This window comes from Pseudomonas sp. FP215 (assembly GCF_030687795.1).
Classification (GTDB): Bacteria; Pseudomonadota; Gammaproteobacteria; order Pseudomonadales; family Pseudomonadaceae; genus Aquipseudomonas; species Aquipseudomonas salmasensis.
The window spans coordinates 5,265,552-5,323,222 of record NZ_CP117447.1 but is presented as its reverse complement, the minus strand read 5'-3'; the positions used below and the strand labels follow the sequence as shown (position 1 = coordinate 5,323,222).

The window sequence follows — 57,671 nt, the reverse complement described above, 5'->3', positions numbered from 1 at the left end:
CATCGTTGTACAGGGCCACCAGTTCCGATTGGAACAGGTATTGGGCCACCACGAAGCGGGCGAAGTTGGCCTGGGTTTCGAACGGCGCGTGAGCCTTCACCAATGCGTCGAGCTTGGTGTGCGGCGCGTTGGTGATCTGGTTCAGGCGTTGGGAGCGCAGGCTTGGGCGTTCTGCGGTGGAAGAAGCGGTCATGAAAAAAGTCCTTGAGAAGAGAAGCGCCTGGGTGCCCTTAAAGAGAGCTGTTATCAACTAGACGAACAAGAAGACGCGGCACAGTAAAAAATCCTCACCTCGCCGCAGATGCATGGGCGGCGAGGTGAGGCGCATGGGTCAGATGTCCCAGATCACGTTGATCGCAAAGTTGCGACCGGGCTGGGTCAGGCGGTCAAGGTTGGCCGGGCCGGTCACACCGGCCTCGCCGACGCTGTCGTAGCTGCGCACGTCATCCCAGTTCCAGTACTTCTTGTCGGTGAGGTTGTAGAGGCCACCGTTGACGGTCACGTCTTTGCTCACCTTGTAGTAGGCGGTCAGGTCGAGGATGCCGAAGCCCGGGGTCTTGAACGGGCCGTCGGTGCCGCCGTCGGGCGCATGGAAGGTCGTGCTGTCGACGCGGTCCTGTTTCTTCACCACGGTCCAGCTCAGCAGGCCACCGTAGGTGTCCTGGTCGTAGCCCAGGCCAAACACGCCCTTGAGCGGGTTGACGCTGTTCAGCGGCTCGCCATTGTCGTCGTTGCGACCGTAGGTGTAGGCAACCGAGCCTTGGGTATACAGGCCCTTCGGCGCGCCGAAGGTATCCAGGTTCAGGCGGCCCTTGGCTTCCACGCCCTTGATGGTGGCACGCTTGATGTTGACCGCCTGGAACTGCTCCACGGTGCCGCCGACCACGGCGTTGTCTTCGTCGATAAAGTCACGGTACTTGTTGTAGTACACCGCAATATCGAAGGAGCCTTCGTCGAACTTGCCGCGAATCCCGGTTTCGATGCCTTTGCTGGTTTCCGGCTTGAGGTCGGGGTTGGGTTCGACGGTGTAGCCGATGTTGAGGTTTTCGAAGCGACCGTACAGGGCCTTGGCAGACGGCGTGCGGAAACCTTCAGCGTATTGGCCGAACCAGGTGTAGTTGTCGGTCAGGGCGTAGGTCAGGCCGAACTTGGGTGTTACGCGGTTCCAGGTTTTGTCCTTGCCGTCGACGGCATACTCGCCGGTCGGGTTGACGGTGTTGAGGAACTCCTGGGTCAGCTTGGGCTTGAGCCGGGTGTAGTCATAACGCACGGCGGGCAGGAAGGTCCATTTGTCCCAGGTGATCTGGTCCTGGGCGAACAGCGAGTAGGTGTTGATGGTCGGGTCGGGGAAGTCGCTGGCCTTCTTCACGCTGTCGCCGGCTGACGGGCTGGGCCCGCCGATGGCGGTGCAGCCGGCGCCAATGGCCAGGCACGAGGCCGAGCCTTCGCGTGAGCCGGTGACTTTCTGCTGCTTGAGGGTGGTGCCGTAGGTCACCTGGTGCTCGGTTTCACCGAGGCTGAATGCTTTGTCCAGCTGTGCGTCGAAGACCCACTGTTTTTCTTCGTAAAGCGTGTCGCGGGTGCGCAGCACGCGACGGCCGGCCTGGTAGATTTCTGCGGTGGTCTGGTCGGTCTTGGCGATCTGGTAGTTGAGGCTGGTCTTGATGCGGTCGGCAATCGGCGACTCCAGGGCGAAGGTGTTTTCCAGGCCGAAGCGCTCGCGGGTGATGGTGTCGTTACCGCGACGGTCGCGGTACAGGTTCATGCCCCGGCCACCGATGAACGGGCCGCCCACGGCGTTTTTCAGATTGACGTCGCGGTCATCCTTGAACTTCTCGTAGGTCAGGCCCAAACGGTTGTCATCGCCATAGTTCCAGCCCAGCTTGGCCAGCACGTTGGTGGTGCGCGCATCTTCCGGGTTGGCGCCGGTACGGGCCAGGCCGGTGGCGTTATTGCCGTCGTGGGATTCGGTTTCGTGGCCATTGCGCTGGCTCAGGTGCAGCAAACCGTCGAAGTCCTGTACACGCCCGGCGAAGGTGCCGGAGGTCAGCCAGCTCTCGTCGGCGGAGCTATAGCCGGTCTTCAGGCGGGCGCCGACGTCCTGGCCTGGCTTGATGATGTCGTCCGGGTCGAGGGTGAAATAACTCACCGCGCCGCCGATGGCACTGCTGCCGTACAGGGCCGAGGCCGGGCCGCGCAGGATCTCCACGCGTTTGACGATTTCGGGGTCGACGTAGTTGCGACGGGTCTTGGCGTAAGGGCCGTTGAAGAAGTTGTCGGGCACTTCGACGCCATCCACCTGGGTGAGGACGCGGTCGCCGTCGATACCACGAATGTTGTAGCCGGCGTTACCCGAGCGGCTACCAGCGCCGCCGACAGAGACGCCGGGTTCGTAGCGCACCAGTTCACGGATGTTGTTGACGTTCTGGCGGTCCAGCTCTTCGCGATCATGCACGCTGACGGTGCTCGGTACGCTGTTCACATCTTGTTCGTTACGGGTGGCGCTGATGGTCACCTGTTGCAGGGCGAGGGCGCTGCCGGCGCTACGTTTTTCCAGCACGATGCTGTTATTACCCAGTTTGCGATAGCTCAGGTTGGTCCCCACCAACAGCCGGTCCAGGGCTTTTTCCGCTGGCAGTGGGCCGCGCACGCCCGGGGACGAAACGCCCTGGCCCAGTTCGGCCGGCAGGCCGACTTGCCAACCAGTCACTGCGGTAAAGGCATTAAGCGCCGACACCAGTGGCTGCTGTTCAATGCTGAAGGTGTAATTGGCGTGGCTGCGAGCGGCAGGTTCGGCGGCGGTGGCGCTCATGACGGGCGCGCCAGCCAGCAGGATCGCGGCGGTCAGCAAGGACAAAACGGGCGAAGCAGACCGGCGGTTGAAACGAGAGGACATCGAGAGCGCTCCGGGATACGAATCTTATAGTTGCGAACCGAACCAAATAGGAATCAGTTGCATTGGCTATAACGAGACGTATCGCCGGTTAACATCGAGTAAAAATAATTCTCATTTAGTTCAGGATCACCAGCGCGGGGTATTCCGACAGCTTGGCCGAGGTGATATGGGCCAGGGAGCGCACCACGTCCAGGGGCTGGTCGAGGCGGTAGTTGCCGGTGACCGCGACGCTGGCCAGTTGCTCGTTGTTGTTGACGATCCAGCCGGGGTAATAACGGCGAAGCTCAGCCAGCACTTCGCTCATCGGGCAGTTTTCGAACACCAGCCGGCCCTGCACCCAGGCCAGGTCCTTGCTGACATCGAGCTTGGCCGGTTGGCCGAAACCCTTGGGGCCGATGCGGATGCTTTCACCGGCGCTCAGGCGCACACGGGCATCGTCGAACGTGTTGCTCAGGTCGACATCGCCGCGCTGCACCTGGACCTGGGCTTCGCCATTGAGGTAGCGCACGGCAAAGGCGGTGTCACGCACGCTGGCGCGCACCGGGCCGGCGTCGATCTCCAGGGGCAGGCCACGGGAGGGTGCTATTTCAAAGAACGCTTCGCCTTGGTACAGGCGGGCAATGCGCTGGTGATCCTTGATGGTGCTGGAAAACGCCGAGTTGGTGTTCAGCAGCACCTTGGAGCCATCGTCCAGTTGCAGGCGCTGGCGCTCGCCGACCACCGTCAGATGGTCGGCCTGCAAACGCACCGGCAGGTTGCTGAAACTGAACAGGCCGATCAGCAACACGGCGGCGGTGGCCAAGGGTTTCCAGTGCGGTTTGATCCGGCGCCAACCGCTGGGCTTGCGCGGTGCGGCGAGGGCCACGGCGGCGCTGTGCACCGGTGCGTCACCCCAGGCGGCCTGGGCCTTGCTGAAGGCGTGGACATGGGCCGGATCCTGGGCCAGCCAGGCGTCGAATGCGGCCTGCTGCCCAGGTTGCGGGCACTGCAAGGCGATCAGCCAATCGAGGGCTTGGTCCATGGCCGCGTCTTGCAACACCTCATGAGCCAACGCATGGGGGCGCAGTTTATTCGGGTCCGTCACGGTGTTCCTCGGGTCTTCGCCACGTTCTATTCATTTTTCCTACAGCTTGGATCGTCACCTCTGTCGGGTGAAGCTTAAGGCTGATCCAGCCGTTCGGCCACACCCACACAGATAGCCATGATCAATTTGAGTTCCTTTTGCACCGTGCTCAAGGACACACCCAACTGATCGGCAATCTCCTGGTAGCTGCAACCGTGCAGGCGGCTGAGGATGAAAATCCGCTGCTGGCGGGCGCTCAACTGGCCAAGGCTGACACTCAGGTGCTCCAGCAGTTGCTCGGCCTGGGTGGCTTCCTCCGGCGTGCTGGCCGGCGCGGCGACGCTTTGCAGGACATCCAGCGGCACATCCTCCTGCAGGGTGCGCGCCTGAATCCTGCGCGAGCGCAAATGATCCAGCGCCAGGTTACGCGCTGTCTGGTAGACAAAGGGTTCAAGATGGTCGATTGGCCGCTCGCTCAGGGCCCGAGTTACGCGCAGGTAGGTTTCCTGCAACAGGTCCTCGGCAGTGCTGTGGTTATGCACCATGCGTTGCAGAGTTCGTAGCAGGATCACCCGTTGGGTGAGGAAGACGTGGTTGAAGCGAGATTGGCTCACAGTGATACCAGACCGATTTGCAGTGAATGATAATGCTTATCATCAACTGAAATGGCAAGTGGCACTTTGAGATGCCTTGGAGATGCCGCTCGTTCCCATGCTCTGCATGGGAACGCATCCTGTGACGCTCTGCGTCACGGCTTTAACAGCAGGACGCGGAGCGTCCTAGGCGGCATTCCCACGCAGAGCGTGGGAACGATCCTGTGGGCTTATTCGGCGTTACACAGCGCCAGGCAGTTATCCAGCATACGATTGGAGAAGCCCCACTCGTTGTCATACCACGCCAGCACTTTAAGCAATTTACCGCTGACCTTGGTGTGATTGGCGTCGAAGATCGACGACAGCGGGTTATGGTTGAAGTCGCTGGAAACCAGCGGCAGGGTGTTGTAGCCGAGGATCTTCGAATGCTGGCTGGCGTGTTTGAGCAGGGCGTTGACCTCATCGGCCGTGGCTTCTTTTTTCAGCTGCACGGTGAGGTCCACCAGGGACACGTTGATCACCGGTACACGCACCGCCATGCCGGTCAGCTTGCCTGCCAGTTCCGGCAGCACCAGGCCCACCGCTTCAGCGGCGCCGGTCTTGCTCGGGATCATGTTCTGGGTGGCCGAACGCGCGCGGTACGGGTCGGTGTGGTACACGTCGGTGAGGTTCTGATCGTTGGTGTAGGCGTGGATGGTGGTCATCAGCCCGCTTTCGATGCCTAGCTCGCGATGCAGCACCTGGGCCACTGGTGCCAGGCAGTTGGTGGTGCACGACGCGTTGGAAATGATCTGGTGGGATTGACGCAAAATGTCATGGTTTACCCCGTAAACCACCGTGGCGTCCGCGCCTTTGGCCGGGGCGGAGATGATCACCTTGCGCGCGCCGGCGCTAATATGTGCGGCAGCCTTGTCACGGTCGGTGAACAGGCCGGTGCATTCGAACACCACGTCAATCTTGTGCGCAGCCCACGGCAGGTCGGCGGGGTTGCGAATGGCACTCACGGCAATCCGGTCACCATTGACGGTCAGGCTTTCCTGATCGTGGGCAACCTCTGCGTCGAAAGTGCCGTGTACGGTGTCGTACTTGAGCAGGTGGGCATTGATCGAGCTGTCGCCCAAATCGTTGATGGCGACGATCTGCAAATCCTGGCGATAGCCTTGGGTATACAGTGCGCGCAGGACATTACGGCCGATACGGCCAAAACCATTGATTGCGATTCGAAGAGTCATCGGAAAGTGCCTGTCGTCGATTTGTTGTAAGAATTACAAGATTATTCGCATAAAAATAGAAAACAAGCCTTTTTAGTGGCAATATTTTGTTCAATCTACAACGAGTGACCTGAATCAACTGGTCCGATGATCCAAACGACCCCCTGCCATCCCATGAGCCGTGGGCGTTTGATCAGCATAGACTCTCAGGTCGCCACATCCGTTAGCCTGGAGTTCTATACATGCATCCCCGCGTTCTTGAGGTCACCGAACGGCTTATCGCCCGCAGCCGCGCCACCCGCGAGGCTTACCTTGCGCTCATTCGCGGCGCAGCCAGCGACGGTCCGATGCGCGGCAAGCTGCAATGCGCCAACTTCGCCCACGGCGTGGCCGGTTGCGGCACCGAAGACAAAAACAGCCTGCGCATGATGAATGCCGCCAACGTGGCAATTGTTTCTTCTTATAACGACATGCTCTCGGCGCATCAGCCCTACGAGCATTTCCCCGAACAAATCAAAAAGGCCCTGCGCGAAGTCGGCTCGGTCGGCCAGTTTGCCGGCGGCACCCCCGCCATGTGCGACGGCGTGACCCAGGGCGAGCCGGGCATGGAGCTTAGCCTGCTCAGCCGTGAAGTCATCGCCATGTCCACGGCGGTAGCGCTGTCCCACAACATGTTCGACGCCGCGCTGATGCTGGGCATCTGCGACAAGATCGTCCCGGGCCTGATGATGGGCGCGCTGCGCTACGGCCACTTGCCGATGATCTTCGTGCCGGGCGGGCCGATGCCGTCGGGTATCTCCAACAAGCAGAAGGCCGATGTGCGCCAGCGCTACGCCGAAGGCAAGGCCAGCCGCGAAGAGCTGCTGGAATCGGAGATGAAGTCCTACCACAGCCCCGGCACCTGCACCTTCTACGGCACCGCCAACACCAACCAGTTGCTGATGGAAGTCATGGGCCTGCACCTGCCGGGCGCTTCGTTCGTCAACCCGTACACGCCACTGCGCGATGCGTTGACCCGCGAAGCCGCGCACCAAGTCACGCGCTTGACCAAGGCCAATGGCAACTTCACGCCCATTGGCGAGATTGTCGACGAGAAGTCCATCGTCAACTCCATCGTTGCGCTCAACGCCACCGGCGGTTCCACCAACCACACCCTGCACATGCCGGCCATCGCCATGTCGGCAGGCATCATCCTGACCTGGCAGGACATGGCCGACCTCTCCGAGGTGGTACCGACCCTGTCCCACGTGTATCCAAACGGCAAGGCTGACATCAACCACTTCCAGGCGGCGGGCGGTATGTCGTTCCTGATCCGCGAACTGCTCGAAGCCGGCCTGCTTCACGAAGACGTCAACACCGTGGCCGGCAAGGGCCTGAGCCGCTATATCCAGGAACCTTTCCTGGTCGACGGCGAACTGGTCTGGCGCGACGGCCCGATCGAAAGCCTCGACGAAACCATCCTGCGCCCCGTGGCCCGTGCGTTCTCGCCGGAAGGCGGCTTGCGTGTAATGGAAGGCAACCTCGGCCGTGGCGTGATGAAGGTTTCGGCGGTGGCGCCGGAGCATCAGGTGGTCGAAGCGCCGGCGGTGGTGTTCCAGGACCAGCAGGACCTGGCCGATGCCTTCAAGGCCGGGCTGTTGGAAAAAGACTTTGTCGCGGTGATGCGCTTCCAGGGGCCGCGCTCCAACGGCATGCCGGAATTGCATAAGATGACGCCGTTCCTGGGCGTGTTGCAGGACCGTGGTTTCAAAGTGGCACTGGTGACAGATGGGCGAATGTCCGGCGCGTCGGGTAAGATCCCTGCCGCGATCCACGTCAACCCCGAAGCCCAGAGCGGCGGGCCGCTGGCGCGGGTCCAGGATGGCGATATCATCCGTGTGGATGGCGTTACCGGCACCCTGGAGCTTAAGGTGGACGCCGAAGTATTTGCAGCGCGCACGCCTGCCACGGGCCTGTTGGGCAATAACGTGGGGGCCGGTCGCGAGCTGTTTGCATTCATGCGCTTGGCCGCAAGCTCCGCAGAGCAGGGCGCCAGCGCCTTTACCTCTGCCTTGGAGACGCTTAAGTGAAGCTTGCGCTGGTCGGTGATATCGGGGGGACTAACGCCCGTTTTGCGTTATGGCGGGATCAGGAACTGCATTCGATCCGCGTGCATGCCACGGCGGATCACGGCAGCCCTGAAGAGGCGATCAAGCTCTACCTCAAAGAAGAAGGCCTGCAAATCGGCGACATCGGCGCGGTGTGCCTGTCGGTGGCCGGGCCGGTGAGCGGCGATGAATTCAAGTTCACCAACAACCACTGGCGCCTGAGCAAAACCGCGTTTTGCCAGGCCCTGCAGGTGGATGAACTGTTGCTGGTCAACGATTTCTCGGCCATGGCCCTGGGCATGACCCGGCTCAAGCCCGACGAATTTCGCGTGGTCTGCGAAGGCACGCCGGAACCTTTGCGCCCAGCCGTGGTGATCGGCCCGGGTACCGGTCTTGGCGTCGGCACCTTGCTGGACCTCGGCGCAGGCCGTTGGGCAGCGTTGCCGGGGGAGGGTGGGCATGTCGACCTGCCCCTGAGCAGCCCACGGGAAACCCAATTGTGGCAACACATCTACAGCGAGATCGGGCATGTCAGCGCCGAAACCGCGTTGAGCGGTGGCGGCTTGCCACGGCTGTACCGGGCTATTTGTGCGGTGGATGGGCATGCGCCGGTGCTGGACACCCCCGAAGCCATCACTGCGGCGGGCCTGGCCGGTGACCCGGTGGCCATGGAAGTTTTGGACCAGTTCAGCATCTGGCTGGGCCGGGTGGCGGGCAATAACGTCTTGACCACCGGTGGGCGGGGTGGCGTGTACATCGTGGGTGGGGTGATACCGAGGTTTGCCGACTTCTTTATCACCAGTGGTTTCGCCAAAAGCTTTGCGGATAAAGGCTGCATGAGCGACTACTTCAAAGGTATTCCGGTGTGGCTGGTGACGGCGCCGTATTCCGGGCTGACTGGGGCGGGTGTGGCGCTTGAGCAAGCTTTTGCATAGGTCATAATGGCGCCATCGCAGGCAAGCCAGCTCCCACCGTCTGGAATGCATTCCAAGTGTGGGAGCTGGCTTGCCTGCGATGGCGGCCTAAAGGGCACCCGATGATTTAAGCCAGGCCATAACAACAAGGAGGCCCCCGTGAGCGTAATCAGTAAATCCATTCTCCTCGTCGACGACGACCAGGAAATCCGCGAATTGCTGCAAACCTACCTCAGTCGCGCCGGCTTCCAGGTTCGTGGCGTGTCCGATGGCGCGGGGTTCCGCCAGGCCATGAACGAGGCGCCGTGCGACCTGGTCATCCTCGATGTGATGTTGCCAGACGAAGACGGCTTCAGCCTGTGCCGCTGGATCCGCCAGCACCCGCGCCAGGCGCAGGTGCCGATCATCATGCTCACCGCCAGTTCCGACGAAGCCGACCGCGTGATCGGCCTGGAGCTGGGCGCCGATGACTATATCGGCAAGCCGTTCAGCCCCCGCGAGTTGCAGGCACGCATCAAGGCACTGCTGCGCCGCTGCCAGTTTGGCCAGGAGCGCAGCAGTGGCGGCGATGTGTGGGTGTTCGATGAATGGCGCCTGGATATGATCAGCCACCGCTTGTTTCATGTGGACGGTGAAGAGGTGATCCTCTCCGGCGCCGACTTTGCCTTGCTCAAGTTATTTCTCGACCACCCGCAGCAGATTCTTGACCGCGACACCATCGGCAACGCCACCCGTGGCCGCGACCTGATGCCCTTGGACCGGATCGTCGACATGGCCGTCAGCCGCCTGCGCCAGCGCCTGCGCGACACCGAGAAACCTCCGCGGCTGATCCGCACCGTGCGTGGCAGCGGCTATCAACTGGCAGCCAGCGTGGTTGCCGGCAATGCCCACTGAACCGCTGAACGAACGCCGCCGCCGCTTGCCGGTACCCCGCTCGCTGCTGGGGCGCATGTTACTGCTGACCTTGCTGGCGGTGCTGTTCGCCCAGGCGCTGTCCAGCGTGATCTGGGTGTCGCAATTGCGCGCCACCCAGCTTGAGGGCCTGGTCACCAGCGCCCGCAGCCTCGCGCATTCAATGACCGCCAGCGTGAGTTACTTCCGGTCGCTGCCGGTGGCCTATCGTCCGTTGGTACTGGACCAATTGCGCAGCATGGGTGGCACGCGTTTTGTGGTGACTCTCAACGATCGCCCGCTGGACATGCAAATACTGCCCGAAACCCCGCGCAAGCAAGCGGTACTGGTGGCGGTGGATGAAGTGCTGCGCCAGACCCTGGGCGCCGACGTGCACATCTCGGTAGAGTTCGTCAGCGCCGAAGACCTGCGCATCTTCAATGCCGGCCTGAAGCTCGACGAACTGCCACGCTCCTGGGCCCATTACGCACTGACCCTGGAGCCGGTGAACCCGCCGGTGCTGGTCACCCAGATTCAACTGGCACCCGGTGAATGGCTGTACATCGCCTCGCTGTTGCCCGAGCCCTACACCAGCCTGGAAGAACAAGGCCTGCCGTCCCAGCAGGTGTGGTTTATCGTGCTCACCAGCGGTTTTCTGCTGCTGTTCATCGGCCTGCTGGTGCACTGGCAAAGCCGGCCACTCAAGCGCCTGGCACGAGCGGCGCGGGACATGTCCCTGGGCGCCGATGTGGAGCCGGTGGCGGAAGGCGGCGGCAGTGAAGTGGTGGAAGTGGGTCGTGCGTTCAATGCCATGCGTGAACGTATCAGCCGTTACCTGACCGAGCGCAGCCAGTTGTTCAGTGCGATTTCCCATGACCTGCGCACGCCCATTACCCGCCTGCGCCTGCGCGTGGAATTACTGGAAGACGAGAACCTGCAAAACAAATTCGGCCGTGACCTGGATGAGCTGGAGTTGTTGGTCAAGGGCGCGCTGCAATGCGTTAAAGACACCGACATCCACGAAAACATCCAGCCGGTCGACCTCAACCACGTCCTCGAATGCCTGGTGGAGCCGTACCTGGCACCCCATGGCAATGGCCGAGTGACCCTCGATGGGGCGGCGCTGTCAGCCTACCCAGGCAAGCCGCTGGCGCTCAAGCGTTGCATCGGCAACCTGATCGACAACGCGCTCAAGTACGGGCAGAACGCGCATTTGCATATCGAAGACGATGGCGTGCAGTTCATCCTGCACGTGGATGATGAGGGCCCAGGCGTGCCGCAGCAGCGACTGGAGCAAGTGTTTGAACCGCACTTTCGCCTGGCCGGCCAGCAGCAGGGTTACGGGTTGGGGTTGGGGATTGCGCGCAACATTGCCCACAGCCATGGGGGCGAAGTGAGTTTGCAGAACCTGCGCGAAGGCGGCCTGCGCGTCACCTTGCAACTTCCCCGCGGATTAGACTGAATATACGCAGGACTACTGTGGGAGCTGGCTTGCCTGCGAAGGCGGCCTGACAGGCAACACAGTTGGACTGGGTACATATCCGTTATTTAGGTAACGGCCACTTAGGGTTCCGCTCTGACAGCCAGCCCTTTCAAGGTCTTTTCGTTTTGGCAGCCTTGATTACCCTGTCCGTTGAAACATGCGCATTCACCGCCTTGCCTTGCACCCATGTCTTGGGTTTAGGCACCTTGGGGCCGCGGGGACTTTTCGCAACTTGTTTGGGGTGGATGTTTCTGGCCAGCTCCAACAAACGCTGGGCCAACTTTTCCACAGGGATGGCGGGAAGATATTCCGAGGGCAGTGCAATCTGCATTCCCTCATAACCACTCCTGACCTGGACCGCCAAGTGATAGATCGAGGCTTCCCAGCCATCAGCTGGGTCTCCCGATGGGCTTGCTCCACGCTTCGCTTGAGTACGGCCAGGACGTTGTAGGCCAACACTGCCGTAGTGAACCCGAGCAAGGCGGCCTTTGGGCTGCCGAGAGTTTCGATTTCACTTTCCAGGATCGCTTCCAGTCGCTGGAACATACCTTCAATGCTCCAGCGGCGGCGATAGAGTTGCGCGATCTGCTCAGCGCTGACGCTTTCAGGCAGGTTGCTCCAGAACATCAAGCTGCTGTCACCCGAGTCTGTTGGCGAATGAAGCGTCAGTTCGACGCGCCGACATTGGTAACCGCCTCTGACCTGGATGATCTGCTCACGCACAGAGCCTGTTTCCACAGGCACGGATTCTTGCCACTCACCCTCTTGAATCAGGCGTGGATGTTTGGCTTGCTGGCGAATGACAAAGGACGTCTGGACCTGCTCACAAGCTTCCATTACCGGAAGCGTGCAGTAGAGTCGGTCAGCCAGCCACACCTGGCAGAGGCAACACGCAAACGCGCTCGCTGGCGTAGGCATCCTCACATGCCTGAAGGTCGATGACCTGATCGAGATCAGGATCGTAGACCACTACCGAAAAACCGGGACGAGCCGCACCTCGCTCCTGGCGTAAAGCCCCCAGACGCTTCTCAGTGGATGCCAGGTGATTGCCATCTACCACGCGAACCTGCCAGTCCGGCAGCATCGTCGTGCAACCCAGTTCTTTGATGGTTGGAGTCAGTCGTTGCGCACAACCGGTGACCAGAGCACGCAATAGCGCGGGTTCGGTACGACTGATCTTGTCGTAAAGCGCCGCCAAGCTGACAGGGAGATCTTCCAGTTGCCGCGCAGCGGCGTGCAGGGATGGCTTCAAGCCCAATGAAACAAGGGACATCAGCTTGATTATGGTCGAGAACAGTAGTTCACGAGAATACTGCCGTTGCCGATGTTCTTCGAAGACCTGATCGACCCACTCAGGGGCAATAGCTTGTTCCAGCGCCAATTTGGCCATGACGCTGGCAGGTGCTTTTTTCTCGAAACGCGCTAGAACATCGGCCCACATCGTTTGGGATCCCTGAATGAAATTTCAGGGGATTTTACCGAAGACCTTGAAAGGGATGGCTCTGACAGCGGCTCACTTTTGAAAAGCGCAAAAGTAAGCAAAACGCTCTTGCCCCACCACTCGGCACCTCGCCTAGGCTCGGTGTGCCCGTAATCCGCCAGTGATTTGGGGGGCCGCCGCCACGCGCCATCCATGGCGCGGGGCGGCTAAACCGGCATCCCTGCCGGTTTACCCCCCAAATCCCTGTCGAATTCCGGCCAGCGTGGTTTAACGGGGCGCCTAAGATCAAAAGCAGATCAAGATCAAGAGCGGCTCGCTTCGCATCGTGGTTACCGTCGGCTGCTACAGGCTACAAAGTTGTGTAGATACCTATGCTGCGATGACGATGGGTCAGTTAATACAATAGTGACTGACACACCGCCATCGCAGGCAAGCCAGCTCCCACATTTTGCTACGCGTGCATCAGATGCTTTGACGCAGTCTGGCCAAGTCGCGCAGCGGCGGCGCACCAAACAACCGGCTGTACTCCCGGCTGAACTGCGACGGGCTTTCATACCCCACCCGATACCCCGCTGCCGAGGCCTCCAGCCCTTCGGCAATCATCAGCCGCCGGGCTTCCTGCAAGCGCAGTTGCTTCTGGTATTGCAACGGGCTCATGGCGGTGATCGCTTTGAACCGGTGGTGCAAGGTCGAGACGCTCAGGTTCACTTCCTTGGCCAGGTCGTCGATACGCAGCGGCTGTTCGTAGTTACCGTTCAACCAAGTGATCGCCTGGCTCACCCGATGGCTCTGGCTGTTAGCCACAGCAATTTCATACAGGCGATAACCCTGTGGGCCACGCAGCAAACGGTAGAGAATTTCACGGTTGATCAGCGGCGCGAGCATCGCGATGTCTTTAGGCGTGTCCAGCAAGCGGGTCAGGCGCAGCACCGCATCGAGCAGTGCGTGATCGATGCGGTCGACGTACATGCCTCGCGAGGTCGGGCGTGAGGGCACGCCCATCGGCCCGGCCTCTGCGATCAGCGCGGTGAGCTGCGCCGGGTCGATGTTGATGCGCACCGAGAGGTTCGGGTCCTCGGCGGTGGCGTCGATGATGCGGCCGGCCACCGGCATCGCCACCGAGAACACCAGGTAGTTGAGCGGGTCGTAGGCAAAGATCTCGTCGGCCAGGCGCACTTCCTTGCTGCCACTGGCGAGGATGCACAGTGCGGGTTCCACCAACACCGGCATGAAATCCCGTGGCGCATTGTGGCGGTTCAGGTACAGCGAGGTGATCGCCGTGCCGTAGGAGCCGTCCTCCCAGGTATGGCGGTGCACGATACTGGCCAGCTCGGCGCGTTGTTTCTCCATCTCGGCATCGAGGGGTACGGACTTGGATTCGGGCGACGGCATGGGGCGTCCTCTACACGCTGCTTTGATGGGCTCAGCTTAGCGGCGGCTTTTCAAATAGTGTTACGTCGATTCTGCAGGATCCTTGCCTGATCCTGCGAGATAGCGTGAATCAGGCAAGTGCGCAGCCTGTCATCTGCCTGAAACAAGGGGCCTGGGCCTGGAATAAATCCTGAGGCCGAACGTCCTCCCTACGCTTCTCGCAGGATTGTGCAATAAGCCTGCAGGAATTGACTAACCGCGCCCACCCCCGCGCCGTTATCTTTGATCCTGTGGCAACACGCCCTCATTGTGCTTGCCGAGCATCACTTCTCAACGGGAGAGTCGAACATGTCCACCCCCATTCCCGCGAGCCATATGGCCTTTATCCGTGCCCGTAGCGGGTGCAGCCCCGAACTCGGTGCACGCTTGAGCAGTTTGATTGAACCGGGTCGCCAGGCCCAGGGTTGCCTGCAATTCTCGTTGCAGCATTCCCAGGTCGACCCCGATGTGTGGCTGGTGTCCGGGTTCTGGAGCAGCGAGCAGGCCATGAGCGCCTACTTCAGCTCTCCGGCCCTGATGATCTTCACTGAGCTGCTGAACGACATGGTCGTGCGCAGCATGGACTTCCAGACCTTCACCGACGCATCGGCCGTACAGGCCTACGGCGAGTACCTGCAACTGGCCGGTTAACGGTTAGAATGGCCGACTTTCCATTGGCCAGGACCTGCAACATGGCACGTAAACAATTTGCCCACCACGAAGCCGTTTCCGCCGTAGTACCGGGCGAAGGTGGCTACAGCGCCGCCGTCGCCGTCAAGGCACTGGATGGCATGGGCGCACCCAGGTTTCACAAGATCCTTGATGGGCAGACGTTCAAGACGGCCTCCGACGCTGACGATGCCGCCACTGAGCAGCTTGGACGGTTGATTGATGTGGATGAAGAAGGCCAACTGAGCTGGGCTCCCGCCGCACTGTAGGAGCGAGCTTGCTCGCGAAAAACTCAAGAGCACCGCGTTCAGCCTGGTGCCCCGCGTTATCGTTGACGATCTTCGCGAGCAAGCTCGCTCCTACAGGGGTTATTGAGGTCTGTACATCTTGAACAGTGCTTCCGGCCCCAGCTGGAAATAATCCGCCGGGCCACCCCCACGCAAAATCGGCTCGGCGGCAGCAGTGTCGTAGATCCCATCCTTGAGCAACCACTTGGCGATGTGCACCGCAACCACCTCGCCCAGCACCAGCCAGCTTGGCACCAACTGTTGGTCGGCACGTTGCAGTTGGATGATCTGCGTCACCTTGCACTCGAACGACACCGGGCTCTCGCCCACCCGTGGTACGCCGACGATTTTCGAAGCCACCGGCGTCAGCCCGGACAGTTCGAATTCATTCACCTCGGGCGATACCGGCGCGCAGCTCTGGTTCATCTGCTCGGCCAGCGGGCGGGTGGCCAGGTTCCAGACGAATTCGCCGGTCTGTTCGATATTGTTCAGGCTGTCTTTGCGCCCGACACTGGAAAACCCAATGATCGGCGGAATGTAGTTGAACGCATTGAAGAAGCTGTAGGGCGCCAGGTTCAGGCGGCCTTCGCGGTCGTGGGAGGAGATCCAGCCAATCGGGCGTGGGCCGACGATGGCATTGAACGGGTCATGGGGCAGGCCGTGGCCGTTGGCGGGTTCGTAAAAGTGGATATCGTCGGGCATGGCCGGGTTCCTGCTACGCGGTTTGAGAGACCGTCATAGTGCAATTCATGGCAGTGAATTTCCACGGTGCCCATGGATTTTTCATACATAGGCCACCTATTTTTCACAGCTTTCCCTTCAGTCTGCGCCCAAGGTCAATACCCCCTATAAGACTGAGCCTTGGAGCCATTTACTGCATGAACAAACTTCCTCAGATCACCCTGGCGTTCTGGGTCATGAAAATCTGCGCAACCACCTTGGGCGAAACCGCTGGGGACTTGCTGTCGATGACCTTGAACGTTGGCTACGCCATCAGCTCCATGATCCTCATCAGCGTGTTCCTGGTGACCCTGGTGACGCAACTCTGGTCGAAAACCTACAACCCGGTGCTGTACTGGATCGTGATTTTGTCCACCAGCACGGCGGGTACCACGATGTCCGACTTCATGGACCGCACGCTGGGGCTGGGCTACGCCACGGGGTCGATGATCCTGATCGTGATCTTGATGATCATCTTTGCGGTGTGGCACCTCAGTGGTGACTCGCTGAACGTAAACAAGGTGCAGACCTTCCGGGGCGAGCTGTTTTACTGGATGGCGATCCTGTTTTCCAACACCTTGGGCACCGCATTGGGCGATTTTCTCGCGGACGATTCGGGGTTGGGCTTCGCCGGTGGCGCATTGCTGATCGGTTCGACCATCGCCGCGGTGGTGGCGCTCAAGTACTTCACGCGCATCTCGTCGGTGCTGTTGTTCTGGGTGGCGTTTGTACTGACACGGCCGTTTGGCGCGACCTTGGGGGACTTCCTGACCAAACCCCATGAAAAGGGCGGCCTGGATTTTGGCACCGTCGGTTCATCGGCGGTGTTGGCGGCGGTGCTGCTGGTGATGATTGCGGGCGCCTCGTATGCGCAACGGCGTTATGGACGCAATGAGGCCGCAGAGTTGTCCTAAGACTAAATGTGGGAGCGGGCTTGCCCGCGATTGCGGTGGGTCAGTTGATACAACTTTGACTGATCCTCCGCTATCGCGAGCAAGCCCGCTCCCACATTATTAGTCGGTGGTGATCCGAGAGTGTTTGCGAGTGTCTTTCATGGTCACGTACACCATCAACGACACCGCGATACACGCGGTCACGTACCAGTAGTAGCCAGTTTCCATACCGATGCTCTTGAACCACAGCGCGATATATTCAGCGGTACCGCCGAAGATCGACACGGTCAGGGCATACGGCAGGCCTACGCCCAGGGCGCGGATTTCGGTCGGGAACAGCTCGGCCTTCACCACGGCGTTGATCGAGGTGTAGCCGCTGACGATGATCAACGCTGCCATGATCAGGAAGAACGCGCCCCACCAGCTTTGGATGGTGTGCAGGGTGGTGAGGATCGGCACGGTGAACAGGGTGCCAAGCACGCCGAAGGCGATCAGGATCGGGCGGCGGCCGATTTTATCCGACAGCCCGCCGATGATCGGTTGCAGGCACATGAACAGAAACAGCGTCGCCGCTGAAATGGTGGTGGAGTCGGAGATGCTCATGCCGACGGTGTTCACCAGGTATTTCTGCATGTAGGTGGTGTAGGTGTAGAACGCCAGGGTGCCGCCCATGGTCAGGCCGACCACGGTCAGCAGTTCCTTGGGGTGGCGCATCAAGGTGCGCATTGCGCTTTCCTTGGCTTTTTCTTTCTTGGTGAACGACTCGGTTTCTTCCATGCCACGACGCAGGTACAGCGCGACCACTGCACACAGCGCGCCGATGGCGAACGGGATGCGCCAGCCCCAGGCGTACAACTGCTCGGTGGTGAGCACCTGTTGCAGCACAATCAGCACCGCCAGCGCGATGAGCTGGCCGGAGATCAGGGTCACGTACTGGAAGCTGGAGTAGAAACCGCGACGTTCCTTGGTGGCCATCTCACTGAGGTAAGTGGCAGAGGTACCGTATTCGCCGCCGACCGACAGACCCTGCAGCAGGCGGGCAAACACCAGCAGGATCGGCGCACCGATACCAATGACCTCATAGCCGGGGCTCAGGGCAATCAGCAGCGAGCCGAAGCACATCAGGTACACCGAGGCCATCAAGGCTTTTTTACGCCCGACTTTGTCGGCGTACAGGCCCATCAGCCAGCCACCGATCGGGCGCATCAGGAAGCCCACGGCGAAGATCGCGGCGGTGTTGAGCAGTTGGGCAGTAGTGTCGCCTTTGGGGAAGAAGGCTTTGGCAAAATACAGCGAGAAGGCGGCGTAGACGTACCAGTCGTACCATTCGACCATGTTGCCGACTGATCCGCTGAAAATCGACTTGATGCGGCTGGAGGTGGTGCGCTCCTGCGCTTTTGCGGCCGTCGATCCCAGAGGCACGGTATTGGAGTTATCCATTAAAGGATCCTTCATCTAGTTGTTTTTATGGAGCGGCGCGTGCGCAGCCTGTTCGGGCTATAGCAGGAGCTGTGCCAGGTAGAGGAAGGCCCGGAATAGAAGGGTTGCGGGATTTTTTTGAGCGGAAAATCGCTGATGGTTTTGGGGTGATGAGCGGAAATTCGCTTATGGCTGCAGTGATCGTTCCCACGCTCTGCGTGGTAACGCCTGTGGTGACGCTCCGCGTCGCGCCTTTAAAAAGCGACGCAGAGCGTCTTAGGCTGCGTTTCCACGCGGAGCGTGGGAACGATCAGAGCGGGATCAGAGAAACATCTCCCTCACCAACCCATGCCGCTGCATCTTCTCATTGAAGGTACGGCGCGGCAGTTGCAACTCGGCCAGCACCGCCTTGATATCGCCCTTGTGACGCGTCAACGCGGCCTTCAGGCAGTGTGCCTCGAACGCCTCCTGCTGCGCCGCCAACGACTGGCCGGCTTCGATCCCTTGCGGTTCCGGCTCGTCCAGCCCCAACACCTGGCGCTCGGCGACGTTGGCCAGTTCGCGCACATTGCCCGGCCAGTCATGGCTGAGCAGGCGCCCCAGCTGTGGCCCACTCAAGGGCTCGACCTGGCGGCCCAGACGCTCGGCGGCGTTTTGCGCAAAATGCTCGTACAGCAGCGGAATATCTTCGCGACGTTCACGCAATGGCGGCAGGCGCAGTTGCGCGACGTTGAGCCGATAGGCCAGGTCTTCGCGAAAACGCCCGGCACGGGCTTCTTCGAGGAGGTCGGGCTTGGTGGCGGCGATGATGCGCAGGTCCACCTGGATACTCTGGTTGGAGCCCAGCCGCTCCAGTTTCTGCTCTTGCAATACGCGCAGCAATTTCACCTGTTGGGCCAGGGGCATGCTTTCGATTTCATCCAGGAACAAGGTGCCGCCGTGGGCATATTCCAGCTTGCCGATACGTTTGCCCTGGGCGCCGGTGAAGGCGCCGCTTTCATGCCCGAACAGTTCGGCTTCGAACAACTGCTCGGGGATCGCCGCGCAATTGAGGGCCACGAAGGGCTTCTTGGCGCGAGGGCCGAAGTCGTGCAGGCAGCGGGCGACCAGCTCCTTGCCGCTGCCGGTCTCGCCACGAATCAGCACATTGACCGGCAAGCTCGCCAAGTCCAGCACTTGGCGGCGCAAACTTTGCAGGCCCTTGGACACGCCCAGCAGGCTGGACTCCAACTGCGCGCGATGATCGGCCTGTTGATGCAGGCGGCGGTTTTCCAGGATCAGCCCGCGCTTGTCCAGCGCCCGGCGCAGGCTGTTGAGCAAGGCGTCGGGGCTGAAGGGTTTTTCCAGGAAGTCGTAGGCCCCGTCGCGCATGGCTTCGACGGCCATTGGCACGTCGCCATGGCCGGTGAGCAAAATCACTGGCAAATCGGCATCGCGGCGCTGCACCTCGGCCAACAGCTCAAGGCCGCTGAGCCCCGGCATGCGCACGTCACTCAGTATCACCCCGGCAAAGTCCTTGGGCAGTTGCGCCAGGCACTCTTCGGCGCGGCTGAATAACTGCACGTCAAACCCCGACAGGCTCAGCCATTGCTCGACGGCCGTGCGAATACTGGCTTCGTCATCGACCACAATCACCGCGTTCAACATAGGTCTGGCGTCTCCAGGGCGATAGGCAGGGTCAAGGTGAAAATCGCGCCATCGCCACGGTTGGCGGCACTCAGGCGGCCGCCCAGTTCATGCACGATAGCGTAGGACACCGCGAGCCCCAAGCCGAGCCCGTCGCCCACCGGTTTGGTGGTGAAAAACGGGTCGAACACGCTGCTCAAATGTTCTTCGGCAATCCCGCCGCCGCTGTCGCAGACGCTCAACTGCCACAGTTGCTGATCGGCGTGCAGGCGGATTTCCAGGCGCTTGCGCGGTTTGTCGGCCATGGCATCGAGGGCGTTGCGCAACAGGTTGATCAGCACCTGTTCGAGGCGGATCGCGTCGCCGCGTACCCAGGCCGGGCGGGTGAGGTCCAGCACCACACCGATGGCTTCGTCACGCAGGCGCGCATCGAGCAGGTGCAGGGATTGGTCGACCACCGTCGCCAGGTCCAGCTTTTCGCGCAGGCCACTGGGGCTCTTGCGGGCGAACGTCTTGAGGTGGCCGGTGAGCGCGGCCATGCGCGTGAGCATGTCATCCAGCGGTGTGAGGGCCTTGTAGGCATCGTCCACGCGACCATGGTCGAGCAGCAGCCGCAGCGTCGCCAGTTGCATGCGCTGGGCGGTCAGTGGTTGGTTGATTTCATGGGCGAGGGCGGCCGACATCTGCCCCAATGCCGCCAGCTTGGCCGACTGCACCAGGCCATCCTGGGCGGTGCGCAACGCCTGGGTGCGTTCTTCGACCAATTGCTCCAGCTCTTCTCGGCTGCGCTGGCGCAAGCGGGCCAGGCGCCAGCGTTGGCTGAGGAACAGCACCAGAAACACCAGTGCCAGCCACGAACCCGCAGCGGCAAGGCCCGCGTTGCGTTGGTCTTCAAAGGCAAACTGGGGTTTGCGCAACAGGTGCAGAGTCCAGCCTTCGCGCTTGAGCGGCAGCGACTCCCAGATGTAATTGGCGTTGCCGTCGGGGCCGTTGACGCGGATCAAGTGGCTGTTTTCGTCAAAGCGTTGCAGGGGCTGGGTGTCCAGTGGCTGCAGTTGTTTCTTGTCGTATTGGCGGGTGGCCTTGAGTTCGGCCAGGTCATTTTCGGACAACGGCCGCAGGTTGCGATAACGCCAGCCCGGCTGGTTGGCGATAAACACGATGCCTCGCGCATCGCTGACCAACAGCAGGTCATTGCCCTGGGCCCATTCGCGCTCCAGCTCGGGGAACTCCAGCTTGACCACCATGGCGCCGAGGAACTGCTCGTGCTCATCCACGACCGCGCTGGAAAGAAAGTAGCCTGGAATGCCCGTGGTCACCCCCACCGCATAAAAGCGCCCGGTGCCCTGGCTCAGGGTCTGGCTGAAATACGGCCTGAACGCGTAGTTGTGGCCGACATAGCTGCTGGGCAGGTTCCAGTTGCTGGCGGCCACGGCCAGGCCGGTGCGGTCCATCAGTTCCAGGGTCGAAGACTGCGCGGCGCCGTTGATACGCTCCAGCTTGCGGTTGAGCCGGTCTTGCGTGGCGGCGTCCAGCGGGCCCTTCAAGGCGCTGATCATTTCCGAGTCCAGCGCCAGCACGGCGGGCAGGGCACGGTAGCGTTCGATCAGGGTGTGCAGCGAGTTGGCGTACAGCGCGAGCTGCTGATTGGCACGGGCGGCGTCGTCCACCAGGGCCTGGCGTTCGGCATGGCGCGTGGCCAAGGCGGCGGCCAGCACCGCACCGGCGATGATCAACAGGGAATAGAAGGTCAGGCGCAGGGGGCGAGGGATCACGATCATACGATGATGAACAGGCACGGTAAGGGGCGAGCACCATAGCATGGGCGGCTCATATCTTGTGACCAAGGAGCTTGTGTGGGGGCTGGCAAGCCTGCGATGACGGCCTGCCAGCCGACGGCTATCTACCTGACACCCCACGATCGCAATGTGTGCGGGCTTGCTCGCGAAGGCGGCCTGGCAGGCGACACAGTTGGATTGTGTGTATATCCATTGCTGCGGTAACGGCCGCTTAGGGTTCCGCCCTGACGGCGGCTCACTTTTGAAAAGCGCAAAAGTAAGCAAAACGCTCTTGCCCCACCACTCGGCACCTCGCTGGGGCTCGGTGTGCCCGTAATCCGCCAGTGATTTGGGGGGGCGCCGCCACGCGCCATCCATGGCGCGGGGCGGCTAAACCGGCATCCCTGCCGGTTTACCCCCCAAATCCCTGTCGAATTCCGGCCAGCGTGGTTTAACGGGGCGCCTGAGATCAAGATCACAAGCAGATCAAGATCAAGAGCGGCTCGCTTCGCATCGTGGGTAGGGCATAAAAAAGGCGACTGGGCCATGGGGCCGCAGTCGCCTTTATGCTTGTGGAGAAAGTGCTTACTGCACTTCTACCGCCAGGCTGTCACTGATCTTTTTCTGCCAGATGGCAGGACCGGTGATGTGGACGGATTCACCTTTGCTGTCCACGGCAACGGTGACCGGCATGTCTTTGACGTCGAACTCGTAGATGGCTTCCATGCCCAGTTCGGCGAAGGCAACCACGCGCGACTTCTTGATGGCTTGGGCCACCAGGTAAGCGGCGCCGCCCACGGCCATCAGGTACACGGCCTTGTGGTCCTTGATCGCTTCGATGGCGGTCGGGCCGCGTTCGGATTTGCCGATCATGCCCAGCAGGCCGGTTTGCTCGAGGATCTGGCGGGTGAACTTGTCCATCCGCGTCGCGGTGGTCGGGCCAGCAGGGCCAACCACTTCTTCGCGCACCGGATCAACCGGGCCGACGTAGTAGATAAAGCGGCCCTTGAGGTCCACCGGCAAGGTTTCGCCCTTGTTCAGCATCTCGACCATGCGCTTGTGCGCCGCGTCGCGACCGGTGAGCATCTTGCCGTTGAGCAGTACGGTTTCGCCCGGCTTCCAGCTCTGCACTTCTTCCGGGGTCAGGGTGTCGAGGTTGACGCGACGGGCCGATGGGCCGGCTTCCCAGACGATTTCCGGGTAGGCGTCCAACGGTGGCGCTTCCAGCGACGCCGGGCCCGAGCCGTCGAGCACGAAGTGCGCGTGACGGGTGGCGGCGCAGTTGGGGATCATGCACACCGGCAGGGAAGCGGCGTGGGTCGGGTAGTCCATGATCTTCACGTCGAGCACGGTGGTCAGGCCACCCAGGCCCTGGGCGCCGATGCCCAACTGGTTGACCTTCTCGAACAGCTCCAGGCGCATTTCTTCGATACGGTTCTGCGGGCCGCGCTTTTTCAGCTCGTGGATGTCGATGGACTCCATCAACACTTCCTTGGCCATTACCGCGGCTTTCTCGGCGGTGCCGCCGATGCCGATGCCGAGCATGCCCGGTGGGCACCAGCCGGCACCCATGGTCGGAACGGTCTTGAGCACCCAGTCGACGATCGAGTCGGACGGGTTGAGCATGGCCATTTTCGACTTGTTCTCGGAACCGCCACCCTTGGCCGCCACGTCCACTTCCACGGTGTTACCCGGGACGATGGAGTAGTGGATGACCGCTGGGGTGTTGTCCTTGGTGTTCTTGCGGGCGCCAGCCGGGTCGGCGAGGATCGAGGCGCGCAGGACGTTTTCCGGCAGGTTGTAGGCGCGACGCACGCCTTCGTTGATCATGTCGTCCAGGCCCATGGTGGCGCCGTCCCAACGCACGTCCATACCCACGCGCACGAACACGGTGACGATACCGGTGTCCTGGCAGATCGGCCGATGGCCGGTGGCACACATGCGCGAGTTGATCAGGATCTGGGCGATGGAGTCACGGGCCGCCGGCGATTCTTCGCGCAGGTAGGCTTCGTGCATGGCCTGGATGAAGTCAACGGGGTGGTAGTAGGAAATGAATTGCAGGGCGTCGGCAACGCTCTGAATCAGGTCGTCTTGCTTGATCACGGTCATGAGTCGCGCTCCTCTATAAGGGAACATTCAATAAAGATGGCGTCAGTGTTGCATCGGTCGGCTGAAGCCATCTTTCCAAGGCACGCCAGAATGGTGCAGGCGCGACGCTAAAAAGGCGCGGCAGTATAACCCGGCACGGTGGCCGATACACCCGACTATGGTCACGAATGCCCGGCCCGGTTATCTGTAGGAGCGAGCTTGCTCGCGAAAAACGTGAATCTGGTGGGTTTCATCTGGTTGTCCGCGTTATCGTTGGCGCTCTTCGCGAGCAAGCTCGCTCCTACCTAGAGAGGTAACGGCGTTATGCCTGAACTGTACGTCGGCGAACGCCACTGGTCGGTCACCTCCGGCAGCAACCTGCTGGATGCCTTGAATCAGGCCGGCGTGGCCGTGCCCTTCAGTTGCCGGGCCGGCAGTTGCCATGCGTGCCTGGTGCGTTGCGAGGGTGAGGTTGACGACCAGCAGCCCGAAGCCCTGAGCCCGACGCAGCGCCAGCAAGGTTGGCGCCTGGCGTGCCAGTGCCGGGTCAGTGCGGATCTGAAGGTCGAAGCGTTTGACCCCCAGCGCGATGGCCTGCCCAGCCAGGTGGTGGGCGCCGATTGGCTGAGTTCGACGGTACTGCGCCTGCGCCTGCAACCGGAACGTGCCCTGCGGTACAGCGCCGGGCAGCATCTGGTGCTGTGGGCGGGGCAGGTGGCGCGCCCTTATTCCCTGGCGAGCTTGCCCCAGGAAGAGCCGTACCTGGAGTTTCATATCGAGTGCCGCCAGCCTGGTGCATTCAGCGATGCGGCGCGACAGTTCAAGGTCGGTGAGCCTCTACGCCTGGGCGAGCTGCGGGGTGGAGCGCTGCACTATGATCCTGACTGGCAATCGCGGCCATTGTGGCTGCTGGCTTCCGGTACCGGCCTGGGCCCCTTGTGGGGCGTGTTGCGCGAGGCACTGCGCCAGGATCATCAAGGCGAGGTTCGCGTGATTCACCTGGCCCATGAGGCCGAGGCTCATTATCTGGCCGAACCTCTGGCGGCGCTTGCCGCGCAGCATGGGAACCTGACCGTGGAGCTATGGACTACAGCGCAGTTGCAGCCGGCATTGGCACAACTGCGACTGGTTTCCCGCCAAACCCTGGCCTTGCTCTGCGGGCACCCGGCCAGCGTCGAGGCCTTTTCCAAGCGCTTGTTCCTGGCGGGACTGCCGCGTAATCAACTGCTGGCGGATGTGTTCCTGCCCCGCCCTTCCACTTTATGAAAAGCCAGCTCCCACAGTAGACCGAGTTGTCTGACCAGGCACGGATTACTGTGGGAGCTGGCTTGCCTGCGATGGCGGCCTGGCAGTCAACACAGTTGGATTGTGTGCATATCCATTGCTGCGGTAACGGCTACTTAGGGTTCCGCCCTGACGGCGGCTCACTTTTGAAAAGCGCAAAAGTAAGCAAAACGCTCTTGCCCCACCACTCGGCACCTCGCCTAGGCTCGGTGTGCCCGTAATCCGCCAGTGATTTGGGGGGCCGCCGCCACGCGCCATCCATGGCGCGGGGCGGCTAAACCGGCATCCCTGCCGGTTTACCCCCCAAATCCCTGTCGAATTCCGGCCAGCGTGGTTTAACGGGGCGCCTGAGATCAAGATCACAAGCAGATCAAGAGCAAGATCAAGAGCGGCTCGCTTCGCATCGTGGTTAGTGTTGAGCGCTACAGAGTTTTGTAGATACCTATGCTGCGATCAGGCCCTGAAGTTCAACACATTGGCCTGCATTGAAATGCAAAAAGCCCCGCCATTCACATGGCGGGGCTTTTGTTTTTCAGCCTGTCACTCAGACCTGCGGGTCGCCTACATGCAGGATCTTCATGCCATTGGTGCCACCGGTGGTGTGGTAGCTGTCGCCCTTGGTCAGGATGACCCAGTCGCCTTTCTCCACGACGCCGCGTTTAACCAGCTCGTCGATCGCCTTCTGGCTGACTTCGTTCGGCGCCAGCGACGCCGGGTCGAACGGGATGGTGTACACGCCACGGAACATGGCCGCGCGGGCCTGGGCTTCGCGGTGTGGGGTGAACGCGTAGATCGGCACCGAGGAACGGATGCGCGACATGATCAACGGCGTGTAGCCACTTTCGGTCAAGGCGATGATCGCTTTCACGCCCGGGAAGTGGTTGGCGGTGTACATGGCAGCCAGGGCGATGCTCTGGTCGCAGCTTTCGAAGACCTTGCCGATGCGGTGGCTGGAGGTCTTGCTGGTCGGGTGCTTTTCGGCACCGACGCAGATACGCGCCATGGCCTGCACGGCCTCCAGCGGGTACGGGCCAGCAGCACTTTCAGCCGAGAGCATCACGGCGTCGGTGTAGTCGAGCACGGCGTTGGCCACGTCGGACACTTCGGCACGGGTCGGCATCGGGTTCTGGATCATCGACTCCATCATCTGGGTCGCCACGATCACCGCTTTGTTGTGGCGGCGTGCGTGCAGGATGATCTTCTTCTGGATACCGATCAGCTCGGCGTCACCGATTTCCACGCCCAGGTCGCCACGGGCAACCATCACGGCATCGGAAGCCTTGATCAGGCCGTCGAGGGTTTCATCGTCGGCCACGGCTTCAGCACGTTCGATCTTCGCTACCAGCCAGGCGGTACCGCCGGCTTCGTCGCGCAGCTTACGAGCGTATTCCATGTCGGCGGCGTCGCGCGGGAAGGACACGGCGAGGTAGTCCACTTCCATTTCGGCGGCGAGCTTGATGTCGGCCTTGTCTTTTTCAGTCAGGGCCGGCGCCGTCAGGCCACCACCGCGACGGTTGATGCCTTTGTGGTCGGACAGCGGGCCGCCGATGATCACGGTGCAGTTCAGTTCGGTTGGCGTGGCAGTGTCGACGCGCATCACCACACGACCGTCGTCCAGCAGCAGTTCGTCACCGACGCCGCAGTCCTTGACCAGGTCCGGGTAGTCGATGCCCACCACGTCCTGGGTGCCTTCGGTCAGCGGGTGGCTGGTGGAGAAGGTGAATTTGTCACCAATTTTCAGCTCGATCCGCTTGTTGGTGAATTTGGCGATACGGATTTTCGGGCCTTGCAGGTCGCCCAACAGTGCAACGAAGCGGCCATGCTTGGCGGCGAGGTCACGCACCAGCTTGGCGCGAGCCTTGTGCTCGTCCGGGGTGCCGTGGGAGAAGTTCAGACGGGCGACGTCCAAACCAGCCAGAATCAGCTGTTCGAGGACTTCCGGCGAGTTACTGGCCGGGCCAAGGGTGGCGACGATTTTGGTACGACGGACGGACATGCACGGACTCCTGAGTTCAAGCGCTGGGGAAGGCTACTATGCTCTTTCGTTGTAGTCATTGTTCGTTTGCACTACTTATCGACGATTGGCTTGTTTTGGCTGCGGTTGAATGGGCAAACGCCTTGAAGATTTTCGACCAGGGGTCGATACACTGCACAAGACAGGAGAACCCCATGCGAATTTTGCTCGTTGCTGCCCTGGCCGCCAGTGTTGTCGGCTGTACCCGCTGGTCGATGGACCACCATTTGAACAACGCTTACCGCGCCTATGGGGTGGGTGATTGCCAGCGTGTCACCCTGGAGTTGTCCCAGGTCGATCGCGAGAGCCGTACCCGCCGCTACGTGCAACCGGAGGTTTCGATGTTGCGCGGGCAGTGCCTGGAGCGCCAGAAACTGTTTGTCGATGCCGCACAGACCTATCAGTTCATCATCGGCCACTACCCGTCGAGCGAGTACGCCTATCGAGCCCGCGCGCGGCTCGATACCTTGCAACAATTGGGGCATCTGCCGGCTGCAGGCCTGGCAAAACCACGGCCTGCGTCGCTGTAAGGGTATTTGTCGCTTCAGAGCTGGCCGGTCGCCAGTCTTGCGCTATTCTTTGAATGTCTGTTTGTGCAGTTTCCCATTCGAACGGATGCAAGGCCCGGATTCGGCAGCTGTTTGGTGACAAGCGGTACCTGTTGTCACACCGAGATCCAGGGAGAGCAAGCGGTTGCTTGTTCCGAATCACTGGCACGGCCAGATTTTTGGCTATTGGATGGCGACTTCACCATGTTTACCGAACGACGGATCGAACGGCATCAACTGCCGTATTTTTTGCAGGTGTTCAATCGTATTACTGACAAGCCAATCGGCTTTCTTGGAAATGTGTCTGAAAACGGGCTGATGCTGATCAGTTCGTTACCCATGATGACCGAGGTGGATTTCGAGCTGCGCTTGAAAGTGCCGGCGGCGCAAGGCGAGTTCAAGGTGATTGACCTCACGGCAACCTGCTTGTGGAGCCACGAAGATGTCACCCCGCAGCATTACGACTCGGGGTTCAGCGTGCTCGAGGCGCCCGAAGAGTACCGGCATCTGATCAACGCGCTGTTGCAGTACTTCAGCTTTTATCCTTTGCAGGCCTCTGTCTGAATTATGCGTGGGGTCGTGACCATTTCCTGGCCATGGCCCTGCGCAGTCATCCTCAGAATACCCCGGCCTTTTTCCATTCCAGATAGCGCGTGACCAGCCCGGCACCCAGCGCCGATGGCAAGGTATCCAGCACCGAGAGCCCATGGGCACTCAAGCGATCATGGCGTTGGTTGCGGGTATTGAGGTAATCGACCGTGCCGCAGTAAGCCAGCGCTTCGGGCAATGTTTGCACAGGGGCCTGGCGTAGTTGGTCGAGGACCTCTTCCCTCAGACTGGCCACCAGTACGCGGTGATGCCTACCGATACGCTGGACGGCGGCCATCAAGGCTTCATCCTCCTCATCCCGCAGGTTGGTGACGATGATCACCAGTGCCCGGCGTTTTTGCCGTGCCAGCAATTGGCTGGCGGCAGCCTGGTAGTCGGCGGTTTTTCGCGTGGTCTGCAGGTCGTAGACCGCATTGAGCAACAGGTTCAATTGGCCACTACCCTTGACCGGCTTCAGGTAGCGCGGCTGGTCGCTGGCGAACGTGCACAGCCCTACGGCATCGCCCTGGCGCAAGGCGACATAGCTCAGCAGCAGGCAGGCATTGAGGGCGTGGTCGAAATGGGACAGCTCATCATCCTGGCTGCGCATGTGCTGGCCGCAATCGAGCATGAACACGATTTGCTGGTCGCGCTCATCTTGGTATTCCCGTGCAATGGGCGTTCGTTGGCGGGCGGTGGCTTTCCAGTCGATCTGGCGCAGGCTGTCGCCTTCACGAAACTCGCGCAGTTGGTGAAACTCCAAGCCCAGCCCTCGCCGCTGATGTTGGCGCACGCCCAGTTGGCTCAGCCAGTTATCCACACCCCGCAACTGCGCGCCGTATAAGCGCGCGAAATCCGGGTAAACGCGGGTGGCATCGTGGGTGTCGACCCAGCGTCGTGCCGACCACAGCCCCAATGGGCTGGGCAGCAGCAGCTCGCAACGACTGAAGTGGAAGTGCCCGCGCCGCAAGGGGCGCACGCGATAGCCCAGCTCAGCACGTTCACCGGGGCGTAGTTGAATGGATTGAGGCAGGTTCTCCACCGCCAGGCCATCGGGCACGTGATCGAACACCTGCGCGGTCAGTGGTTGCGGGTAGTCGTGCTCCAGGCACAGACGTATTTCTTCCCAGCGCCCCAGCGCCAGGCTACCGGGCAATGCCCTGTACACGCGGGCCGAAGGGCGGCGACGCAAGCGTGCAGCATCCAGCATCGCCAGCAGCAACAGGGCCAGCAGCAGGCCCCAGGCCAGGGAATGCAAGGTGGCGGGCACTTTCAACTGCAACGCTGCCGAGGCGCCCAGCAAGATGTTCAAGCCGAGCAGAACGCCCAGCCAGGTCAGCAGCAGACGAGTCGGTTTCATGGCCGCGTCATTGCCTTGGTGCTGCAATCTGGTCGAGTAACTGCTGGAGCACCTGGTCGACTTCAAGGCCGTCGATGTCCAGTTCGGGTGCGATGCGTACCCGGTGACGCAGTACCGCCAGGGCGCAGCCCTTGATGTCATCGGGGGTGACAAATTCGCCACCGCGCAATAACGCACGGGCACGGGCGCCGCGTACCAGGGCAATGGAGGCCCTGGGGCCGGCACCGATGGCCAGCCCCGGCCAACTGCGCGTGGCACGGGCCAGGCGCACGGCGTAGTCGAGCACCTGCTCATCCAACGGCAGGTCACTGGCAATTTGCTGCATCGTTACTACGTCCTCGGCTTGCTGCACCGTACGCAACGGCTGTACCTCCAGCATGTCGGCCTTGGACGAGCGTGTCACTTCGCGGACCATATCCAGCTCTTGTAGAGCATCTGGGTAGTCCATTCGCACCTTGAGCATGAACCGGTCCAGCTCGGCCTCGGGCAGTGGGTAGGTGCCTTCCTGCTCGATGGGGTTCTGGGTCGCCAGTACCATGAAGGGTTGGCCGATGGGTAATGCCTCACCCTCAAGGGTCACTTGACGTTCCTGCATGGCTTCAAGAAGCGCTGCTTGGGTTTTGGCCGGTGCCCGGTTGATCTCGTCGGCCAGCAGCAGGTGGGTGAATAACGGCCCCTTGCGCAGTTTGAACTGTTCGGTCTGCAAGTCGTACACGGCGTGGCCGGTGACATCGCTGGGCATCAGGTCCGGGGTGAACTGGATACGGGCGAAATCACCGCCAAAGCAGCGGGCCAGGGCGCGTACCAGCAAGGTCTTGCCCAGGCCAGGCACGCCTTCCAGCAGTACGTGGCCGCCTGCGATCAGGGCAGTGAGCACGTCGTCAATCACCGCGTCCTGGCCAATCACGGCCTTGCGCAATTCCACGCGCAGCGCCTGGGCCTGCTGGCTGGCATGCTGAAGGTTCTCGGCGGTCAGGGCGGTGGCCAGTGGAGAGTCGCTCATAAGGCATTCCTGAGGGTTTGCAGGCACGCCACCTGTCGGCTGAAGTCGGCGCTGGAAAGCCGCTTCAGCGCAACGGGCTCTAACGCCTGGCTGATGATATGAGGGGGTTGTCGCGTAAGGTGCTCCAGCACTTGGCGTTGCCCTGGCGCATCAAGGTGTTCGAAACCGGGGTGGCGTCGCCGGGCTGCGCGCAGAATGTCGTTCTGCAAGGCTTTCAACAACGTGCCCTGGCCACTGCGGCGCAACAGGAAATCCGCGCTGGCCTTCAAGTGTTCCTGCAGCTGGCGACGGGCCTTGGGCGCCGGCGCCTGGATGGGGCCCTGACGCATGCCTGCGTGCCACAACCCCAGGGCAAGCAGTGCAACCAAGGCGACGAGGGCCTGGGGGAAATTACGGAGCAACAGGGTAAACAGATCGTCCGTGTCGCTGTTGAACAGCAAGGTGACGTCAGTGCCCTGGTTCAGATACCACAGCAACCAGGCGTTATCATGTTTGCCGATATCCGCGGTTTTCCACAGGTCGCTGTCGGTGATCACCGTGACGCGGCCTTGCCCCAGCTCAAGTTGCATCAGGTGGCTGGACTTGGCGCTGTTGGCGGAAAACTGCGCCAGATGCTTGGGGTCGGTGAGGTTGAAGTCGGTGTCAAAACTGAAATAGGCCGGTGCCGTTTCGTTGTCGACATACAGCTTGGTCAGGTCCGGCTTGGTTTTTTTACGCGGTGGCGCGGGTTCGTCGAAGGTGTCGCTCAAGGTTTGGCGGACGGTGAGGCGATCAAGCAGCAGGTCACCGCTGGTGCCGGTTTCCTCATCCCATAACGCCTCGGCGACCAGTAGCAGGTGGCCGCCGGCTTTTGCCCAGCCCAGCAGTTGTTCGACCTGGCGTGGGGTCATGTTGCTGCGCTCCCCCAGCAGCAATAGGCTATGGCCTTTGGCGGGCAGCTCGGCGAGTCGTTCAAGGCCATTGGCATGCGCCACCATCACGCCTTGCTGGCGCAGAAAGTGTTCGGCGGCCAGGTAAGGGTTGGCGCGTGCCTCTGGCGACGGGCCGCGATCTACCACTTCGTCGTAGGGAATTGCCTTGTGCCAGGCATATAGACCGCCCGCACCCAACAGGCACGCCAGTAGCAGCGCTACCCACAATAACGCCCGGTTCATTGGCTCGCTCCGTCACTGAAGAGCGCGCGCCAGTCGCTGCACAATTTCTGTTGGGCTGAAGAAGGCGGCAGACGGTGACCATAGGCCAGGTTTTGCCAGTGGCGTGTCAGTTCGTCGCTGAACGCCAGTAACTGCGGTTGTTGCAAATGATGAACACGCTCCAGTACCTGCCCCTCGGTAGCGGCGCTTGTCAGTGGCAGGTCGAACTCATGCAACAGCCGGCTGAGCAACCCGCGATACAGCAGGCCAAGGGCTTCCCGGGGCTGGGTGGGCCATAGCTGTTCGGCGGTGCTGGCGATGTCTTCGGGCAATGTCTCGGTGCCCAGCTCCAGCCCGAACAACTGAGCGGGAACGGGCGAGGGAGCGGCCGTGCGAGTGGGCCCAAGGCGGCTGACGAAGGTGCGCAACCATTCACGGTAACGCCAGCACACCAGAGCCAGGCCGCCAATCACAAGGCTCCAGAGCAGTATTTCCAAGGTTTTGGCGACGTATTTGAAGGTGTCGCTGTTGAAGTTGTCGAGCAGTGTCTGGAGCCAGCCAGGTAATTTACCGTCGCCCTTGGCCTTGTTTTTAACCGGCGCTTTTTCTTCACCAAACCGATAGCGTGTGACGGTTTCCGGGTTCTTGAAGGGGGGCTTTTCCAGCAATGCCTGGATGGATTGGCTGGCGGCCTGGGTGCTGAGGGGCTTATGGGCTGTGGCTTCATCTGCCATGGCGGGTGGGCTGACGTGTAGCAGCGCCAAGCCGACGACCAGCAACAACAGCGGTGCGACGTTGCTCAGGCGCTGGCGCAGGCGACGGAATACCAGTTCCAGGTCCCAGGCCTCCAACACCGTGCGGCGGTTGAGGTACAGGCTGAAGCCACAGGCGACGTAAATGGGTTCCCAGAACACCAGGACCAAGGCATAGAAGGCATTGCTCAGGTGCTCCAGCCAAAGCACGTCCGAGCCTGACGCCAATATCAGCCGTTGCCAGTCCCAGTCCAGTTCAACCTGTTGCGGGATGAAGAGATAGAACAGGGCCATGCCGCCAAACCACAGGCCGATTTCCAGGTGCACGCCGATCGTCGTCAGCCAGCGTGCGGCGCCAGCGTTCCGTTGCAGCAACACCCCAAGGCGCCGTTGACGTGCGTCACCGTCCAGGCCTTCCAGTTGGCTGATGGGCAGGGTGAAGCTGCGGCTCATGCTCAGCCGCCGCCAGGTCAGGCTGGCGAACAGTTGCCCCTTGAGCAACTGCGGCCAATGGCGAACGGCCTGTTTGAGGCTGGGGGGCTCACCAAACAGGGCCTTGGACAGAATGTACAGCGGCAAGCGGTCGAAGGCCGGCTTGAGCCACCAGAACAGGAACATGGCCAAAGACGGGTAATTCCAGAGCAGCACTGTCAACAGGCTGAATACCGGCAGGCTCACCAGCGCCCAACTGCCCATCAGCAGGGCGCGGTGTTCCCTGGCCATGAGCACACCTAGGTCCATGGCTTCCCAGGAAGTGCGCGGGCGAATCACTACGCTGGCGTCAGTCAGGCGCATGGCGACTCCGCCCGGCCAGGGTCAGGTAAGCGGCCACCAGCAGCCAGAGCGCGACGCCTACTGCGTATTTGATCCAGGGCTCAATGCCAGTGGTTGAGGACCAGTAGGCTTCGATAAAGGCTGCGATCAACAGAAACACCATGACACCGCAGAGCATCCGTACGCTTTTGCGCGCGGCCAGGCGCAGGGCCTCGCTGCGCGCCAAGCGCCCGGGGGCGACCAGTGACCAGCCCAGTTGCAAGCCTGCGGCACCGGCCAGTGTGATGGCGGTCAACTCGAATGCGCCGTGACCCATGACAAACGACCAGAAGGTCTGGCCATAGCCGATGTCGGTAAGGTGCCCGGAAACCGCACCTATGACCAGACCGTTGAAAATCAGGAAGAACACACTGCCCAGGCCGAACAACAGGCCGGCGGCAAAGGTCTGGAAGGCGATGCCGATGTTGTGCATCACGTAATAGCCAAACATCATCCAGTCTTCGCTGGCGGCACGTTCGGCAGCGCGGCCCAAGCGGCTGGCGTCGGGGTTGTACATGCCCTGCATCTCGGCCACCTGCTGGGGGCTGATGATGCTGTAGACAAGGTCCGGGAACAGGTACACCAGCAGGGCTATCCCCACCAGGCTGCCAAAGAACAGCAGGCCGGCGATCAGCACAAAGCGCCACTGTTCGCGTACCAGGCGCGGGAAGCCGGCCAGAAGAAACGCCAGTATGTTCGCCGTCAGTTGGCTGCGATGGCGATACAGTTGTTGATGGCCACGTAGTGCAAGCTGTTGCAACGGGTCGACCAGGTAACTGCTATAGCCCCGCTGCTGAGCCAGGGCCAGGTGTTGGCACAGGCGTCGATATTGATGCGGGAAGTCGGCAACATCGGCGGCCTTGGCTTTACCTTGCTCCAGTTGCGTCAACTGCTCGGCGAAGGTTTGCCATTGGTGCTGGTGGCGGCTTTCAAAAAGGCTCTGTTTCATGTTGGCCCCAACAAACCACGGGCTACACCGTTGAGTTGCTCCACGGCACGCGGCGCAGACACCTGCAGGGGCTCGGCGAGGATGGCGGCCAGTTCATGCACGCGTTCGGCCGAGAGCTCGGCCTGGCGTTCGGCGAAACCGAGGATGGCCCGCTGTTCGCTCAACTCCAGGGCGAAGGGCAGGCGCAGGGCGGGTGCTTGAGGGATGCTTGGGCGTGCCAGCGGCAGTTCGCGGTACACCACCAGCGTACCGGCCGCCAGGTCGCCGAGCCGCTTGAAGTGCGGATGCTGCAGGCAGCTGATCGCGCCGAGGAAATAACCGAAGGGCAGCATGTCGACAAAACGCAGCAGGTTGCGGATCAGCGATGCCGACCAGCCGATGGGCGTGCCGTCATCCTGTACCACGCGCAGGCCCATGACCTGCTTGCCCGGCGAGCAGCCCTGGTTGAGCACTTCGAACAACACCATGTACCACCAGCTCACCAGGAACAGCAGCAGCGAACCCAGCCCGACCCCCACATTGCCGAGCAACGCCAGCGGCACCAGCAGGATACCCATGATGATCCCGCGCACGCCCAGGTCGAATGCAAAGGCCAATGCCCGGGAGGGCAGGCCAGCAGGGCGCAGGGGCAGGTCGATGCCCTCCGGCGTTTCTATCTGATAGTGGGTATCCAAAGGCGTTGATGGCATTGCGATCCTTGGCAGTGCGAGGCGACTCAGAAACACGGATGCTAGCAGTGTCGAGGATGGAAGCAACCACCCGAGGTTTTTCTGGATATTTATACAGTAAGGTATCGCTGGCCCCGAACGCCTTGCAGCGCCTAGACTTTGTCGGTCTTCAGCACAGGAATAGCCCGTGACCTCGATTTTCTGGTACGACTATGAAACCACCGGCATCAACCCGCGCAACGATCGCCCGCTCCAGGTAGCCGGGATCCGCACCGACCTTGAGCTCAATGAGGTCGGTGCGCCGATCAATCTTTATTGCCAGCCCAGCGACGATATCCTGCCTCATCCGGCAGCCTGCGCGATCACGGGTATCACGCCGGGTATCCTCGCCGAGAAGGGCCTTGCCGAAGCCGATTTCATGACTCGGGTGCACGCCGAGCTGGCCGCGCCAGGTACCTGCGGCGCCGGCTACAACACCCTGCGATTTGACGATGAAATGACGCGCTACAGTCTGTACCGCAATTTTTTCGACCCGTATGCGCGCGAGTGGCAGGGCGGCAACAGCCGCTGGGACTTGATCGATGTGATGCGCACCGCCTACGCCCTGCGGCCGGAGGGCATCAACTGGCCCGAGCAGGAAGGGCGCGTGACCCTCAAGCTCGAACGCTTGACCGAGGCCAACGGCATCGACCATGGCCAGGCCCATGACGCGTTGTCGGATGTGCGTGCAACCATCGCCCTGGCGCGGTTGGTCCGGGAGAAACAACCGAAGTTATATGAGTGGTTGTTTCAACTGCGCAGCAAACAACGGGTCATGGATCAGGTGCGGTTGCTGCAACCGATGGTGCATATCTCCGGGCGTTTTTCTGCCGAGCGCCATTACTTGGGCGTGGTCTTGCCCCTGGCCTGGCACCCGCGCAATCGCAATGCCTTGATCGTCTGTGACCTGGGGCTCGATCCACAAGGGCTGTTGGACCTGGATGCGGCGACCCTGCGCCAGCGTCTTTACACGCGCCGCGATGAGTTGGCCGAAGGTGAGCTGCCGGTTCCGCTCAAGTTGCTGCATATCAACCGTTGCCCGGTGGTCGCGCCGTTAAAGGTGCTGCGTCCGCAAGACCTGGAGCGCCTGCAATTGGATAAGGAGGCTTGCCTTGCGCGGGCGCTGCGGCTAACTGACGCACAGGAAGTTTGGCGGGACAAGTTAGCGGCCATTTATGCCGAGGAAGACTTTGCGCCGAACGCGGACCCGGAGCAGCAGCTCTACGATGGTTTTATTGGTGACCGTGACCGTCGTTTATGTGAGCAAGTTCGCATGGCGGAGCCTGCACAATTGGCCCGTCAGCAATGGCCGTTCGATGATCATCGTTTGCCGGAATTATTATTTCGCTACCGGGCGCGTAACTTTCCTGAAACCTTGAACAATGAGGAGCAACAACGCTGGAAACTTTTCTGTCAGCAACGTTTGTCGGATGCGCAGTGGGGGGCGCCGAATACCCTGTTGGGGTTTAAGCAGGCGCGTGAGGAGTTAGCGGTTAGTGCTACATCGTTTCAGTGTCAGGTACTGGCGCAATGGCAGGACTATGTAGATTCCTTAGCGGCGCGCCTGAATCTGTAGGCGCATAACTACAGAATATTCCGACAATAAAAAACGCCAGCAAGCTGGCGTTTTTCATGTGTGACGTATCGGGTGAACGTCCGACCGGGCTTAGCCCAGCAGGGTTGCCCAACCTTCAACTACGTCACCGCCCCACTTGGCTTTCCACTCTTTCAGAGTTTTGTGGTTGCCACCTTTGGTTTCAATCACTTCGCCGTTGTGCGGGTTTTTGTACTGCTTGACCTTGCGAGCACGCTTGGTGCCGGTAGTTTTCACAGCGCCACGCGGTGCTTTAACTTTCGACTCTGGATCCAGCAGCGCGATGATGTCACGCAGGGATTTGGAGTATTCACCCATCAGGGTGCGCAATTTGCCTTCAAATTCCAGCTCGGTTTTCAGCTTGTCGTCTTCGGACAGGTTCTTCAAACGGGCTTGCAGCTCTTTGATAGCTTCTTCGGTGGCGCGGTATTCGTTGATCAGTGACATGTGGACTACCTTATGTAGAACGCTGATTGACAGGGTGAGTGGCCTAATAATAGTCAGGCAATTTCATCAAGTAAACATTTAAGACGTTATTCAGGTGAATGACATTGAATGTGTGTGAGAAAACCTGGCCGATGAGTTAATTAGTAAGCGTTATGCGCAAAGATAATCGCGTTAAGGATGGTCTGAAGTAGCCATGTATTTCCCCGGCATACCACCTAGCGCAACTTTTAAACTCGCCAAATGATCAAAAAACAATCAATTCGACGAGTATTTCTTACGTTTTCGCCACCCGGACCCCACTCCGGTGGCCATTTCCCGCATTACAGGCGCACCTCTCCTGCATTCGTCAGTAAATGTCGGCGCGCCATCCACAGGTTCGACAGAGCGAACAGTGTCACCAGTTGCGCCGTGTTTTTGGCCAAGCCGCGAAAGCGCACCTTGGTGTAACCGAACTGGCGCTTGATTACCCGGAACGGATGCTCGACCTTGGCGCGCACCTGAGCCTTGGCCTTTTCAATCTTGCGCTTGGCTTTGTACAGCACGCTGCGCTTATCGAGTTTTTTGTAGGTGCTGCGGCGTGCCGCCACCTGCCAGATAACTTCACGTCCTTCATGCTCGGGCCGCTTTTCGACACCGGTGTAGCCTGCATCGGCGCAGACCACGTTTTCGTCGCCATGCAGCAATTTGTCCACCTGGGTGACATCCGCCACATTGGCCGCCGTGCCCACTACGCTGTGCACCAGACCCGATTCGTCATCGGCGCCGATGTGGGCCTTCATGCCAAAATAATACTGGTTTCCCTTCTTGGTCTGGTGCATTTCCGGGTCGCGCTTGCCGTCCTTGTTCTTGGTCGAACTGGGCGCATTGATCAGCGTTGCATCGACGATGGTGCCCTGGCGCAGCGACAGGCCGCGGTCGCCCAGATAGCCATTGATGACAGCGAGGATGCCGGCCGCCAGCTCGTGTTTCTCCAGCAAGCGGCGGAAGTTGAGAATGGTGGTTTCGTCGGGGATGCGCTCCAGGTTCAGCCCGGCAAACTGGCGCAGGATCGTGGTTTCGTACAGCGCTTCCTCCATCGCTGGATCGCTGTAGCCGAACCAGTTCTGCAGCAGATGCACACGCAGCATCGCCATCAACGGGTAGGCCGGACGGCCACCTTCACCTTTCGGATAATGTGGCTCGATCAAAGCAATCAAGCCCTTCCACGGCACCACCCGATCCATCTCGATCAGGAACAACTCCTTGCGGGTTTGCTTGCGCTTGCCAGCGTACTCGGCGTCGGCGAAGGTCATCTGCTTCATCGGGAAACTCGGTGGGTGGGGTCGCGGTATTTTGCCAAATCAGAAAGTCTTTTTCAGAGTTTCCTTAGTTCAGCAATTTGTGTGACCGGAACATGGCCTTCGACGAATTTCCCACTTACAACTCCCGTGTGGCACGACGCCAGATTTACGGGTACGCCGAGCTTCTCGTTCATATCGCTAATGTTGTTTTCCATATAGTCGACCACTCCTTCAGATAAGCGATCCACCTGGTCCAGCAGCCACAGTTAGGGGCTTTGTAGACGGCAATTGATTACGCTGCCTGTAACAATGAGGCTGCATTTAGCGTTGCAACGAGTGCAATGACTTGAACGGTCTTTTTGAATGAATTCATGGCTGATGCTACTTAACGAAGAGAAAGAGAGGAGGAGTTAGCGTGCATAGCCTCACCGACGGTGGCCAGATGGCCGTGACTGGGGTTCAGTTCCAGCCGCTGGTTGATGCGCTGCGCGACGTGGTTCTCGGGCAGCAGATTATTCAAGCCGATGAGACACCTGTGCAAATGCTCATGCCGGGAACTAAGAAAACCCACAGTTCTTATATTTGGTCCTATGCCACCAGCCAGTTCTCGGACGCGGCAGCGGTGGTTCACGACTTCAGCCCTAGCCGCGCCGGAGAACACGCTCGCAACTTCCTGAATGACTGGAAGGACAAGCTGGTCTGCGATGATTGTGTCGGTTACAAAGCCAGCTTCGAACTAGACGTGACCGAGATCGGGTGAATGGCTCATGCGCAACGTAATTTCTTTGAGCTGCACGCTAAGAATAAAAGCACGCTTGCGGAGCAAGCTCTGCGTTATATCCAGTTGTTGTACGAAATTGAAAGCGAAGTCGCGATCTGGGGCCGGATTTACGACTCCGAATACGGCAAGAAAAAGCTGTACGGGTGATGAATATGCTGCACGCCAGGTTGATTGCCTAGCGTGACCTCGTGCCTGAAGTCTCAGCCATCAGCAGAGCACTCGATTACAGTCTCGAACGCTGGGCAGCGCTGTCGCGCTACCTCGATGACGGGGCTGTACCCATAGACAATAACTGGGCAGAGAACCAGATCCGATCATAGGGCCTTGGGCGCAAGAACTGGCTCTTTGCAGGGGCCTTACGCAGCGGAAAACGTGCGGCAGCGATCATGAGTCTGATCCAGTCTGCGCGCCTGAATGGTCATGATCCGTATGCATATCTGAAGGATGCTCTCACGCGGCTGCCGACGCAGCGGGCGAGTGAAATCGATCAGTTGCTGCCGCAATCTTTTTAATCACGCAAGGCGTGATGCCCGGACGCTTATGGCGATACTCAAGCTAATGCAAAAGTTCTGACGATTGAGCAAGTGTGACGGCTTAACCCGACGGCAAGGGGAGGTGTCGAATATCGTCAACCATCAACGCAAAACGCCGTAATCGTTTCAATATGTAGCTTTCACTGTAGAGTTTAAAAGCGTTATGCAATGAGCTTGCAAGGTATCTAGAGAGCCGGAGTGATTCACTTGCTCGCCTTCAGAGATCATAGAGTATGCGACCTTTAAGTCACGACCGTATTGTCCACTCCATGGCATGCTTAGGCTTCATGCCCCGGTAGATTTATCATATCCACACGCAACTACATGGATATGTGCGCCGTGGCACCGTCACGTAGTTCGTCTCACCAGATTATGAGAGTATCAACTGATAAAAATCTACGTTCCTTGAACTACACTTTATCATCGGCAACTACGTTACTCACAAATACCTAAAGTGAAAGCGGGTCTGAACGCTTCCACATACATTGGACACTGAAATCCAGCTTGTGGATAAGCATTATCGAGCGCTGTTTCGGGGGGGTATGGTGTTTTTTCGCACCACGGTTTTGGACCGGTAGGCGAGTTGAAAGCTTCGATTAGCAAGTTTTTTGCGCGCCGAAATGTATATCCGACGCGGTAGGCCAGAAGCGCCAAGTGAAAGACAAACTTGGATGAAACCTGAAGTGCCCGTGAGTCGGCGAAATCACAGGAGCGTATGTGATTGCTTCAAGAACAGCACGCTAGCGTTTTTCTAGAACATATCCTACGCCTCTGAGTGTATGTATCAGTTTGTTTTCAAAAGGATCATCCATCTTGGCTCTTAATCTTCTAATTGAAACTTCTACAACATTTGTATCGCAGTCGAAATTCATGTCCCATACCTGAGATATGATCTGTGTACGACTCAGGACAATTCCCGTATTTCTCATTAAATAGTGCAGAAGTGCGAATTCCTTCGTTGTTAAGTCGATACGCTGACCGTCTCTAAACGCCCTATGACGGCTTTGATCCAGCTCCAGATCGGCTACGCGAATGATCTCAACAGATGCTGGATTATCAGACCTGCGCATCAGTGCGCGAACTCGAGCAAGCAGTTCCGGGAATTCAAAAGGCTTAATTAGGTAATCATCTGCACCATTCTCTAGTCCTCTGATTTTATCAACCAAGCGACTTCGAGCAGTAAGCATCATAATTCTACAAAGACAATTGTTTCTTCGCAACAATTCAAGTACCTGCCACCCATCCATCTCCGGCAGGTTGATATCTAGGATGATTAACTCGTACATATGTTGTTTGGCCAGAAAAAGCCCGTCGTATCCGGTATGTACGCAATCCACGATATAACCGCTCTCCGTAAGGCCTTGGCGCACATATTCGGCAGTTTTTACTTCGTCCTCAATTACCAGAATTCGCATTGGATTTTGTCTCGATATGACTGAGCTGTTTTAACTACGCGAATGCGCTGTCATCATTGGCAGGAATGATAATTCAAAACCACTTGGGTGGGGGCTAAATAACGTACTTGTAATCAGTGAGCAATACACTTGATAACATCGCGATATATTATATCGTGGCTCGGACCAACCAGTTGCGGGTTATTTCTCTACTGCTGAATTGACCTTATGAAATGTTGGGTTGTTTTTTTTATTATGGCCATTTTATTCCGTGCAGATGAGGGCGATTTTTCTCATGCTGAAGAAGGCGGTCACTGGTGCAGTCATGAACTCCATCGGGACGCGGTGCGCGTACTCGAAGATTTACTCGAATTTTAGGTAAAAAAAAGCGCCCCAGGGGGGCGCAAAATATTCACCTTTTACCAAAGGAGCATTTAAGCAACTCAAGGTGAATTCTTTAAGCTCGCTATTTTTGTTTTAGGCGAGTCACATGAATAAATCGATCTTGTTTAGGGCTCACAGTATCGAAAGTGGATATTCAACGATCAGGCGTACTTCATCCAAGTCCGATTCGAATGCAGTGGCACGAGTATTTGCTTGACGTAATCGCAAGGAAAGATCTTTCGCCGCACCTGTTTGTACGACGTATTTGACTTCAATATCACGCTCCCAACGTTTTTGATTCGTGAGCGGATCGCCGTTACCATCAGTGCGCATATAGAATTGATTGGCGTTCGAATAGTCTGCACCAGAACCTCTGGCATAACGAGTCATGAACGATAGCCCCGGAATACCGTAGCTGGTCATGTTCAAGTCGTAGCGCAGCATCCAAGAGCGTTCCTTCGGTGAGTTGAAGTCGCTGTACTGTATTGAGTTGTCAACGAAGATTGAGTCTGATTGACGAAGGTAGTCGAAGTCGTCATCGCCATTGTTTCGCTGATGAGACAGTGCAAGAGTATGCGCACCGTACCGGACGCCGAGCTTGGCGCTCCATATATTGTTGTCGAATTCGCCCAGGCGCTTCTTGCCTTCATCTACAGCTTTGTAGTAGTTGAATCCGCCGATAAGCGTCAAATCATCGCTGAGTGGGTAAGTGAGGCTGCTACCGGCATAGTATTGATTCCAAACATCCTTCAATTGGCTGGCGTAAAGGCTCACCGTGATGTTGTCGTTGACTTGGTAATCACCGCCGCCGTACCCAATCCAAGGCGAGTTGACCGGGCCGGCATAAAATGTGGCAAAGTTATCGTTCAAGTTGCTGGAACCAGGCTGGCTCATCGCATGCAGTCGACCACCCTGCAAGGTTAGGCCTTGAATGCTACTATTTTCGACCGTCACGCCGCGGAAACTTTCAGGGAGTAAGCGAGAATCTCCCGATGCCACGACGGGTGTTGCGGGGAAAACATCTCCAACCTTTACGACAGTATCAAACAGCCGAAACTTCGCTGCTCCACCCACCTTAGTGTATTCATCACGTGCTTCGCCGTCACCGTTAACAGGCAGCACGTCAAAGCTGCTACGGCCACCGTTGCGCCCGCCACCAGTATCAAGCTTGATGCCAATCATTGCAAACGCATCTATACCAAAGCCCACAGTGCCCTGCGTAAAACCAGAGTTGAATTTAGTGATTATCGCATGTGCCCAAGCTTCGGAATAACCGTTGGTATTGCCTTTGCCGCTGTTGAAAGTCGGCGCAGATGCATCACGATTATCACGATTGAAATAGAAGTTGCGGTTTAGAACAGTAAGGCTGCTACCTTCAATAAAACCTTCTGGTTTACCTTCCGCTTGTGCCGTGAGGGCATAGCTTCCAGAAAAAGCTGAAACCGCAGCCAAATACAAAGTTACTTTGTGTCTCAAGCGATGCTCCTTTGATTACGGCAGTTTTTATTATGATTTACCTACGCGGGTATAGTCTGTTGTTTTGGCCCGGTGGAGCACTTAGAATAGCGCCTGGGTCATATTTGCAGATCAAAGATAACGAGTCGGTGACGGGGTGATTACAATTCTGTTATCAGGTATTTCCACCGTTGCAGGGCTTCCAGAATCTTTTTCACTAAATCCCTGCGTTTCGCCTGAAAGCTTTCTATTTCGACTATCCCCCCAGGGTTTCTAACGAAATTGTAATTTTATAGCCACCCCTCTGATAGTGATCGCTGATTAGAGTGCCATCACCTGATCCAGAGGGGCTTGGCAGCTGTTTAGGCGTTCTCGCCAAGCTTTATCAAAGTTTGTGCATGAGGACTATCAAAGTGCCCTGGTATAATCACATTGCTTTATCTAAAACCCCCATCTTTCCTTTGAAAGTCTTTGTGTTCTGTATGGTCTTGTCTGGATTGTGGGTGCCTGCCGCATTTGCCCAGAGTCTCAGTCTGGCTGAAGCGCTTTCGACGGCAATAGACGCTAACCCCGATCTTGCAGCAGCACGTCAAGAGATCGGAATCTCTGAAGGAGTGCGCAAGCAGGCTGGACTCATCCCCAATCCTGAAATTTCTTATCAAGTAGAAGACACCCGTCGTAATACCAGCACGACGACTGTCGCGCTTAGTCAGCCGTTAGAGTTGGGTGGCAAGCGACGTGCTCGTGTCGAGGTTGCAACCTACGGTCAAAGCGTCGCGCAGTTAGAGCTGGACCGTCGAGTCAATAGCCTTCGTGCAGATGTTGTTCAATCTTACTACGCTGCTTTGAGAGCTCAGACCGGCTTGAATCTGGCAAAACAATCATTGGAGCTCACCGAACGCGGTCTGCGCATCGTCGATGGACGGGTGCGTGCCGGTAAGTCCTCGCCGGTGGAAGCCACGCGCGCTCAGGTGCAACTGGCTGAAGCCAAGTTACAGGTAAGGCGCGCTGAAACCTTGAAGTCAACGGCTTACCAGCAATTGGCCCAGTTAATAGGCAGTTCGGTCACTGCATTTGATCGTCTTGACTCGCCAGACCTATCTCCCGGCAAGCCGCCGCAAGCTACAGAATTACTGGCGAAGCTCGATCAAACCGCAGATATGCGTCAAGCGCTTGCTCAAATAGATAAGAGCGATGCCTCACTAGGCGCGGAAAAGGCGCAGCGCATCCCGAATCTCACCGTGAGTGTTGGTAGCCAATACGACCGCTCTATTCGCGAGAGGGTCAATGTCGTGGGGCTGTCGATGCCTTTACCGCTGTTTGATCGCAATCAGGGCAACATTCTTTCCGCTTCTCGCCGCGCAGATCAGGCCCGAGACCAGCGAAACGCTGTTGAGCTCAGGCTACGTTCCGAAACTCAAACCGCAGTGAATCAGTGGGCTACCGCCATGCAGGAGGTCGAGTCCTATGACAAGACGATCCTGCCTTCAGCTCAACAGGCCGTGGATACCGCAACTCGTGGATTTGAGATGGGCAAATTCGGTTTCATCGAAGTGCTGGATGCTCAGCGCACCTTGATAGTTGCTCGTGGCCAGTACCTCGACTCTTTGGCGGCTGCGACCAATGCGCGTGCTCAAGTGGAAAGGGTGTATGGCGACGTCGGCTTGACTGCCAATACGCGCTGAACAGGCCAGGCATTTTCCTTGTATGCGTCTTTGAATAAGCCGGTACCTAAGATCAGCAGGAGTAGCAATGGATAACAAACGCAAGATCGCGCTCGCGGTAATCGCTGTGGCAGTCCTCGGATTTGGCAGTTTCGCCTGGAACTCCAGTTCCGAGCAGCCTCCAGTCAGTAAGGCCGAACATGGCACTGAAGATGGCCATGAGAGAACTGCTGTAGCACCTGCTAAAGACGGGGGGGATGAAGGTCACGGTGAGGAAGGCCACAGCGAAAATGCCAATGAGGAAGAGGGCAAGATGACGCTTAGCGCCGAGCAGATTGAGGCTGCGGGCGTCGTTCTGGAAGCAGCTGCTCCCCGTGAGATTAGCACTATTGTGACTTTTCCTGGCGAAATACGGTTTGATGAGGACCACACCGCACATGTGGTACCTCGCGTTCCTGGAGTTGTTGAAAGCGTTCAGGCGAACCTGGGCGAGTCGGTCAAGAAGGGCCAAGTCCTTGCGGTGATTGCCAGTCAACAGATCTCGGATATGCGCAGTGAGCAACAAGCTGCACAGCGACGTGTTGAGTTGGCACGCTTGACTTTTGACCGCGAGAAGCAGTTGTGGCAGGACAAAATCTCCGCCGAGCAAGATTACCTTCAGGCGCGACAAGCTTTGCAAGAAGCTGAAATATCACTGGCCAACGCTAAGCAAAAGGTCGGAGCAATCGGCGCTTCGGTCAATTCTGCAGGCGGTAACCGCTATGAACTGCGTGCGCCTTTCGACGCAGTTGTAGTGGAAAAGCACCTGACCGTCGGTGAGGTGGTCAGCGAGGCAACCAATGCTTTCATCCTGTCCGATCTTAATCAGGTGTGGGCAACTTTCGCGGTTCCTCCTGGCGATCTCGGAAAGGTCGTGACTGGCCGCTCGGTAAAGGTTTCTTCTCCTGACATGAAGGCTGAGGTCGAGGGCAAGGTGGGTTACGTAGGCAGCCTTTTGGGCGAGCAGAATCGTGCAGCGCCCGTCCGTGTCACTCTGACCAATCCCAATGGGGCCTGGCGACCGGGGCTGTTCGTGAGCATCGCAGTCACGTCACAAACTGATCAAGTTGCTGTAGCTGTTCCAGAGTCAGCGGTGCAGACCGTCGAGGAAAAAACTGCAGTTTTCGTGAGGACCACTGAGGGCTTCGACACTCGCAGGGTAACTCTAGGTCGCCGTGCCGGTGGCTATGTGGAAATAACCGAAGGCCTCCAATCGGGTGCCCAAGTGGCAACCAGTGGCAGCTTCACGCTCAAGTCTGAGCTTGGCAAAGCGTCTGCCGAGCATGGCCACTGATGCGAATTTACAGGATGATTTCTTATGTTTGAACGTATCATCAGATTCGCCATTGAGCAGCGCATCGTAGTAATGATCGCAGTTCTAATCATGGCCGGTATAGGTATCTACAGCTACCAAAAACTGCCCATTGATGCGGTGCCTGATATCACAAACGTCCAGGTGCAGATTAACACTGGCGCCCCTGGTTACTCGCCGTTGGAAACCGAACAGCGGATCACGTTTCCAGTTGAAACGGCCATGGCCGGTCTTCCGGGCCTTCAGCAAACCCGATCCCTATCTCGCTCCGGCTTGTCACAGGTCACCGTGATCTTCAAAGACGGTACTGACATCTTTTTTGCCCGCCAACTCATTAACGAGCGTTTGCAGGTTGCAAAGGAACAGTTGCCAGATGGGGTCGAGGCCGTCATGGGGCCTGTATCCACCGGGCTTGGTGAAATCTTCCTGTGGACCGTTGAAGCGGAAGATGGCGCACTCAAAGAAGATGGTACTCCTTACACTCCCACCGACCTGCGAGTGATCCAGGATTGGATTATCAAGCCGCAGCTGCGCAACGTCCCTGGTGTTGCCGAGATCAACACCATCGGTGGCTTCGCCAAGCAGTTTCTGATTGCGCCGGACCCGAAGCGGTTGGCTACCTACAAGCTGACACTTAATGACCTGGTAGTTGCATTGGAAAGCAACAACGCCAACGTGGGCGCCGGTTACATCGAGCGTAATGGTGAGCAGTTGCTCATTCGTGCGCCGGGTCAGGTAAGCAATATCGAAGATATTGCCAACATCGTAATTACCAGTGTAGATGGCACGCCGATTCGCATCAGCAACGTTGCTGAAGTCAGCATCGGTAAAGAACTGCGAACGGGGGCTGCTACTGAGAATGGTCGCGAAGTAGTACTCGGTACCGTATTTATGCTGATTGGTGAAAATAGTCGTACAGTGTCCCAAGCTGTGGCCACCAAATTGACCGACATCAACCGCACCCTGCCGAAGGGCGTGGTTGCTGTGACCGTTTATGACCGTACCAACTTGGTTGAAAAAGCCATTGCGACGGTGAAGAAGAACTTGGTGGAAGGCGCGATTCTGGTAATTGCTATTCTCTTCCTGTTCCTCGGCAACATCCGCGCAGCACTGATCACCGCAATGGTGATCCCGCTGTCCATGCTATTTACCTTCACAGGTATGTTCAACAACAAGGTTAGTGCAAACCTAATGAGTTTGGGAGCACTCGACTTTGGCATTATTGTAGATGGTGCCGTGGTTATAGTAGAAAACGCGATCCGCCGACTGGCTCATGCGCAACACAAGCATGGTCGCATACTCACCAAAGCAGAACGCTTCCATGAAGTCTTTGCCGCTGCAGGTGAAGCTCGCCGGCCACTGATATTTGGCCAGTTGATCATCATGGTAGTGTATCTGCCGATCTTCGCCCTAACCGGCGTCGAAGGAAAAATGTTCCACCCCATGGCATTCACTGTCGTAATGGCGCTGCTGGGGGCAATGATTCTTTCCGTAACCTTTGTTCCTGCTGCTATCGCCATGTTCATCACTGGCAAGGTCAAGGAAGAGGAGGGCGTGGTAATGCGCACCGCCCGACAGCGCTATGAGCCGATACTGCAATGGGTTCTTGGGCACCGGAACATTGCGTTCTCGGCTGCAGTAGCTCTGGTCGTACTTAGCGGTATACTTGCAAGTCGTATGGGTAGCGAGTTCATTCCCAGCCTTAGTGAGGGCGACTTTGCGATGCAGGCTATGCGAGTGCCCGGAACGAGCCTTACTCAGTCCGTCGAGATGCAACAGCGCCTGGAGAAAGCGGTAATAGCGCAGGTCCCAGAAGTAGAGCGGATGTTCGCACGCTCGGGTACTGCAGAAATCGCATCTGATCCAATGCCGCCTAACGCCTCTGACGCCTACATAATGCTTAAGCCTCAGGATCAGTGGCCAAATCCCAATAAGCCTCGTGATGAGCTGATCGCTGAGGTGCAGAAAGCCGCAGCAGGTGTCCCGGGAAGCAACTATGAGTTGTCCCAGCCGATCCAGTTGCGTTTCAACGAGCTGATTTCGGGCGTGCGTAGTGACGTTGCGGTGAAAGTTTTTGGCGATGACATGGACGCGCTCAACAGCACCGCCAACAAAATCGCGGCATCGCTTAAAGCGGTACCGGGCTCATCGGAGGTCAAGGTTGAGCAGACTTCCGGCCTTCCTGTGTTAACCATCAACATCGACCGCGAAAAAGCAGCACGCTACGGTTTGAACATCGCGGATGTGCAAAACTCAATTGCTATTGCTGTGGGTGGCCGCCAGGCAGGTACATTGTATGAGGGCGATCGTCGGTTCGATATGGTGGTGCGACTGCCTGAGACCGTGCGCACTGACGTAGCGGGTATGTCCAGCTTGCTGATTCCTGTGCCTGCTAATGTTGCTCAGGATGCTAATCAGATAGGGTTCATTCCTCTGTCCCAAGTCGCTAATCTTGACTTGCAGTTGGGCCCGAACCAGATCAGCCGCGAAAATGGGAAACGGCTGGTAGTAGTTAGTGCAAACGTTCGAGGCCGTGACCTAGGCTCGTTCGTTGAAGAAGCGACTAAGTCGCTGGCTACTGTGCAGATCCCAGCAGGCTACTGGACTACCTGGGGTGGCCAGTTTGAGCAGTTGCAATCAGCAGCCAAGCGTCTGCAGATCGTTGTTCCAGTCGCATTGCTTCTGGTCATGACACTGCTGTTCCTGATGTTCAACAACTTGAAGGATGGCATGCTGGTCTTCACCGGAATTCCATTCGCACTCACCGGCGGTGTAGTTGCACTGTGGTTGCGGGATATCCCGCTGTCTATCTCGGCGGGAGTTGGCTTCATTGCGCTGTCCGGTGTGGCAGTTCTAAACGGCCTGGTTATGATTTCTTTTATCCGCGGGCTGCGGGAGGAAGGACGTACCCTCCGGCAAGCGGTAGATGAAGGCGCGTTGACACGGCTAAGGCCCGTTCTGATGACAGCCCTAGTCGCATCCCTCGGATTTATCCCGATGGCTCTCGCAACAGGTACCGGTGCTGAAGTTCAGCGGCCACTGGCGACAGTGGTGATTGGCGGGATTCTTTCGTCTACCGTGCTTACTCTGTTGGTGCTTCCTGCTCTGTATCAATGGGCACACCGCAAAGATGATGATGGTGATGAAGCGGGTAGCTGATAGCCCATAACAGAAGCCCACAGCAACGTTGTGGGCTTTTCATTCTGGATATTGTTGTCACCTTTCAAAATTGTAAGTTTACCGTCATGCCGGTGATGCCTGTGAGTTGATAAGGTTACTCCCAATAAGATTGATATTGAGAGGACCTTATGAAAAAGCTTATCATTGCGGCAGCCCTAGCTGTTTTGCCTATAGTTTCACAAGCTACTACGTTTTCCGAAAAGAAGCAGTTGCAATATATTCAGGAACATCAGAACGCCGTGGCTAGCTATGCGGCGAAAAATAATAAGCCAATACCAGAGATTCAGGACTACAAGTATGGAATGAAGATTGATGTTGCAAAATTTGTGCGTCAGTCCCAGGATCCCCGTACTTGCGAGGTGTATCAACGGTTGATGACCTACGAAGACTCGCGGGGTGAGCTTAATACGATTCGTTATTCTTTGTTTTCCCAATGTGTCAACAACAAAAATTGAATGCATCGATAGGATTTTTAGAGGCCATAGAAAAACGCCAGGCGATGCCTGGCGTTTTCTATGGTCCTTGACATGTTTTAACCAAAGATTGTCAGTCCTTGCCCCCCTCCCCAAAAGTAAGTCAAGTCCAGCTAAAAAATTTAGGCCGGCGAATTTGCACTCAGAAGCAGCGAATTTTGAAAAAAACTGATTTCTGTGACATCCAGGCAAAGCATGAGCACTGACTCAGTCGAAGTGCGGCTTGATAAGGGTGTTTATTGGAAAGTTTATAATTGGCTCGGGGCTTAGGCTTACTTAAAGACTTAACTCCGGATAATTGCTTTAGGTGAGTCCTCAGGCTTTGAACGAAAAACGAAAGTCGATGGTGTGGCAGCAAGTTCTGGGTCGTACTAGCTTGCTACCCAACCAAAAATAAACACTGAATATATGGGCTTAGCTCGACGACACGTACGTTTAGCAGGTTGCTTCTTGTTTAAACTGATGGGCGCTCGTGAGAAAATGGATCACTGGTTGGTAAGTTGATACTTAATTGGTGTAATTATTGGTGTCGTTACTGGTTTTCATGTTTTGAGAAAGTGCTTAATTGTCCAAGATCTAAAGTGCCATCATGTATATGCTCTTATCAGAATTGTAATCTCTGGATCATGCTAGAGTTATTTGTTCAGTTTATTATTAGGGTTTTTTGGTGTTTGTTGGGTGGCACAGCTATTGTCGAGGTGCTGCATCATTTAGTTCTGAAATTACATGCAGTTCACTTTTTTTTCACTTCGGGTTGTTTAGTCTTTGTAGATGGAAAATACAAGCATGTCGATCATAGCTTTGCTTATTCGTTATCTAGGCATTGGATTCGTAGCAACCGGGGGGCACTATTTTGTATTTCTCCTGCTTATTGTAAATGGAGTTACTGATCCAGTGTTAGCCAGCGTTGGCGGAGGCGTGATAGGCGCTATTATTAGCTATATTGGTAATAGAAGGCTCAGTTTCGTGGCGACGGGAATTTATAAGCTTCAACCTATCAGGTTTGTACTTGTCTCGTTGGCAACTAATATCGGTAATGGTGTAGGTATGTGGGTTCTGATTAAATTCAATCTCTCACCGCTTGTCTCTCAGATTTTAGTGACTTTAACCCTAACTGCGCTCGGATTCACTGCGCATCGTTTCTGGACATTCAATCATGCGGACATCACATCGGCTTTCCGAACGCGCTGACCCCTTGTTAACAATAGTGGTTCCTTGCTTTCAAGAAGAGCAAACCATTCCGGAATTTCACAAGCGCATCACCAGAGTTGTAAAGCGCCTGCCTGTTTCGTGCGAGATTCTCTATGTCGACGATGGTAGTAGCGATCAAACTGCAGACCTACTTCGACACTATCAAGATGGATCAAATGTACGATGCCTGTTCCTAAGTCGGAACTTCGGAAAAGAGGCTGCGTTAAGTGCAGGGATCGACCATGCACGCGGTAGCGCATTGATCTTCATTGATGTCGACCTTCAGGATCCACCTGAACTCATCTCGAGTATGGTATATCATTGGCAGATGGGTTACGACGTTGTGAACATGCAACGCGACTTGCGAACTGGCGACTCCTGGCTAAAACGCACGAGTGCACGTAGCTATTACTGGATCATGCAGCGCCTGGTGGAGAAAGTTGATCTTCCGGTGGATGTCAGTGACTTCCGTCTGATTGGTCCTGCTCCATTGGCCGCCTTAAGAGCGCTGGACGAACGCTCCAGAATTCTTAAGGGTTTGATCGGCTGGGTAGGCTTTCGCACCATTGAGTTACCCTACAATCGCACTTCCCGTCATGCCGGCAATACCAAGTGGAACGCCGCTAGCCTGCTGGACCTAGCCATCGAAAGTATTCTCAGCTTCTCCCGCAAGCCGCTTCGTATATTCAGTCTCATTAGCTTCAGTTTCTTTGTCTCCAGCATCTGCTACCTGCTCGCAGTACTGGTAGCAGGCTCCTTTGACATCCATCACCTGCTTGTCGGAATTGCTTCATTCATGTGCGTGGGTGTTGCACTGGTGGGCGAGTACGTAGGCGTAACGCTCGCGGAGGTCAAACGCCGCCCCCTTTATTTTCTAAATAGTAATAATGAAGCGCGACCCATGACTATTCATCCTCCGGCTTCCTCACTCGAGGGTAAGAAATGCTGAATTTGAAAAGCGAGCGAACATTGTGGTTCATCCTGAGTTCGATTCTGCTTTTGCGTCTCCTGGGGCTGGGCGTATATCCCCTGATGGATACCTCTGAAGCACGCTACGCTGAAATGGCACGCAAGATGGTTGAACTGAGTGACTGGGTGACTCCGATGTTCGATTACGGAGTTCCATTTTGGGGCAAGCCACCGCTGTCTTTCTGGACCCAAGCGGCGAGCATGACGGTATTCGGCACCAATGAGTTTGCTGCTCGATTCCCAGCCTGGTTTCTCCACTTGGCAAGCTGCTTCATCATCATCAGGCTCGCGACACAGGAGGTATCGCGCAAGGCGGGCATTTGGGCAGCCATCATCTTTTCCGGCACGGCGCTGGGCTTGGTGTCCAGTGGTGTTGTGCTGACTGACCCCGTTTTATCGTTCTCGATCCTGTTGGCCAGCTATGGTTTCTGGCGTTGGATGAAGTGCGCAGGCAAAGGGGATGCCTACCTTATGTTCTTAGCTCTCGGCTTGGGCCTGCTTGCTAAAGGGCCACTGACCTTGGTACTGATGGGCGCGCCAGCATTTTTTTGGATCGTCATCTACAAGCAATGGAATCGGGTATTGAGGCTTCCTTGGGTAACGGGGATTGCTCTCATGTTAGGTATATCAGTGCCTTGGTACATTGCAGCCGAAATGAAGACGCCGGGTTTCCTTGAGTATTTTTTTGTCGGCGAGCACTGGAGCCGATATGTTGTAAGTGATTGGGCCGGGGATCTCTACGGGAGTGCTCACGCCAAGCCCTACGGCACCATATGGATTCAGCTTGGCTTAGCGTTGCTTCCTTGGACTTTCTTTCTACCCCTCGTTATTAGCAGGCGTGGGACGATGCAGCGCTTCGATGTATACCTTTGGCTTTGGGCATTGGCGACACCTGTTTTCTTTACTTTCTCTGGTAACATTCTCTGGACCTATCTTCTTCCTGCTCTGCCTGCATGGACGCTACTCCTTGCCGAATGTATCAGCGAAGTGGGCAGAAAGACTGCTTGGGCTGCTGCAGCGAGCGCTCTGATGCTGCCAGTCGCGGGCGCCGGTATTATCTATAACGGTGTGCTTGAGGATCGTCCTCAGAACCAGCGAGATTTAGTGCAGGCCTGGCTGGATGTGCAGTCGTCTCAATCGGGCCCCCTGATTTATCCTGGCCGCCGCTCGTATTCGTCGGAGTTTTATAGCCGGGGAATGTCCAAAAGCATCAAAGATCCTGACAAGTGGCCTCGCGACAGATCGTTCTACCTTTCCAGGCGTTTGCGCGACAGCGATTCTGATCTACCTGTAGACGTTGGTTGCAAAATAATCACTGAAACGAACGCGAGCCAACTGCTTCTATGCCGCTGGAAGGACACTGCACAGGATGGTGAAAATATTCTAGGAGATAGTGCTACTGGCTCCCGTTGAAAGTAAGAGCCCGGCGAAGAGAGTATTTAAATTTCTAGCTGCTTTTCAGTTTAAAGTGAATAATCCATCTCAGGATTTATCTTTGATGCTGAAAAATTATTTAATAAGTACAATTAGGGAGAGGTTGCTAAAAAGCCAGATATTAATCTGGCTTTTTGTCGATGGCTTTGATCGTGTTAATTGTTTTTTACTGTCTCTTAGTTGTCGACTTGCTGCTAATGCCCTTAGGTTCTTTCTGTTTTTCTTGAGCAATTTTCTGCTTACTTTTCTCCGATACATCAGGACCCCATAGACGAGCTTGCTCGGCTCGGAAGTTATCTTTGAAATTTTTGGTTCGCTCGAAACCGTCTTCAGCAAAAGCGGAACTCATAAATCCAGTCAGTACGATACCAATAGAGAGGAGTTTTATGAATTTCATTGTGCCCTCGATGTTTACTAGGTCTGCTTAACTAGCAGCCTTTGTGGTTTGATAGTTTAGGATTTTGAAGCTAACAGCAGGGTGAGGGAATCATTACAATTTCGTAATTTATGCGTTTGGTGAAACGGTATAAATTTTGTGTTTGTGAAAGCTCCGAAGCAGGCTATTTTTCTTTCATAACCTTTAATGTGATATCTAAGCCATTGATGTTTTTGGATTTTTTGCCACTAGTGGAAGCTAGCCATAAACGATCTAAAGACTGTGTAGCAGCGATTGGATATTTTTGTTTACGCATCGAAGCTAACGGCTAGATTAGCTGGCATCTCAAATGCGGCGCCGTTGGCGGTTAGTCAAACTGGCTGTCGAATTTTTTTGACTCCGTCTGTGGTTCACTCAGAGGGGCGTGAAAGAGTTTAAGGCGGGGGGGGGGGGGCGTGCCGATAAGGTCGCGTTATATGTGGCTGCTCGCCATATTTTCGGGTAGGGCTGCCTTCCCCTCTAGACGTCGAGCTAAAGACCAAAACAATACGGCAGCCCTCAGGCATTAAAGCTTTCAAGTAAAAAAGAGAGCTCTTCTAAAATCGGCCCCCTCCATATACGGGACCTAGGCTGCGCCCATTTGCGTTTGCTTCATTTGGGTGTCGGGAAAGTTGAGGTGAAACCAGGTAAAATTCTGATCAGTCACTTCTACGCTCGCAGAACCCTGATGCAATCCCATAATTGACTGTACTATAGCTAGGCCCAGACCCGTACCACCTTCATTTCGTGCTCGGCTTTTGTCTACACGGTAGAACCGCTCGAACAAATGCACCTGGTGTTCCTTGGCGATTCCGCGCCCCGGGTTACCAACACTCAAGGTAGTTCCGTTAGCACCGCGTTGAACTTTCACGTAAACCGTCCGGCCTCTTGGGCAGTAGCGAATCGCGTTCGAGACAAGGTTCGAGATGGCTCGTTGAATCATTATCTGATTGCCACGCACCACGCCATTTCCTGTGAGCTGGAGTTGTATTTCGCCTTCTTCGGCCGTAATGCTGAAGAGGTCGCAGACCCGCTGAATTTCGTCGAGCAAACAGACATTTTCGAATTCTACCATTGACGCGGGGTGGCTGACCTGGGCTAGAAATAGCATGTCGGAAACCATTCGACTCATGCGGTCCAACTCTTCCGTGCACGACTCCAAGACTTCTCGGTACTCAGGAAGAGACCTTTCCCGGGTCAGCGCAACCTGAGCCTTACCCATGAGATTGGACAAAGGTGCACGCAGTTCGTGAGCAAGATCGTCCGAGAACTGCGATAGCTGCTGAACCCCATCATCTAGACGCATCAGCATGATATTGATTCCATCGCCGAGCTTCTTCAGTTCTGCCGGCATCCCCTTCGTTGGTAGGCGATGATCAAGGCTCTCGGTGGAAATTTTCGAGGCAATCCTCAAGAACTTGGTCAGAGGCAGTAGTCCTCTGCGCACAGTCCACCATCCAATGGCCAAGATCAGCAAGAGAATAAGAGGCGAGACCATCAGCGCCCAGGTTAGCAATGCATCGAGCAGGGCTTGGTTGGCTGACTGGTCCATGGTCATGAACACACTAACTTCGGTTCCATCGCCTAGATTCATTACTCGCGAAGCGCTAAGTAGCGGGCGACCCGTGGAGTCACGCCACTCGTGCTGTTTAACCTGCTCGGTTGGCTTGAACTTGTGCACTTCCAGGTTGACTGCCTTCGAACCTATTGAGAGCAGTGGAGTTTGCGTTTGTCCTGACTCAAAGATGCTGACGTACAGATTATTGTGCCCCATGACCAAGTCAACTAGCTGGTGCGCGTCTGGATTGACATCAGCGATACTAGTGATAGCGGATAGGTTGTGAGTCATACCCGCCATTTTCACTTCGAGGTCCATTCGGGAGTTTCTCTCGAGAGCTTGGCTCACCATCACATACCCAAAGGTGGCGAAAAGGAGGAGCAGCGCTGCGCTCATCAAACCGACTTTGAATCCCAGCTTCACAGCCAGACTGAACGGCCTCATGCGCGCTCCTCCAGAACGTACCCTATGCCTCGAAGTTTATGTATGAGCTTGGTCTCAAATGGATCATCGATCTTCGAGCGTAATCGCCGGATAGAGACGTCAATAACGTTATTATCGCAGTCAAAGTTCATGTCCCATATCAGCCAGATGCTCTGAGAGCGTGTAAGTGCTTTGCCAGCTCGACTAATGAGAAGGTGCAGGAGAGCAAATTTCTTGGTGTTGAGGTCTATGCGTGTAGATCCACGGAACACCCGATGGCGCACAGAGTCGAGCTCTACATCCGAAATTCTCAGCGCGTTTTTCTCAAAAAGCTCGTCGCCACGTCTTTGCAGCGAGCGCATGCGAGCAAGCAGCTCGGGAAACTCGAAGGGCTTGACGAGGTAGTCATCTGCGCCACCGTCCAAACCCTTGAGCTTGTCGTTGGTTCGTCCCCAGGCAGTCAGCATAATGACGCGGACCCGGCTGGTTTCTCTAATGACTTCCAAAAGGTCCAAGCCATTGATGTCAGGGAGGTTCACATCGAGAAGCAGAAACGAATAAATATTAGTATTGAATAAGTGAGCGGCATCAACACCATTGTTTGCTATATTTACGATGTACCCGCTTTCAGAAAGGCCCTGCTGAAGGTATTCTACGTTTTTGGTTTCGTCTTCCACAACTAGAACGCGCATAACTTATCTCAGGATGTGAGTAAAATAATAGTCCAATCGGCCGCCAGTGTGGTTATACGCTGATTGGTAGTACTGCTGTGTGCTTGGTGTTTAATTTCATTATTTATTTTCATGCGCATTACATTAACTCAATAATAACTGATCCTAGCGCGAATTGGCTAAATGCGCGTAAGCTTTGCAAATTTGTAATTTTTGCGCAATATTATTGATAGTTATGATAAATTGATTGTTTGGAATAATCGAGAATCTGTCAATGGTAAGGTTTTTAAGGCCAAAGCTGGCGGATGCCTTCAGTGCGCGTAGCAGGCGAATCTGCCTGAAGGCTCCTTTAATATTGGCCGCCGGTCAACTCGATTAGTCGTTAAATTTAGAGGTGGCAGTAATGCATATTTAAAAGCGCGTATAGTCTTGGGGAACGCATCTTAAGTCGATTTTTCTTAGGGCTTCTGCCTGCAAATACAACAATTAGCGTCATCAAAAAAACGACTAGTGTGAAGGCTTCGGAGCATTATCATGAAAGGCTGCTTGCTCCATTTGAATCGTGCAGTGATGAATTTCGAACGATTTACTCACCGCGTCAATGACTGATGCGAGAATAACATCTCGATTTAATGAATCTCGCACGACTACGTGCGACGTCAGGATATTGCGGCCACTACTTAGAGCCCAAACATGCAGATCATGGACCTCCATGACCCCATCTACTCCAAGTATCAGGGACTCTATTTCCGCAATATTGAGATTGTCGGGTACCCCTTCCATAAGTACCCCCCAAGCTTTCGCGCAACAACTGCCAAGTACGTGGAAACACCCATATACCGATTGCTACGGCGACAATCGTATCGACCCAGCTCCAACCTGTAAATCGGATGACAAGTGCCGCTATGATCACGCCCAATGAACCAAGCATGTCGCTCCAGACTTCAAGATAGGCTCCCTTGAGATTCAGACTTTCACTGCTGGCAGAGGAGAGCAGACGCATCGATATCAGGTTCACAAAAAGACCCCCAATTGCGATCCACATCATCGCACCGGTAGCAATCTCCGACGGTACTAGCAAGCGCTGATACGCCTCGTACAAAATGTAGGCAGCGACCATAAAGAGTAATAAGGCATTGAACGTTGAGGCTAGGATCTCTATGCGAGCATATCCAAAAGTCCGTTTCTGGTCCGCTGGCCGCTTGGCTATTTGGAGAGCAATCAGTGAAATTGCCAGAGCAGCAGTATCTGTGAGCATATGTGATGCATCAGACAGCAGGGCTAGGCTGCCGGTAACGCATGCTCCGATAACCTCCGCAATCATAAAAATACCAGTCAGGGCAAGCGCCATGAGTAGTTTTTTCTGGTGTCCTTCACGTAGAGCGGCACCGCCATGAGCGTGATTGGATCCCACATGCTTCTCCTTGCCTAATGTAGTGGTTGGCTTCAATCTAGATTCTCATCGCTACAAACAAAAACACAAATATGGATCCTACCTTTCAGAACGGCTAATAAAACTCATTTAAACTAATTGTAGTTTAGGATGAAAGTATGTTGTTGGTATGCGATTTTTTGCAGACCTGCGTCTCCTCTAGCCGGCGATACGGTGCTAGTCAACAGCCTACTTTGACACGGCTCAAAAAAAGAAGGTTCCGCTGGGATTGTGTCAGAATTGTAATTCTGCTGTAGCTATCTCGTTATCCGTCGTCAAAAATAATACGGCTAGCTAAAAATTTACGCTACGTAGCGGTGTCGCTAAGCACAGACACGAAATTACCTCAAACTCCTCGCAACGCTGCTGAGTAACATAATTACCTAGTTTTTTAACGCCGGCCGCGGTCAATATTTTCATCG

44 protein-coding genes and 3 pseudogenes (1 of these 47 only partly in view) are annotated in these 57,671 nt (G+C 57.1%); 19 read left to right on the top strand and 28 right to left on the bottom strand.

Annotation, left to right across the window (positions count from 1 at the left end; translation table 11 throughout):
- The 5 genes from PSH76_RS24115 to gap all read right to left on the bottom strand — a co-directional run.
- Positions 1-193: the 5' portion of a biliverdin-producing heme oxygenase gene (locus PSH76_RS24115; RefSeq protein WP_032895455.1), read on the bottom strand. The gene continues 416 nt to the left of window position 1, outside the view; 193 of the gene's 609 nt are visible here — the first part of the coding sequence; the start codon lies at positions 191-193; its stop codon lies off the left edge, out of view.
- Positions 194-331: 138 nt separating this feature from the next.
- Positions 332-2,896 carry a TonB-dependent receptor gene (locus tag PSH76_RS24110; protein WP_305493024.1) on the bottom strand — a complete coding sequence of 855 codons (2,565 nt, stop codon included), beginning with the start codon at positions 2,894-2,896 and terminating at the stop codon, positions 332-334.
- Positions 2,897-3,011: 115 nt separating this feature from the next.
- Positions 3,012-3,980 (bottom strand): FecR domain-containing protein, encoded by a 969-nt coding sequence (locus PSH76_RS24105; protein WP_305493023.1) that lies wholly within the window; start codon positions 3,978-3,980, stop codon positions 3,012-3,014.
- A gap of 74 nt (positions 3,981-4,054) precedes the next feature.
- The gene (locus PSH76_RS24100; protein ID WP_003193922.1) at positions 4,055-4,573 is read right to left on the bottom strand and encodes an RNA polymerase sigma factor; all 519 of its coding nucleotides are present in this window, start codon (positions 4,571-4,573) and stop codon (positions 4,055-4,057) included.
- Positions 4,574-4,782: 209 nt separating this feature from the next.
- Positions 4,783-5,784: a type I glyceraldehyde-3-phosphate dehydrogenase gene (gene gap / locus PSH76_RS24095; RefSeq protein WP_003193921.1), complete on the bottom strand. Its 1,002-nt coding sequence runs from the start codon at positions 5,782-5,784 to the stop codon at positions 4,783-4,785.
- A 221-nt stretch (positions 5,785-6,005) separates the two neighbouring features.
- Between gap and edd the strand changes: the two genes are divergently transcribed.
- The 4 genes from edd (at position 6,006) to PSH76_RS24075 (ending at position 11,117) form a co-directional block, all read left to right on the top strand.
- Positions 6,006-7,832 carry a phosphogluconate dehydratase gene (edd, locus tag PSH76_RS24090; RefSeq protein ID WP_014719752.1) on the top strand — a complete coding sequence of 609 codons (1,827 nt, stop codon included), beginning with the start codon at positions 6,006-6,008 and terminating at the stop codon, positions 7,830-7,832.
- On the top strand, positions 7,829-8,785 hold the full coding sequence (locus tag PSH76_RS24085; protein WP_305493022.1) for a glucokinase: 957 nt from the start codon (positions 7,829-7,831) through the stop codon (positions 8,783-8,785). Before edd ends, PSH76_RS24085 begins: the two co-directional genes overlap by 4 nt.
- Positions 8,786-8,923: 138 nt before the next feature.
- Positions 8,924-9,658: a response regulator gene (locus PSH76_RS24080; RefSeq protein ID WP_003193918.1), complete on the top strand. Its 735-nt coding sequence runs from the start codon at positions 8,924-8,926 to the stop codon at positions 9,656-9,658.
- Positions 9,648-11,117 carry an ATP-binding protein gene (locus PSH76_RS24075; protein WP_056789187.1) on the top strand — a complete coding sequence of 490 codons (1,470 nt, stop codon included), beginning with the start codon at positions 9,648-9,650 and terminating at the stop codon, positions 11,115-11,117. Before PSH76_RS24080 ends, PSH76_RS24075 begins: the two co-directional genes overlap by 11 nt.
- Positions 11,118-11,247: 130 nt before the next feature.
- Here PSH76_RS24075 and PSH76_RS24070 read toward each other — a convergent pair.
- Together PSH76_RS24070 and PSH76_RS24065 are read right to left on the bottom strand one after the other, a co-directional pair.
- A pseudogene (locus PSH76_RS24070) lies at positions 11,248-12,528 on the bottom strand (IS4 family transposase).
- Between the two features lie 513 nt (positions 12,529-13,041).
- Positions 13,042-13,971 carry an AraC family transcriptional regulator gene (locus PSH76_RS24065; protein ID WP_305493021.1) on the bottom strand — a complete coding sequence of 310 codons (930 nt, stop codon included), beginning with the start codon at positions 13,969-13,971 and terminating at the stop codon, positions 13,042-13,044.
- Between the two features lie 327 nt (positions 13,972-14,298).
- Between PSH76_RS24065 and PSH76_RS24060 the strand changes: the two genes are divergently transcribed.
- Together PSH76_RS24060 and PSH76_RS24055 are read left to right on the top strand one after the other, a co-directional pair.
- A complete protein-coding gene (locus tag PSH76_RS24060; protein WP_305493020.1) occupies positions 14,299-14,640 on the top strand; it encodes an antibiotic biosynthesis monooxygenase family protein in 342 nt (113 codons plus the stop codon).
- 41 nt (positions 14,641-14,681) lie between these two features.
- A complete protein-coding gene (locus PSH76_RS24055; protein WP_305493019.1) occupies positions 14,682-14,927 on the top strand; it encodes a hypothetical protein in 246 nt (81 codons plus the stop codon).
- A gap of 99 nt (positions 14,928-15,026) precedes the next feature.
- On the opposite strand, the gene PSH76_RS24045 is transcribed toward PSH76_RS24055, so the two are convergent.
- Positions 15,027-15,647: a flavin reductase family protein gene (locus tag PSH76_RS24045; RefSeq protein WP_044268006.1), complete on the bottom strand. Its 621-nt coding sequence runs from the start codon at positions 15,645-15,647 to the stop codon at positions 15,027-15,029.
- A 176-nt stretch (positions 15,648-15,823) separates the two neighbouring features.
- Between PSH76_RS24045 and PSH76_RS24040 the strand changes: the two genes are divergently transcribed.
- Positions 15,824-16,579, top strand: coding sequence for a hypothetical protein (locus PSH76_RS24040; protein ID WP_305493018.1), 756 nt, complete (start codon positions 15,824-15,826; stop codon positions 16,577-16,579).
- A gap of 99 nt (positions 16,580-16,678) precedes the next feature.
- Here PSH76_RS24040 and PSH76_RS24035 read toward each other — a convergent pair whose 3' ends face one another.
- The 4 genes from PSH76_RS24035 to PSH76_RS24020 all read right to left on the bottom strand — a co-directional run bounded on the left by PSH76_RS24035 (position 16,679) and on the right by PSH76_RS24020 (position 23,490).
- Complete coding sequence (locus tag PSH76_RS24035; RefSeq protein ID WP_032895468.1) at positions 16,679-17,998, bottom strand: MFS transporter; 1,320 nt, start codon at positions 17,996-17,998, stop codon at positions 16,679-16,681.
- A 300-nt stretch (positions 17,999-18,298) separates the two neighbouring features.
- Positions 18,299-19,624: a sigma-54 dependent transcriptional regulator gene (locus PSH76_RS24030; protein ID WP_305493017.1), complete on the bottom strand. Its 1,326-nt coding sequence runs from the start codon at positions 19,622-19,624 to the stop codon at positions 18,299-18,301.
- Complete coding sequence (locus tag PSH76_RS24025; RefSeq protein WP_032895471.1) at positions 19,618-21,384, bottom strand: ATP-binding protein; 1,767 nt, start codon at positions 21,382-21,384, stop codon at positions 19,618-19,620. Before PSH76_RS24025 ends, PSH76_RS24030 begins: the two co-directional genes overlap by 7 nt.
- 582 nt (positions 21,385-21,966) lie before the next feature.
- Positions 21,967-23,490 carry a fumarate hydratase gene (locus PSH76_RS24020; protein WP_003193907.1) on the bottom strand — a complete coding sequence of 508 codons (1,524 nt, stop codon included), beginning with the start codon at positions 23,488-23,490 and terminating at the stop codon, positions 21,967-21,969.
- Positions 23,491-23,793: 303 nt separating this feature from the next.
- Between PSH76_RS24020 and PSH76_RS24015 the strand changes: the two genes are divergently transcribed.
- Positions 23,794-24,735: an iron-sulfur-binding ferredoxin reductase gene (locus PSH76_RS24015; protein ID WP_305493016.1), complete on the top strand. Its 942-nt coding sequence runs from the start codon at positions 23,794-23,796 to the stop codon at positions 24,733-24,735.
- A 562-nt stretch (positions 24,736-25,297) separates the two neighbouring features.
- Here the strand turns inward: PSH76_RS24015 and pyk are convergent.
- Positions 25,298-26,749 carry a pyruvate kinase gene (pyk, locus tag PSH76_RS24010; protein WP_003193904.1) on the bottom strand — a complete coding sequence of 484 codons (1,452 nt, stop codon included), beginning with the start codon at positions 26,747-26,749 and terminating at the stop codon, positions 25,298-25,300.
- Positions 26,750-26,922: 173 nt separating this feature from the next.
- Here pyk and PSH76_RS24005 point away from each other — a divergent pair, with 173 nt between their 5' ends.
- Both PSH76_RS24005 and PSH76_RS24000 read left to right on the top strand, forming a co-directional pair.
- The gene (locus PSH76_RS24005; RefSeq protein ID WP_098950489.1) at positions 26,923-27,297 is read left to right on the top strand and encodes a tol-pal system YbgF family protein; all 375 of its coding nucleotides are present in this window, start codon (positions 26,923-26,925) and stop codon (positions 27,295-27,297) included.
- 222 nt (positions 27,298-27,519) lie between these two features.
- Positions 27,520-27,879, top strand: coding sequence for a PilZ domain-containing protein (locus PSH76_RS24000; RefSeq protein WP_098950490.1), 360 nt, complete (start codon positions 27,520-27,522; stop codon positions 27,877-27,879).
- Positions 27,880-27,931: 52 nt separating this feature from the next.
- Here the strand turns inward: PSH76_RS24000 and PSH76_RS23995 are convergent, their stop codons facing one another.
- The 6 genes from PSH76_RS23995 to PSH76_RS23970 are packed head-to-tail and all read right to left on the bottom strand — an operon-like array spanning position 27,932 to position 34,602.
- On the bottom strand, positions 27,932-29,263 hold the full coding sequence (locus tag PSH76_RS23995) for a DUF58 domain-containing protein (RefSeq protein WP_305493015.1): 1,332 nt from the start codon (positions 29,261-29,263) through the stop codon (positions 27,932-27,934).
- 7 nt (positions 29,264-29,270) lie between these two features.
- On the bottom strand, positions 29,271-30,266 hold the full coding sequence (locus PSH76_RS23990; RefSeq protein WP_305493014.1) for a MoxR family ATPase: 996 nt from the start codon (positions 30,264-30,266) through the stop codon (positions 29,271-29,273).
- On the bottom strand, positions 30,263-31,420 hold the full coding sequence (locus PSH76_RS23985; RefSeq protein WP_305493013.1) for a DUF4350 domain-containing protein: 1,158 nt from the start codon (positions 31,418-31,420) through the stop codon (positions 30,263-30,265). Before PSH76_RS23985 ends, PSH76_RS23990 begins: the two co-directional genes overlap by 4 nt.
- Positions 31,417-32,946, bottom strand: a complete 1,530-nt coding sequence (locus PSH76_RS23980) for a DUF4129 domain-containing protein (protein WP_305493012.1) — start codon at positions 32,944-32,946, stop codon at positions 31,417-31,419. Before PSH76_RS23980 ends, PSH76_RS23985 begins: the two co-directional genes overlap by 4 nt.
- Positions 32,933-33,913 carry a stage II sporulation protein M gene (locus PSH76_RS23975; protein WP_138762271.1) on the bottom strand — a complete coding sequence of 327 codons (981 nt, stop codon included), beginning with the start codon at positions 33,911-33,913 and terminating at the stop codon, positions 32,933-32,935. Before PSH76_RS23975 ends, PSH76_RS23980 begins: the two co-directional genes overlap by 14 nt.
- Positions 33,910-34,602 (bottom strand): RDD family protein, encoded by a 693-nt coding sequence (locus tag PSH76_RS23970; protein ID WP_032895482.1) that lies wholly within the window; start codon positions 34,600-34,602, stop codon positions 33,910-33,912. The genes PSH76_RS23975 and PSH76_RS23970 overlap by 4 nt, the downstream gene beginning before the upstream one ends.
- A 166-nt stretch (positions 34,603-34,768) precedes the next feature.
- Between PSH76_RS23970 and sbcB the strand changes: the two genes are divergently transcribed.
- Positions 34,769-36,196 (top strand): exodeoxyribonuclease I, encoded by a 1,428-nt coding sequence (gene sbcB, locus PSH76_RS23965; RefSeq protein WP_032895484.1) that lies wholly within the window; start codon positions 34,769-34,771, stop codon positions 36,194-36,196.
- 90 nt (positions 36,197-36,286) lie between these two features.
- On the opposite strand, the gene mvaT is transcribed toward sbcB, so the two are convergent.
- The 3 genes from mvaT to PSH76_RS23950 form a co-directional block, all read right to left on the bottom strand.
- Entirely contained in the window at positions 36,287-36,661 is a 375-nt protein-coding gene (gene mvaT, locus PSH76_RS23960; protein ID WP_019821235.1) for a histone-like nucleoid-structuring protein MvaT, read from the bottom strand.
- Between the two features lie 320 nt (positions 36,662-36,981).
- The gene (locus PSH76_RS23955; RefSeq protein WP_010466230.1) at positions 36,982-37,962 is read right to left on the bottom strand and encodes an IS5-like element IS1384 family transposase; all 981 of its coding nucleotides are present in this window, start codon (positions 37,960-37,962) and stop codon (positions 36,982-36,984) included.
- Between the two features lie 53 nt (positions 37,963-38,015).
- Positions 38,016-38,135, bottom strand: coding sequence for a DUF411 domain-containing protein (locus tag PSH76_RS23950; protein WP_305494488.1), 120 nt, complete (start codon positions 38,133-38,135; stop codon positions 38,016-38,018).
- Positions 38,136-38,389: 254 nt separating this feature from the next.
- On the opposite strand from PSH76_RS23950, the pseudogene PSH76_RS23945 reads away from it, so the two are divergent.
- A pseudogene (locus tag PSH76_RS23945) lies at positions 38,390-39,234 on the top strand (IS66 family transposase); the annotation flags it as partial.
- Between the two features lie 761 nt (positions 39,235-39,995).
- On the opposite strand, the gene PSH76_RS23940 reads toward PSH76_RS23945, so the two are convergent.
- Together PSH76_RS23940 and PSH76_RS23935 are read right to left on the bottom strand one after the other, a co-directional pair.
- Entirely contained in the window at positions 39,996-40,670 is a 675-nt protein-coding gene (locus PSH76_RS23940) for a heavy metal response regulator transcription factor (RefSeq protein ID WP_019818115.1), read from the bottom strand.
- Between the two features lie 495 nt (positions 40,671-41,165).
- Entirely contained in the window at positions 41,166-42,509 is a 1,344-nt protein-coding gene (locus tag PSH76_RS23935) for an OprD family porin (protein ID WP_024073368.1), read from the bottom strand.
- A gap of 392 nt (positions 42,510-42,901) precedes the next feature.
- On the opposite strand from PSH76_RS23935, the gene PSH76_RS23930 reads away from it, so the two are divergent.
- The 7 genes from PSH76_RS23930 to PSH76_RS23900 all read left to right on the top strand — a co-directional run bounded on the left by PSH76_RS23930 (position 42,902) and on the right by PSH76_RS23900 (position 52,729).
- Positions 42,902-44,173 carry a TolC family protein gene (locus tag PSH76_RS23930; protein WP_131672237.1) on the top strand — a complete coding sequence of 424 codons (1,272 nt, stop codon included), beginning with the start codon at positions 42,902-42,904 and terminating at the stop codon, positions 44,171-44,173.
- A 67-nt stretch (positions 44,174-44,240) separates the two neighbouring features.
- Positions 44,241-45,485, top strand: a complete 1,245-nt coding sequence (locus PSH76_RS23925; protein WP_024073370.1) for an efflux RND transporter periplasmic adaptor subunit — start codon at positions 44,241-44,243, stop codon at positions 45,483-45,485.
- 24 nt (positions 45,486-45,509) lie between these two features.
- Positions 45,510-48,662, top strand: a complete 3,153-nt coding sequence (locus PSH76_RS23920; RefSeq protein WP_024073371.1) for a CusA/CzcA family heavy metal efflux RND transporter — start codon at positions 45,510-45,512, stop codon at positions 48,660-48,662.
- A 149-nt stretch (positions 48,663-48,811) separates the two neighbouring features.
- On the top strand, positions 48,812-49,138 hold the full coding sequence (locus PSH76_RS23915) for a DUF2790 domain-containing protein (protein ID WP_019818112.1): 327 nt from the start codon (positions 48,812-48,814) through the stop codon (positions 49,136-49,138).
- 789 nt (positions 49,139-49,927) lie between these two features.
- The gene (locus PSH76_RS23910; protein WP_024073372.1) at positions 49,928-50,347 is read left to right on the top strand and encodes a GtrA family protein; all 420 of its coding nucleotides are present in this window, start codon (positions 49,928-49,930) and stop codon (positions 50,345-50,347) included.
- The gene (locus tag PSH76_RS23905; protein WP_024073373.1) at positions 50,313-51,296 is read left to right on the top strand and encodes a glycosyltransferase family 2 protein; all 984 of its coding nucleotides are present in this window, start codon (positions 50,313-50,315) and stop codon (positions 51,294-51,296) included. Before PSH76_RS23910 ends, PSH76_RS23905 begins: the two co-directional genes overlap by 35 nt.
- On the top strand, positions 51,290-52,729 hold the full coding sequence (locus PSH76_RS23900) for a glycosyltransferase family 39 protein (protein WP_019818109.1): 1,440 nt from the start codon (positions 51,290-51,292) through the stop codon (positions 52,727-52,729). Before PSH76_RS23905 ends, PSH76_RS23900 begins: the two co-directional genes overlap by 7 nt.
- Before the next feature lie 187 nt (positions 52,730-52,916).
- Here the strand turns inward: PSH76_RS23900 and PSH76_RS23895 are convergent, their stop codons facing one another.
- From PSH76_RS23895 to PSH76_RS23880, 4 genes and pseudogenes are all read right to left on the bottom strand, one after another.
- Positions 52,917-53,147: a hypothetical protein gene (locus tag PSH76_RS23895; protein WP_019818108.1), complete on the bottom strand. Its 231-nt coding sequence runs from the start codon at positions 53,145-53,147 to the stop codon at positions 52,917-52,919.
- Between the two features lie 604 nt (positions 53,148-53,751).
- On the bottom strand, positions 53,752-55,167 hold the full coding sequence (locus tag PSH76_RS23890; RefSeq protein WP_019818107.1) for a heavy metal sensor histidine kinase: 1,416 nt from the start codon (positions 55,165-55,167) through the stop codon (positions 53,752-53,754).
- On the bottom strand, positions 55,164-55,838 hold the full coding sequence (locus PSH76_RS23885; protein ID WP_019818106.1) for a heavy metal response regulator transcription factor: 675 nt from the start codon (positions 55,836-55,838) through the stop codon (positions 55,164-55,166). Before PSH76_RS23885 ends, PSH76_RS23890 begins: the two co-directional genes overlap by 4 nt.
- Positions 55,839-56,324: 486 nt before the next feature.
- A pseudogene (locus PSH76_RS23880) lies at positions 56,325-57,231 on the bottom strand (cation diffusion facilitator family transporter).
- Between the last annotated feature and the right edge of the window lie 440 nt (positions 57,232-57,671).

Coding starts and splice junctions, on each gene's coding strand:
- PSH76_RS23970 (WP_032895482.1), bottom strand. CDS start 34,602: ATGCCATCAACGCCTTTGGATACCCACTATCAGATAGAAACGCCGGAG.
- PSH76_RS24060 (WP_305493020.1), top strand. CDS start 14,299: ATGTCCACCCCCATTCCCGCGAGCCATATGGCCTTTATCCGTGCCCGT.
- PSH76_RS23890 (WP_019818107.1), bottom strand. CDS start 55,167: ATGAGGCCGTTCAGTCTGGCTGTGAAGCTGGGATTCAAAGTCGGTTTG.
- PSH76_RS24035 (WP_032895468.1), bottom strand. CDS start 17,998: ATGGATAACTCCAATACCGTGCCTCTGGGATCGACGGCCGCAAAAGCG.
- PSH76_RS23950 (WP_305494488.1), bottom strand. CDS start 38,135: ATGAACGAGAAGCTCGGCGTACCCGTAAATCTGGCGTCGTGCCACACG.
- PSH76_RS24020 (WP_003193907.1), bottom strand. CDS start 23,490: ATGACCGTGATCAAGCAAGACGACCTGATTCAGAGCGTTGCCGACGCC.
- PSH76_RS24075 (WP_056789187.1), top strand. CDS start 9,648: ATGCCCACTGAACCGCTGAACGAACGCCGCCGCCGCTTGCCGGTACCC.
- PSH76_RS23905 (WP_024073373.1), top strand. CDS start 50,313: ATGCGGACATCACATCGGCTTTCCGAACGCGCTGACCCCTTGTTAACA.
- PSH76_RS24040 (WP_305493018.1), top strand. CDS start 15,824: ATGAACAAACTTCCTCAGATCACCCTGGCGTTCTGGGTCATGAAAATC.
- PSH76_RS23975 (WP_138762271.1), bottom strand. CDS start 33,913: ATGAAACAGAGCCTTTTTGAAAGCCGCCACCAGCACCAATGGCAAACC.
- PSH76_RS23985 (WP_305493013.1), bottom strand. CDS start 31,420: ATGAACCGGGCGTTATTGTGGGTAGCGCTGCTACTGGCGTGCCTGTTG.
- PSH76_RS23915 (WP_019818112.1), top strand. CDS start 48,812: ATGAAAAAGCTTATCATTGCGGCAGCCCTAGCTGTTTTGCCTATAGTT.
- PSH76_RS23900 (WP_019818109.1), top strand. CDS start 51,290: ATGCTGAATTTGAAAAGCGAGCGAACATTGTGGTTCATCCTGAGTTCG.
- PSH76_RS23980 (WP_305493012.1), bottom strand. CDS start 32,946: ATGCGCCTGACTGACGCCAGCGTAGTGATTCGCCCGCGCACTTCCTGG.
- PSH76_RS24000 (WP_098950490.1), top strand. CDS start 27,520: ATGTTTACCGAACGACGGATCGAACGGCATCAACTGCCGTATTTTTTG.
- PSH76_RS23910 (WP_024073372.1), top strand. CDS start 49,928: ATGGAAAATACAAGCATGTCGATCATAGCTTTGCTTATTCGTTATCTA.
- PSH76_RS24030 (WP_305493017.1), bottom strand. CDS start 19,624: ATGTTGAACGCGGTGATTGTGGTCGATGACGAAGCCAGTATTCGCACG.
- PSH76_RS23940 (WP_019818115.1), bottom strand. CDS start 40,670: ATGCGAATTCTGGTAATTGAGGACGAAGTAAAAACTGCCGAATATGTG.
- PSH76_RS23895 (WP_019818108.1), bottom strand. CDS start 53,147: ATGAAATTCATAAAACTCCTCTCTATTGGTATCGTACTGACTGGATTT.
- gap (WP_003193921.1), bottom strand. CDS start 5,784: ATGACTCTTCGAATCGCAATCAATGGTTTTGGCCGTATCGGCCGTAAT.
- PSH76_RS24065 (WP_305493021.1), bottom strand. CDS start 13,971: ATGCCGTCGCCCGAATCCAAGTCCGTACCCCTCGATGCCGAGATGGAG.
- PSH76_RS24045 (WP_044268006.1), bottom strand. CDS start 15,647: ATGCCCGACGATATCCACTTTTACGAACCCGCCAACGGCCACGGCCTG.
- PSH76_RS24005 (WP_098950489.1), top strand. CDS start 26,923: ATGCGAATTTTGCTCGTTGCTGCCCTGGCCGCCAGTGTTGTCGGCTGT.
- PSH76_RS24025 (WP_032895471.1), bottom strand. CDS start 21,384: ATGATCGTGATCCCTCGCCCCCTGCGCCTGACCTTCTATTCCCTGTTG.
- PSH76_RS24015 (WP_305493016.1), top strand. CDS start 23,794: ATGCCTGAACTGTACGTCGGCGAACGCCACTGGTCGGTCACCTCCGGC.
- PSH76_RS24110 (WP_305493024.1), bottom strand. CDS start 2,896: ATGTCCTCTCGTTTCAACCGCCGGTCTGCTTCGCCCGTTTTGTCCTTG.
- mvaT (WP_019821235.1), bottom strand. CDS start 36,661: ATGTCACTGATCAACGAATACCGCGCCACCGAAGAAGCTATCAAAGAG.
- PSH76_RS23995 (WP_305493015.1), bottom strand. CDS start 29,263: ATGAAACCGACTCGTCTGCTGCTGACCTGGCTGGGCGTTCTGCTCGGC.
- PSH76_RS24055 (WP_305493019.1), top strand. CDS start 14,682: ATGGCACGTAAACAATTTGCCCACCACGAAGCCGTTTCCGCCGTAGTA.
- PSH76_RS23920 (WP_024073371.1), top strand. CDS start 45,510: ATGTTTGAACGTATCATCAGATTCGCCATTGAGCAGCGCATCGTAGTA.
- pyk (WP_003193904.1), bottom strand. CDS start 26,749: ATGTCCGTCCGTCGTACCAAAATCGTCGCCACCCTTGGCCCGGCCAGT.
- PSH76_RS23885 (WP_019818106.1), bottom strand. CDS start 55,838: ATGCGCGTTCTAGTTGTGGAAGACGAAACCAAAAACGTAGAATACCTT.
- edd (WP_014719752.1), top strand. CDS start 6,006: ATGCATCCCCGCGTTCTTGAGGTCACCGAACGGCTTATCGCCCGCAGC.
- PSH76_RS23955 (WP_010466230.1), bottom strand. CDS start 37,962: ATGAAGCAGATGACCTTCGCCGACGCCGAGTACGCTGGCAAGCGCAAG.
- PSH76_RS23990 (WP_305493014.1), bottom strand. CDS start 30,266: ATGAGCGACTCTCCACTGGCCACCGCCCTGACCGCCGAGAACCTTCAG.
- PSH76_RS23925 (WP_024073370.1), top strand. CDS start 44,241: ATGGATAACAAACGCAAGATCGCGCTCGCGGTAATCGCTGTGGCAGTC.